Annotated in this window: 48 protein-coding genes and 4 tRNA genes (2 of these 52 only partly in view); 17 read left to right on the top strand and 35 right to left on the bottom strand. The window is 62.3% G+C overall.

The features are described from left to right. Positions 1-108 carry the final stretch of a hypothetical protein gene (locus tag QNI87_RS02740; RefSeq protein WP_300593624.1) on the top strand. Its footprint begins 309 nt before the window's first position, so 108 of the gene's 417 nt are visible here — the last part of the coding sequence; the start codon falls outside the window, past its left edge; its stop codon occupies positions 106-108. A gap of 10 nt (positions 109-118) precedes the next feature. On the opposite strand, the gene QNI87_RS02735 is transcribed toward QNI87_RS02740, so the two are convergent. From QNI87_RS02735 to tkt, 9 genes are all read right to left on the bottom strand, one after another. Continuing rightward, positions 119-1,009, bottom strand: a complete 891-nt coding sequence (locus QNI87_RS02735; RefSeq protein WP_300593622.1) for a fructose bisphosphate aldolase — start codon at positions 1,007-1,009, stop codon at positions 119-121. Between the two features lie 161 nt (positions 1,010-1,170). Beyond that, a complete protein-coding gene (locus QNI87_RS02730; protein ID WP_300593619.1) occupies positions 1,171-2,316 on the bottom strand; it encodes an SPFH domain-containing protein in 1,146 nt (381 codons plus the stop codon). 424 nt (positions 2,317-2,740) lie between these two features. Next, positions 2,741-2,807 (bottom strand) — tRNA-Arg (locus tag QNI87_RS02725). A 235-nt stretch (positions 2,808-3,042) separates the two neighbouring features. Continuing rightward, the gene (locus tag QNI87_RS02720) at positions 3,043-3,501 is read right to left on the bottom strand and encodes a PaaI family thioesterase (RefSeq protein WP_300593616.1); all 459 of its coding nucleotides are present in this window, start codon (positions 3,499-3,501) and stop codon (positions 3,043-3,045) included. Then, on the bottom strand, positions 3,498-4,562 hold the full coding sequence (locus QNI87_RS02715) for a serine hydrolase domain-containing protein (RefSeq protein WP_300593613.1): 1,065 nt from the start codon (positions 4,560-4,562) through the stop codon (positions 3,498-3,500). The genes QNI87_RS02720 and QNI87_RS02715 overlap by 4 nt, the downstream gene beginning before the upstream one ends. Continuing rightward, the gene (locus tag QNI87_RS02710) at positions 4,562-4,987 is read right to left on the bottom strand and encodes a nuclear transport factor 2 family protein (protein ID WP_300593610.1); all 426 of its coding nucleotides are present in this window, start codon (positions 4,985-4,987) and stop codon (positions 4,562-4,564) included. Before QNI87_RS02710 ends, QNI87_RS02715 begins: the two co-directional genes overlap by 1 nt. A 4-nt stretch (positions 4,988-4,991) precedes the next feature. Further along, positions 4,992-6,191, bottom strand: coding sequence for a phosphoglycerate kinase (locus QNI87_RS02705; protein ID WP_300593607.1), 1,200 nt, complete (start codon positions 6,189-6,191; stop codon positions 4,992-4,994). A 119-nt stretch (positions 6,192-6,310) separates the two neighbouring features. Then, positions 6,311-7,318, bottom strand: a complete 1,008-nt coding sequence (gap, locus tag QNI87_RS02700) for a type I glyceraldehyde-3-phosphate dehydrogenase (protein ID WP_300593604.1) — start codon at positions 7,316-7,318, stop codon at positions 6,311-6,313. 16 nt (positions 7,319-7,334) lie between these two features. Further along, positions 7,335-9,314 carry a transketolase gene (gene tkt, locus QNI87_RS02695; RefSeq protein WP_300593601.1) on the bottom strand — a complete coding sequence of 660 codons (1,980 nt, stop codon included), beginning with the start codon at positions 9,312-9,314 and terminating at the stop codon, positions 7,335-7,337. A gap of 276 nt (positions 9,315-9,590) precedes the next feature. Here tkt and QNI87_RS02690 point away from each other — a divergent pair, with 276 nt between their 5' ends. The 4 genes from QNI87_RS02690 (at position 9,591) to QNI87_RS02675 (ending at position 11,491) form a co-directional block, all read left to right on the top strand. After that, on the top strand, positions 9,591-9,791 hold the full coding sequence (locus QNI87_RS02690) for a hypothetical protein (protein ID WP_300593598.1): 201 nt from the start codon (positions 9,591-9,593) through the stop codon (positions 9,789-9,791). An 8-nt stretch (positions 9,792-9,799) separates the two neighbouring features. Further along, positions 9,800-10,360, top strand: coding sequence for a cell division protein ZapA (gene zapA, locus QNI87_RS02685; protein ID WP_300593595.1), 561 nt, complete (start codon positions 9,800-9,802; stop codon positions 10,358-10,360). A 295-nt stretch (positions 10,361-10,655) separates the two neighbouring features. Then, positions 10,656-11,243 (top strand): 5-formyltetrahydrofolate cyclo-ligase, encoded by a 588-nt coding sequence (locus QNI87_RS02680; protein ID WP_300593593.1) that lies wholly within the window; start codon positions 10,656-10,658, stop codon positions 11,241-11,243. Then, the gene (locus tag QNI87_RS02675; protein WP_300593590.1) at positions 11,243-11,491 is read left to right on the top strand and encodes a DUF2842 domain-containing protein; all 249 of its coding nucleotides are present in this window, start codon (positions 11,243-11,245) and stop codon (positions 11,489-11,491) included. Before QNI87_RS02680 ends, QNI87_RS02675 begins: the two co-directional genes overlap by 1 nt. A gap of 55 nt (positions 11,492-11,546) precedes the next feature. On the opposite strand, the gene QNI87_RS02670 is transcribed toward QNI87_RS02675, so the two are convergent. The 5 genes from QNI87_RS02670 to thyA all read right to left on the bottom strand — a co-directional run bounded on the left by QNI87_RS02670 (position 11,547) and on the right by thyA (position 16,756). Next, a tRNA-Asp gene (locus QNI87_RS02670) sits at positions 11,547-11,623 on the bottom strand. Between the two features lie 101 nt (positions 11,624-11,724). Next, positions 11,725-13,062, bottom strand: a complete 1,338-nt coding sequence (locus QNI87_RS02665) for a dihydrolipoamide acetyltransferase family protein (RefSeq protein WP_300593588.1) — start codon at positions 13,060-13,062, stop codon at positions 11,725-11,727. A gap of 260 nt (positions 13,063-13,322) precedes the next feature. Then, positions 13,323-14,387: an alpha-ketoacid dehydrogenase subunit beta gene (locus QNI87_RS02660; protein ID WP_300593585.1), complete on the bottom strand. Its 1,065-nt coding sequence runs from the start codon at positions 14,385-14,387 to the stop codon at positions 13,323-13,325. Then, on the bottom strand, positions 14,384-15,697 hold the full coding sequence (locus tag QNI87_RS02655; RefSeq protein ID WP_300595290.1) for a 3-methyl-2-oxobutanoate dehydrogenase (2-methylpropanoyl-transferring) subunit alpha: 1,314 nt from the start codon (positions 15,695-15,697) through the stop codon (positions 14,384-14,386). Before QNI87_RS02655 ends, QNI87_RS02660 begins: the two co-directional genes overlap by 4 nt. A gap of 72 nt (positions 15,698-15,769) precedes the next feature. After that, on the bottom strand, positions 15,770-16,756 hold the full coding sequence (thyA, locus tag QNI87_RS02650) for a thymidylate synthase (protein ID WP_300593582.1): 987 nt from the start codon (positions 16,754-16,756) through the stop codon (positions 15,770-15,772). 111 nt (positions 16,757-16,867) lie between these two features. Between thyA and QNI87_RS02645 the strand changes: the two genes are divergently transcribed. After that, positions 16,868-16,944 (top strand) — tRNA-Pro (locus QNI87_RS02645). A 52-nt stretch (positions 16,945-16,996) separates the two neighbouring features. Here the strand turns inward: QNI87_RS02645 and QNI87_RS02640 are convergent. The 4 genes from QNI87_RS02640 to QNI87_RS02625 all read right to left on the bottom strand — a co-directional run bounded on the left by QNI87_RS02640 (position 16,997) and on the right by QNI87_RS02625 (position 21,327). Further along, complete coding sequence (locus QNI87_RS02640) at positions 16,997-18,139, bottom strand: GTP-binding protein (RefSeq protein WP_300593579.1); 1,143 nt, start codon at positions 18,137-18,139, stop codon at positions 16,997-16,999. A 51-nt stretch (positions 18,140-18,190) separates the two neighbouring features. Continuing rightward, entirely contained in the window at positions 18,191-19,318 is a 1,128-nt protein-coding gene (locus QNI87_RS02635) for an iron-containing alcohol dehydrogenase (protein ID WP_300593577.1), read from the bottom strand. A 113-nt stretch (positions 19,319-19,431) separates the two neighbouring features. After that, positions 19,432-20,688, bottom strand: coding sequence for a GTP-binding protein (locus QNI87_RS02630; protein WP_300593574.1), 1,257 nt, complete (start codon positions 20,686-20,688; stop codon positions 19,432-19,434). A gap of 117 nt (positions 20,689-20,805) precedes the next feature. Continuing rightward, positions 20,806-21,327 carry a DUF3429 domain-containing protein gene (locus QNI87_RS02625; RefSeq protein ID WP_300593571.1) on the bottom strand — a complete coding sequence of 174 codons (522 nt, stop codon included), beginning with the start codon at positions 21,325-21,327 and terminating at the stop codon, positions 20,806-20,808. 170 nt (positions 21,328-21,497) lie between these two features. On the opposite strand from QNI87_RS02625, the gene QNI87_RS02620 reads away from it, so the two are divergent. Beyond that, positions 21,498-22,877 carry an AarF/ABC1/UbiB kinase family protein gene (locus QNI87_RS02620; RefSeq protein WP_300593569.1) on the top strand — a complete coding sequence of 460 codons (1,380 nt, stop codon included), beginning with the start codon at positions 21,498-21,500 and terminating at the stop codon, positions 22,875-22,877. Here QNI87_RS02620 and QNI87_RS02615 read toward each other — a convergent pair. Beyond that, positions 22,874-24,685: a DUF885 family protein gene (locus QNI87_RS02615; RefSeq protein WP_300593566.1), complete on the bottom strand. Its 1,812-nt coding sequence runs from the start codon at positions 24,683-24,685 to the stop codon at positions 22,874-22,876. The genes QNI87_RS02620 and QNI87_RS02615 overlap by 4 nt on opposite strands. 92 nt (positions 24,686-24,777) lie before the next feature. Between QNI87_RS02615 and QNI87_RS02610 the strand changes: the two genes are divergently transcribed. Next, a complete protein-coding gene (locus QNI87_RS02610) occupies positions 24,778-25,266 on the top strand; it encodes a low molecular weight protein-tyrosine-phosphatase (protein ID WP_300593563.1) in 489 nt (162 codons plus the stop codon). A 5-nt stretch (positions 25,267-25,271) separates the two neighbouring features. On the opposite strand, the gene recG is transcribed toward QNI87_RS02610, so the two are convergent. Then, positions 25,272-27,335 carry an ATP-dependent DNA helicase RecG gene (gene recG, locus QNI87_RS02605; RefSeq protein ID WP_300593560.1) on the bottom strand — a complete coding sequence of 688 codons (2,064 nt, stop codon included), beginning with the start codon at positions 27,333-27,335 and terminating at the stop codon, positions 25,272-25,274. A 55-nt stretch (positions 27,336-27,390) separates the two neighbouring features. Here recG and QNI87_RS02600 point away from each other — a divergent pair, with 55 nt between their 5' ends. From QNI87_RS02600 to QNI87_RS02590, 3 genes are all read left to right on the top strand, one after another. Next, a complete protein-coding gene (locus tag QNI87_RS02600; protein ID WP_300595289.1) occupies positions 27,391-27,669 on the top strand; it encodes a succinate dehydrogenase assembly factor 2 in 279 nt (92 codons plus the stop codon). 74 nt (positions 27,670-27,743) lie between these two features. Continuing rightward, on the top strand, positions 27,744-31,238 hold the full coding sequence (gene mfd / locus QNI87_RS02595) for a transcription-repair coupling factor (RefSeq protein WP_300593557.1): 3,495 nt from the start codon (positions 27,744-27,746) through the stop codon (positions 31,236-31,238). Between the two features lie 179 nt (positions 31,239-31,417). After that, positions 31,418-32,284, top strand: a complete 867-nt coding sequence (locus QNI87_RS02590) for a sterol desaturase family protein (RefSeq protein WP_300593554.1) — start codon at positions 31,418-31,420, stop codon at positions 32,282-32,284. A 28-nt stretch (positions 32,285-32,312) separates the two neighbouring features. On the opposite strand, the gene QNI87_RS02585 is transcribed toward QNI87_RS02590, so the two are convergent. Beyond that, entirely contained in the window at positions 32,313-33,170 is an 858-nt protein-coding gene (locus QNI87_RS02585) for an EAL domain-containing protein (protein WP_300593551.1), read from the bottom strand. Between the two features lie 126 nt (positions 33,171-33,296). On the opposite strand from QNI87_RS02585, the gene QNI87_RS02580 reads away from it, so the two are divergent. Together QNI87_RS02580 and QNI87_RS02575 are read left to right on the top strand one after the other, a co-directional pair. Then, a complete protein-coding gene (locus QNI87_RS02580; protein ID WP_300593548.1) occupies positions 33,297-34,142 on the top strand; it encodes an NAD kinase in 846 nt (281 codons plus the stop codon). A gap of 151 nt (positions 34,143-34,293) precedes the next feature. Further along, a tRNA-Asn gene (locus QNI87_RS02575) sits at positions 34,294-34,368 on the top strand. Positions 34,369-34,419: 51 nt separating this feature from the next. Here QNI87_RS02575 and QNI87_RS02570 read toward each other — a convergent pair. The 3 genes from QNI87_RS02570 to QNI87_RS02560 form a co-directional block, all read right to left on the bottom strand. Then, positions 34,420-35,523, bottom strand: coding sequence for a tyrosine-protein phosphatase (locus QNI87_RS02570; RefSeq protein WP_300593545.1), 1,104 nt, complete (start codon positions 35,521-35,523; stop codon positions 34,420-34,422). Between the two features lie 22 nt (positions 35,524-35,545). Further along, a complete protein-coding gene (locus tag QNI87_RS02565) occupies positions 35,546-38,125 on the bottom strand; it encodes a TonB-dependent receptor (RefSeq protein ID WP_300593542.1) in 2,580 nt (859 codons plus the stop codon). A 446-nt stretch (positions 38,126-38,571) separates the two neighbouring features. Next, positions 38,572-38,745 carry a hypothetical protein gene (locus QNI87_RS02560; RefSeq protein WP_300593539.1) on the bottom strand — a complete coding sequence of 58 codons (174 nt, stop codon included), beginning with the start codon at positions 38,743-38,745 and terminating at the stop codon, positions 38,572-38,574. Between QNI87_RS02560 and QNI87_RS02555 the strand changes: the two genes are divergently transcribed. Further along, positions 38,736-41,159 (top strand): prolyl oligopeptidase family serine peptidase, encoded by a 2,424-nt coding sequence (locus QNI87_RS02555; protein ID WP_300593536.1) that lies wholly within the window; start codon positions 38,736-38,738, stop codon positions 41,157-41,159. The two genes, QNI87_RS02560 and QNI87_RS02555, sit on opposite strands and share 10 nt — an antisense overlap. Before the next feature lie 149 nt (positions 41,160-41,308). Next, a complete protein-coding gene (locus tag QNI87_RS02550; RefSeq protein WP_300593534.1) occupies positions 41,309-41,722 on the top strand; it encodes a hypothetical protein in 414 nt (137 codons plus the stop codon). Positions 41,723-41,767: 45 nt separating this feature from the next. Here QNI87_RS02550 and QNI87_RS02545 read toward each other — a convergent pair whose 3' ends face one another. From QNI87_RS02545 to QNI87_RS02535, 3 genes are all read right to left on the bottom strand, one after another. Then, on the bottom strand, positions 41,768-42,523 hold the full coding sequence (locus tag QNI87_RS02545) for a sulfite exporter TauE/SafE family protein (protein WP_300593531.1): 756 nt from the start codon (positions 42,521-42,523) through the stop codon (positions 41,768-41,770). Positions 42,524-42,562: 39 nt separating this feature from the next. Further along, positions 42,563-45,334, bottom strand: a complete 2,772-nt coding sequence (gene secA / locus QNI87_RS02540) for a preprotein translocase subunit SecA (protein ID WP_300593528.1) — start codon at positions 45,332-45,334, stop codon at positions 42,563-42,565. A 151-nt stretch (positions 45,335-45,485) separates the two neighbouring features. Then, complete coding sequence (locus tag QNI87_RS02535; protein ID WP_300593525.1) at positions 45,486-45,758, bottom strand: hypothetical protein; 273 nt, start codon at positions 45,756-45,758, stop codon at positions 45,486-45,488. Between the two features lie 133 nt (positions 45,759-45,891). On the opposite strand from QNI87_RS02535, the gene argJ reads away from it, so the two are divergent. After that, positions 45,892-47,118 carry a bifunctional glutamate N-acetyltransferase/amino-acid acetyltransferase ArgJ gene (gene argJ, locus QNI87_RS02530; protein WP_300593522.1) on the top strand — a complete coding sequence of 409 codons (1,227 nt, stop codon included), beginning with the start codon at positions 45,892-45,894 and terminating at the stop codon, positions 47,116-47,118. Here argJ and QNI87_RS02525 read toward each other — a convergent pair. Continuing rightward, the gene (locus QNI87_RS02525) at positions 47,115-47,399 is read right to left on the bottom strand and encodes a virulence factor (RefSeq protein ID WP_300593519.1); all 285 of its coding nucleotides are present in this window, start codon (positions 47,397-47,399) and stop codon (positions 47,115-47,117) included. The two genes, argJ and QNI87_RS02525, sit on opposite strands and share 4 nt — an antisense overlap. Positions 47,400-47,488: 89 nt before the next feature. Between QNI87_RS02525 and QNI87_RS02520 the strand changes: the two genes are divergently transcribed. Next, entirely contained in the window at positions 47,489-48,292 is an 804-nt protein-coding gene (locus QNI87_RS02520; RefSeq protein ID WP_300593516.1) for an inositol monophosphatase family protein, read from the top strand. Positions 48,293-48,364: 72 nt separating this feature from the next. Here the strand turns inward: QNI87_RS02520 and trxA are convergent, their stop codons facing one another. The 7 genes in view from trxA to QNI87_RS02485 are tightly spaced (at most 53 nt apart) and all read right to left on the bottom strand, a layout consistent with a single transcriptional unit that may run on beyond the window. Further along, complete coding sequence (trxA, locus tag QNI87_RS02515; protein ID WP_300593513.1) at positions 48,365-48,685, bottom strand: thioredoxin; 321 nt, start codon at positions 48,683-48,685, stop codon at positions 48,365-48,367. Positions 48,686-48,738: 53 nt separating this feature from the next. Further along, on the bottom strand, positions 48,739-52,257 hold the full coding sequence (gene addA / locus QNI87_RS02510) for a double-strand break repair helicase AddA (RefSeq protein ID WP_300593510.1): 3,519 nt from the start codon (positions 52,255-52,257) through the stop codon (positions 48,739-48,741). After that, positions 52,254-55,310 carry a double-strand break repair protein AddB gene (addB, locus tag QNI87_RS02505; RefSeq protein WP_300593507.1) on the bottom strand — a complete coding sequence of 1,019 codons (3,057 nt, stop codon included), beginning with the start codon at positions 55,308-55,310 and terminating at the stop codon, positions 52,254-52,256. Before addB ends, addA begins: the two co-directional genes overlap by 4 nt. A 3-nt stretch (positions 55,311-55,313) precedes the next feature. Then, positions 55,314-56,030 (bottom strand): nucleotidyltransferase family protein, encoded by a 717-nt coding sequence (locus QNI87_RS02500; protein WP_300593504.1) that lies wholly within the window; start codon positions 56,028-56,030, stop codon positions 55,314-55,316. After that, positions 56,027-57,028, bottom strand: coding sequence for a phosphotransferase (locus QNI87_RS02495; protein ID WP_300593501.1), 1,002 nt, complete (start codon positions 57,026-57,028; stop codon positions 56,027-56,029). The genes QNI87_RS02500 and QNI87_RS02495 overlap by 4 nt, the downstream gene beginning before the upstream one ends. Next, a complete protein-coding gene (tsaE, locus tag QNI87_RS02490; protein ID WP_300593498.1) occupies positions 57,025-57,480 on the bottom strand; it encodes a tRNA (adenosine(37)-N6)-threonylcarbamoyltransferase complex ATPase subunit type 1 TsaE in 456 nt (151 codons plus the stop codon). Before tsaE ends, QNI87_RS02495 begins: the two co-directional genes overlap by 4 nt. After that, positions 57,477-57,671: the 3' end of a PAS domain-containing sensor histidine kinase gene (locus QNI87_RS02485; protein ID WP_300593495.1), read on the bottom strand. The gene runs 2,166 nt beyond the window's last position; 195 of the gene's 2,361 nt are visible here — the last part of the coding sequence; its start codon lies beyond the right edge, outside the window; the stop codon is at positions 57,477-57,479. The genes tsaE and QNI87_RS02485 overlap by 4 nt, the downstream gene beginning before the upstream one ends.

Here is a 57,671-nt window from a genome sequence, read left to right as displayed (position 1 = left end):
GGAGTGCCACCAAGCCAAAACGGAGCAATCCCGATCAACGATTACCGTCTGGAGCTGGCTTTTGTCCCCGACGAGCTGGTCGAGAGCAACAAGGACAGCGACTCCTAAACGCGGCGTATCAGCCCGCGACGCTGGCCGCCGCAATCTGATCGATCGCCTCGCTGAGCGCGCCGTTAAATTCGATGTCGGACTGGTCTTTGCGAAGGTCTTGCAACAGACCGCGCGAAAAGCTTGCGATCATGCCCGGGTTCTTCGCCAGATGCGCGCACGCTTCATCGGTGGAATAGCCGCCCGACAAGGCAACCACGCGCAGCACGTTGGGATGCTCGACCACTGGGGTGTAAAGCCCCGGTTTCACCGGGATCGAGAGCTTCAGCATCACCTTGCGGCCTTCGGGAAGCGCGTCGAGACCTTTCAGGATCTCGGCGAGCAAAATCTCTTCGCCCGCCTCGCGATCTTCCGCGGTGATGTCGTATTCAGGCTCCAGCATCGGCATAAGACCCGCATCGGCAATCCGATTGCCAACCTCGAACTGCTGCGCGACGATCGCTGCGATACCGGCGGGGTTTGCCGATTTGATGACTGAGCGCATCTTTGTGCCGAACATGCCCTTGGCGACCGATTTTTCGAGCAGCGCAGGGAGCTTGTCGAGCGGTTTCATCAGTTGCACACCATCGGTTTCGTCGGCGAGCCCCTGATCGACCTTGATGAAGGGAACGACGCCGCGCGCCTTCAGAGCGTCTGCGGTGGGCATGCCATCCACTTCACCGTCCATCGTCTTTTCAAACAGTATCGCGCCGATTACCTTGCCGCTGGCAAAACACGGGCTTGTGATGACGCGGGCGCGCATCTGGTGGATCTGCGCGAACATCTGGTCATCCCCCGACCATTCGCTGTCGTCGACGCCGTAACCGCGCAGCGCCTTGGGCGTGGAACCCCCGGACTGGTCAAGCGCGGCGATGAAGCCCTGACCTTCGGCGATTTTTGCGGTCATTTCCTGTGTGTTCATGGCGTGTGTGATCCCCCTTTTCCCAAGCGTATTGGCGCTGAATTTCCCTTAGCCAGCGCCCCACAAGCCTGCAACGCCAAGCACAAATACCGCACCAAAAAGGGGCGGAAACGCCGGGGTATTCCCGACATCTCCGCCCCGGCTAGAGGAAGACAAGTGGATCAGTCGCGATCCGCGATCTTCACCAGCTGCTGAGTGAGCACCTCAAGGCCCTCGCCCGACCCGGTCTTGACCTCGATGTGGCCGATCTTGTCGGTCACACGCTCAAGCGCTTCGAGCTCCTTCAGACGCATCAGAACCGGATTGTCCGCCATCAGTTTCGCCGTGTTGAGCAGGCTGCGGGTTGCCGCCGTCTCTTCACGCCGGCGGATCAGGTTCGCTTGCGCGACCTTTTCCGCTTCGACCACCCGATTGATCAGCTCGCGCATCTCACCCGGAAGGATCACGTCCTTGATGGCAAGGCCGGTCACTTCGACACCAGTGCCTTCCACCTGACGGCGGACTTCACCGACGATCTCGGCGTCAACCTTGACCCGGTCGTTCAGAAGCTCGTCGAGCGTCCGGCCCGCGACAGCCTCACGGACTGCGAACTGGACCAGCTTGTAGACGTGCGCCTGATAGTCGGGCGTTGCCATAGCGGCGACCACGGCGTCGGTTACCTTGACGAAGCTGGTCAGCGTCACACGGATGCTGACACGGTCCTTCGTCAGGATTTCCTGGGCCGTCACTTCCAGCGGCACCGGACGCGTGTCCAGCGCCTTGGCATTCACCACACGACCGACCTGCCAGTAGCCGTAGCGACCCGGGCCAACCGTCTCGTAAAGCTCACCGTCGAACAGCACGATGGCCGTTTCAGCTTCGCTGACCTCCACCAGTTTGATCGTGGTGCTAGCCTCGCTGCGCACAACCGAAGCCGGACGCAGTTCGTTCAACAGGCGCTTGGACAGCTTCGGCTCGGCCTCAACGTCGATCACGTCGACCGAGATCGCGTCGAGCACCTTCCAGACCCGCACGACGTCGCCGCCGCGCACAATCTGGGTCGCCCGACCATCGGTCCGCACAATCGCCACTTCGCCCTGGACCGGCGCGACGATTTCGAAATTCGCCTCCGCGAGTTCGGGGTGGCGCTTCTCGACACCGTCTACCAGCGGCGAGGCGCACACGCCGGTCGCAGCCACGATATCGCAGCTCATCCGGCGGCTGTTCCACAGCCAGTAGAAGTGACGTCCGGGTCCAAGGACCTGAACGAGGCGGCCATCCTTGACCAGGAGACCGCGCTGGTTTTCGGCAATAATGAAAGTCTTCATCTTGCGTCTCCTGTACTCGCTCCTGCGGGACCATCCCGCCAGAGGGAGCGCGCGGGTAGACGTGATTCGTTACACTTGCAACCAGTTTTTCTGAAAACCTCCCGAAGCCGTAGCGTCGCACACTTGAAACACCGGAAAGTGGTTCGGCCGGGAGACACATCCCCGCTATCACGCCGGGCCTTCGGTTGAGGCAGATCAGGCCCCGGTTCCCGCTGCATCCGCGTCCACACATCCTAAAGGATCTGCGCCGGTGGACACCGCGTCATCGGGTGCCATATCTGCCGGTATCCCCAAAGGCGCTAGGCCCGATACCGGTGCCTTGGCAATTTGGCAGAACGCGGGTCGGAAGACGTTGGTTCGCCGCCTCGCCGCGGCTGGATTGTCTGCCCGGCCTCCCCGAGTTTTGAGGAGCCTTGGAAAGGCTTGGTGGAGTAGGATTTGAACCCACAACACCCCGATTCGAAGTCGGGTGCTCTACCTTTGAGCTATCCAGCGCTGGACTCGAACCAGCTTGGCTTTCGCCGTCCCAGGTGCACATGCCCAGACGGGATATACCGCACTGGACCCAAGTGCTTGCCGTGAAAGGGCAGTGCCAATCCGGGAACACATAAATGGCAGAGCCATAACGCGCCCTGCGGCTTACAACACCGCCAGATCAGCGCGCGGGCCCTTAGGCCGCGGCTTCTTGAAAGTAAAGCGGTTTTTCATGAGCGGAAGGGCGATCGCCTAGGCGCGCGGTGAGATTTTGCGGATGATCCCGGTAAAGCTGAACGCTGGTTTCCCGTCGCCGGTAATGAGACCGCGCACGAAGATCGTTTTTCCTCCGCCGCGCGTGACTTCGCCGCGCGCTTCGACCAGCGCTCCGGGCGAGATACCGCCCAGAAAATCGCCCGACAGGTTGAGGGTCACAGCGTTCGCGCCCTTTAGCTCATCGGTTGCAATCGCGAACAGAGCAAAGTCGGCGAAGGTCATCAGGCATCCGCCGTGCATCGAGCCTGCCCCGTTCATGTGTTTTTCCTCGGCGCGAAAGGCGCTCAAGTACGAACCGTCTTCTTCGCGGCGCATGAAGAATGGACCCGAGCTACTTTCGAACGGGTCGTGGCTCCAGTGATACCACCCCGCAAACTCGCCCTCGGTCGCCGGCACCGCATGGCCGTAACCGTATTCGGTCGTCTGCTCGCTCATTGTACGAAGGTCTCCAGGAACCGCGCGGCAATCGGGCTTTGCACCACCTCGGCCTTGACCAGAGAGTTGCTCCACCAAACCGCTTCGGTGTTGGCCAGCACGATTAATGTCAGCCGCTTCGCTGGCACTTTGAGGTAGAGCGCTGAGTACTTCTTCTCGTTCCAGCCCGAATGCCACATCAGACGTGTGCCGTTCCAATCCTCGAGAAACCAGCCGCGCCGGTAATCGCCAAGCGGACCGATGGGCAGGCGCGTCAACTCCCCCACATCACCAAAATCGCCGCGGTCAAACGCGATGTCGAAGGCAGCAATGGCACGCGGGTTGGCGATAATGCCGGCCGCCGCGCGAAAGTCATCGTCGGGCAGGACTTGTTTCACCGCGCGTCCTTCGATCACATGGAAGGGTTCGGCGAGATGTCGAAGCGCGGCGCCTCCCTGCGGATCGCGCCAGCCCAGAGCGGTATCCGCCATGCCAGCCGGATCTACAACCCGTTCGCGCACTATGTCTCTCAAGGCGCGTCCGCGACCACCGAGGATGGCGCGATCGAGCCGTGCGAAGGCGATCGGATTGTACACGAATTCAGCCCCATTTGCGCGCATGTCGAGCATGTCGGCGATGCTGGTCGGCTTGGAGCAGTCCATCGGCGCGATCGGATTGCCCATACGATCCTTGCCACCGGCCATGAACGGGATCGGAGTGCTGGAGACAAAGAACTCGCAAAGCTCGCTCCATTCGTCGTCCCGATCCATTCGCGTATTGAGTGAGAGACCGGCCTTGCTACTCTCTTCAAGAATGGCGGTCGCGGCGATCGGTTTGGTTACCGATGCGATCTTATAGGTTGTCTCAGCCCGCGTCGGCCGTTCGCCCTCGTCATCGTACGTGCCAAGATACGTCTCCCAAGCGATCTCTCCATCCCTGACAATCAGGGCGCTGAGGGCAGGAGTACCGGATTCCTTGCGAAAGGCCTCCAGAAACGCCCCAAACGCCGCGTAGTCGCTGGTCTGAGCCCAAGCGGGCTGGGCGGCGAAAAAAGCCAGCAAAGTCACGAAAAAGCGGGTCATCACTGCCACATCTGCAACCGGCGAACGCTTTCGGCGAGGCGATCATCCTTGTCTAGCGGCGCGAGGCTGCGCTCAACCGTTTTCCAGCCGCCAATCCGGAATTTGCGCCACAGTGCAACGACCAGAAAACGCCCCTGCCAATCGCGCGCGCCAAGCCTGAGCTCAAGCTCAACCGGCGCGGTAAACCAGGCGGCGCGTCCATGACGGGTTACAACGCTTTCCCCCATACGAAAGCCAAGACACCGAAAGTCCTTCTCAACCGCCGCCGTAAAGCTGGGCCGATCGAGCAGTTCCGGCGGGTTGGTGCCGAAGATTAGCATGCAATCGCGCGCGGCGAGCCCTTTGATCGCGCTCGCATCGCGGTGCATCCAGCTTTGCATGAAACGCAGCTCGAGCGCCTGAATCTCGCCAGTTATGTCCGCCATGTGTCTACGCGCCGAGAGCCGCCACGCCGGGAAGCTCCTTGCCTTCCATCCATTCGAGGAACGCTCCGCCCGCGGTCGAAACATAGGTGACATCGCCGGTCACACCCGCCTGTGCGAGCGCGGCCAGAGTGTCACCGCCTCCCGCAACGCTGACGAGCGAGCCCTCCTGCGTCAACGCGGCCACGTGACGCGCAAGCGCCATGGTTGCAGCGTCGAAGGGCTCGGTCTCGAACGCGCCGAGCGGGCCGTTCCACACCAGAGTGCGGCAGGTCTTGAGCACGTCGGCGAGCGCTTCGGTCGCCTGCGGGCCAATGTCGAGGATCATTTCATCTCCAGCCACTTCGTGGACATTGCAGGTGCGCAATGACTCCGGATTCTCGGCGAATTCCCTGGCTACCACCACATCATAGGGAAGATGGACGGTGCAGCCTGCATGGTCGGCCTCGTCCATGATCCGAGACGCCCTATCGGCAAGGTCGCGCTCGCATAACGACTTGCCCACATCGACCCCGCGCGCGGCGAGGAAGGTGTTCGCCATGCCGCCGCCGATGATGAGGTGCTGGACGCGCCCCACGAGATTTTCGAGCACAGCCAGCTTGGTCGAGACTTTTGCACCGCCGACCACGGCGGCAACTGGAGCCTCGGGGTTGCCGAGTGCGGCGTCGAGCGCCTTCAGTTCGGCTTCCATAGCGCGCCCGGCGAAGGCCGGAAGCTGGTGCGCCAACCCCTCGGTCGTCGCATGCGCACGGTGAGCAGCGCTGAACGCGTCGTTGACGTAGAAATCGCCGTGCGCCGCGATCGCCTGCGCAAAATTGGGATCGTTGGCTTCCTCGCCTGGCCAGAACCTTGTGTTGTCGAGCAGGCCGACATCCCCGTTGCGCAAGATGCCGATCGACTGTTCGACCACTGGCCCGGCAACTTCGGGGATGAACATGATCTCCTTGCCGATCACGCCTTCGACATCGCCAACGACCATGCTGGTCGAGAGAACCGAGGAGCGTTGGCCTTTGGGGCGACCGAAATGGGCAAGGAGCAAGACCTTGGCCCCGCGCTCGCTAAGCTCAAGGATCGTCGGCTTGACCGCTTCGGCGCGGGTGAGGTCCGTCGCAGACCCGTCCTTCATCGGTAGATTGAGATCGACGCGAACGAGCGCAACCTTACCAGTGATGTCGCCCAGATCGTCAAGGGTTTTGAATGTGCTCACCACAAGATCTCCGCTCACCCTGAGCCTGTCGAAGGGTCGTACTTACCGTGTGCGCTCCGCCTGAAGGAAAAACGGTCTTTCGACAAGCTCAGGACGAGCGAGATTGGCTCTGGCTAGAGTTATAGGAACTTCGCCATAACACCGGCGGTGTCGATCATGCGGTTCGAGAAGCCCCATTCGTTGTCATACCAGCTGACGACACGCGCAAGCTTGCCTTCCATGACGCTGGTCTCAAGGCTGTCCACCGTCGAACTCGCCGGGTGGTGGTTGAAGTCTGTACTCACCACCGGATCGGTTGTGTAGTCGAGAACACCCTTCATCGCGCCCTCGGCGGCGGCCCTCAGCGCGGCGTTGAGTTCCTCTGCGGTGGTGTCGCGCCCGGGCTGGAAGGTCAGGTCGACAAGGCTGACATTGGGGGTCGGCACGCGGACCGAAGAGCCGTCGAGCTTGCCCGCCAGTTCCGGCAGCACCAGACCCACAGCGCGCGCTGCGCCGGTGGTGGTCGGGATCATGTTCTGCGCCCCGCCCCGCGCCCGGCGCATGTCCGAGTGCATCTGATCGAGCATGCGCTGATCGTTGGTGTAGGAGTGGATCGTGGTCATGAAGCCGCGCTCGATCCCCACCGCGTCGTTCAGCACCTTGGCAATCGGAGCCAGACAGTTGGTCGTGCAGCTGGCGTTGGAAACGATCACGTCGTCTACCGTCAGTGTGTCGTGGTTCACTCCGTAGACGATGGTAGCGGAGACATTTTTCGCCGGGGCCGAGATCAGCACACGTTTCGCGCCCGCCGTGATATGCGGCTCAGCGGCTTCGTGGCTCTGAAAAAAGCCGGTGCACTCGAGCACGATGTCGACGCCTTGAGCAGCGTGCGGCAGGTTGCCCGGATCGCGCTCACTGGTCACCGCAATGCTCTTGCCGTTCACCACGATCGCGCCGTCGGCAACCTCCACCGTGCCGGGGAAGCGACCATGCGTTGAATCGTACTGAAACAGCAGCGCGTTGGCCTTGGTGTCCGCCAGATCGTTGATAGAAACAAGGTCCAGATCATGGTCACGGCGCTCCAGAATAGCGCGCGCTACCAAGCGTCCAATGCGTCCGAAACCGTTAATGGCAACCTTTGTGGCCATAATGAGTAACTCCTGCTTACGCGTTCAATTTGTTCTGAATTTGTGAGACGATGGCCTCAGGCGTGAAGCCGAAATGGGAAAAGAGATCCTTGCCCGGCGCTGATGCACCAAAGCGGTCAATACCGATGTTTAGACCATTTGGCCCGGTGTAGCGTTGCCAGCCAAAGGTGCTTCCCGCCTCGAGGCTGACCAACAACGCATTATCGGCCAGGATGTCGGCCCGGTAGGCCTCATCTTGCTCGTCAAAGAGTTCGGTGCAGACCATCGACACGACGTCGGTCCCGATGCCCTGGTCCTCGAGGGCCTTGGCGCTCTCAAGCGCGAGGCCGACTTCCGAACCTGTTGCGAGGATCGCGACTTTGCGCGCCGCGTCTGCAGACTTGACGCGGTATCCGCCGCGCGCGCTCAGATTCCCCGGCGCCGCTTCCAACCGGTATTGCGGCAGATTCTGGCGCGACAGGGCAAGAATGGTCGGGCGGTCTTTTTGCTCAAGTGCGATCTGCCAGCACTCGGCGGTCTCGACCGCGTCGCCGGGGCGCATAACAAGAATGTTTGGCATCGCGCGCAAGCTCGCCAGATGCTCAATCGGCTGGTGCGTCGGGCCATCCTCGCCAAGCCCGATGGAATCGTGCGTCATCACGTAGATTACACGCGTTTCCTGGAGGGCCGACAGCCGGATCGCTCCACGCGCGTAGTCGGTGAAGACGAGGAACGTGCCGCCATAAGGGATAACACCCCCGTGCAGAGCCAGACCATTCATCGCCGCCGACATGCCGAACTCGCGGATGCCGTAATAGACATAGCGCCCGGCGTAATCGTCGGCCGTGAACGCGCCGATTTCCCCTGCCTTGGTGTTGTTCGAACCGGTGAGGTCCGCGCTGCCGCCGATTGTCTCGGGAATGGCCGGATTGATCGCGGCGAGCGCAATCTCGCTCGCTTTGCGCGAAGCGACATTTTGCGGGTTCTGGATGAGCTCAGCGATATGTTCGTTCAGCGCGTCGGTTTGCGGCAAGTCGCCCGCCATGCGACGCTGAAACTCGGCCCGGTGCGGCGAGGCGTCGAGACGGGCGGCCCAGGCTCCCGAGGCTTCCTGACCGCGCGCGGCAATATCGCGCCAGTCAGACAGAATGGCCGCAGGGATTTCGAATGGGTCGGCGTGCCAACCCAAAGCTTCGCGCGCACCGACGATTTCATCCGGACCAAGGGGAGCGCCGTGGGTCGCGCTCGTGCCCTGCTTGGTCGGTGCGCCCTTCCCGATCACCGTTCGACACGCAATCAGCGATGGCCTTGCGGTGTTTTTCGCTTCTTCGAGCGCCCGCTCAATGTCGTCAAAGTCGTGCCCGGCGCATTCGCACACATGCCAGCCGGTCGCTTCGTAGCGGGCCTTGATGTCCTCGCTGGTCGATAGATCGGTCGAGCCGTCAATGGTGATGCGGTTATCGTCCCACAGCACGTTGAGACCGCCCAGATGCAAGTGTCCGGCAAGTCCGATCGCTTCGTGATTGATGCCCTCCATCAGGCAGCCATCGCCGGCGACCACCCACGTGCGGTGATCGACCAGATCATCGCCGAACACCGCGTTCAGGTGCCGCTCTGCCATCGCCATGCCAACCGCCATCGCAAGGCCTTGTCCCAAAGGACCGGTGGTGCATTCAACCCCTTCGAGAAGGAAGTTCTCCGGATGACCGGCGCACGGACTGCCGAGCTGTCGGAAGTTGCGAATGTCTTCCATGGTGGGACGCTGGTACCCGGTCAGATGGAGCAGCGAATAGATCAGCATCGAGCCGTGCCCTGCGGAAAGGACAAATCGGTCGCGGTCCGCCCAATCGGGGCGCGAGGGATCGAATTTCAGGTGGTTCGCGAACAACGCCGCGGCCACATCCGCCATCCCCATGGGCATGCCCGGATGACCCGAATTCGCCGCCTGCACAGCATCCATGGAGAGCGCGCGAATGGCGTTGGCCATCGGTGCGAGGCGTGCGGCGTCATACGTCATGGCTGTAAGTGATGCCTCCAGCATTTCGGCCACCGCGCGCGGTGAACTGCGGCCCCGGCTTCCGCACTAGACCAGCCCGTTCAAGCGCAGGGCACGGAAACGATTCGATCCCAAAGCTTTTCTGGCGCTCGCCATTGCCGAGGGTTCGGACGAGGTCAACACCGCATGAAGAACGAGGGGTGCACATCACTTATCAACAGCGCGGTCCAACGCTTTGCCGAGCCTGACCTATTTTGATACGAACGCTCTATGGGCGAGAGCCGGATAGAAAAGGCCATGAAGCGAATAGACGCGGCGTTGGCGCGCATGGACACCGCGCGCAGCCATGCCGCGAATTTCTCGGTGGCCGAGGGTGACAAGGACGCAAGCGGGTCCGCGCGGGTCATGGAATTGGTCAACCGGCATGAGAAGCTGCGCGAAGAGGTTGCCGAAACCATGCGCGAACTCGATGTCCTCATTGAAGACCTGGAAAACTGAGGCTGGGTGTGCCGGACGTAGCGATCAAGATCGGACCGCGAACCTATCAGATCCGATGCGGCGAAGGAGAGCAGGACCGGATCGCCAAACTGGGCGCACTCGTGGCCGAGAAATACGCGCTGTTGGGTAATGAGCGCGCGCCTCAGGAGGCCGAGAACCTGCTCTTCACCGCGCTCTTTCTCGCCGATGACCTGAGCGAGACGAGCAAGCGCGCGGAAAAAGCCCAGCGCGCGCTAGGGGAAGCCGAAGCGCGCCTTCAGGCTACTCATTCCCAGGTCGAGCAGGAGAAATCACGCAGCGGCGGCAAGAAGGCCGAACTGCGCGCCGAGATCGACACCTTGCGCAAGGCAGAGGAGCGCGCGCGTGAAGAGATCAGGACGCTCAAGGCCGAGATCGTGGCGCTTCGCGAGGCCAATGAGCACCAACACGACCTGTTTGGCGCACCGCTCGATGAAGAGGCCGTCGCGACAACGCTCGAAGCGCTGGCCGGACGGGCCGAACAGGCCGCGGTCGCCATCGAGAAGGCTGCGCAAAGCGCCGAGCTTGAAGAGACGAGCGAGTCCTCCTAGCTAGGGCCTCGGCGGGGCTGCCCGGCACGAGCCGATCGAATATCCCTGAGGCTATAAGCAATCCAAGGGAGCTGTCCCTGTCCGGGCTCACCAGTTCGGCTGTGGAGCTTGGATACATGGCGCCCACCTGACGTTTAGGCGTCAGAGGATTTCACTGGCAACGACCCATGGCGGTCCCGTCAACTTTTTGTCCTCGCTCGACGTCCTCCGCTTCGCTGCGGGCACGCTGCGGGCGGGCGGTCGCCCCTTGCGGCCCCTTCTGGGGCCGATCGCGTTGCAGGAAATGCTCGAACTCATGACAATCAAGACCAAAGCGTTTCTGCGCAAGGAATTGCGCGCGGCACGCCAAGCGCATGTGGCTGCGCTGCCGGATGAGGTTCGCGGTCTGCTGTTTCACACGCCTCCGCGCCCGCTTCTGAAGGCTGTGAAGAGCGATGCGGTGATCGGGGTCTATCACGCCACCTCGGGCGAGGCTCCGGCGGCGGGCTATGCGCGCTTCTTCCATGAGCATGGACACCCTATCGCACTTCCGTTCTTTGCCTCGCGTGACGGACATATGACCTTCCGCACATTCTCTGATCCTCACGCTGAGAGTGACCTTGAATACGGTCCGTTTGGAACCATGCAACCAACGGACGACCGGTACGATATCGTCCCCGATGTTCTTTTCGTCCCCCTGGTGGGCTTCACCGCCTCCGGAAAGCGGCTGGGCCAGGGCGGCGGGCACTATGATCGCTGGCTTGCGGAACATCGCGAGGCGCGGGCCATTGGTCTGGCGTGGGACGTCCAACTGATTGAGCCCGAGGACGCCCTGCCAACCGAGCCGCACGATATCGCACTCGACGCGGTGATCACTCCAACCCGGATCTACGGAAACCTGTGATGCGTGAAACTCCTACCTGGCGAATCCCGATCGGTATTATCGGGCTGTTCGTGGCGCTTATGGCCTATGGCGTTCTGATCGCCGTTTATCTGGCGGATTATCTCGCCACACTGCCCGGCTGGGTACAAACCGTGATCTACATTATCCTTGGCGTAATCTGGCTGCTGCCCTTGGGGCGTTTTCTTATCTGGATGGAAACCGGCAGCTGGTCGCATCCCGATAAGCGAGAGGACACAACCCAAGCGTGAGCCAGGCGTCCGATCCGCCCTTACGATCTTTCGGCCATGTAGGAAATATCCCAAGTGGCGCGAGTGACGGGACTCGAACCCGCGACCCTCGGCGTGACAGGCCGATACTCTAACCAACTGAGCTACACCCGCGCAATGTGGCGGTCAGCGCCTCTTGGGAAGCCGGGCCACTAAGGCAGTCCGCCAAGGCTGTCAACGCCCGCGCGGCCCTGTTGCAAACTTTATTTCCCGCCCTATTCCGAAAGCAGCAAGACCGGTGTTTCGATCAGCTTCTTGAGTTCCTGAACAAAGCTCGCCGCGTCGTAGCCATCCACCACGCGGTGGTCGCAAGAAATCGATATGTTCATCAGCTTGCGCTTCTCGACGCGCTCTGTGCCGTCAGCGCCGGTGACGAACATGGGACGCTCGACGATGCGGTTCGGGCCAATGATCGCGACCTCGGGACGGTTGATCACCGGGGTCGTTGCCACGCCGCCCAGCGGCCCCAACGAGGTTACCGTCAGCGTGGAGCCCGACAGCTCGTCCGACTTGGCCGACCCATCGCGCGCCGCCGAAGCCAGGCGTCCGATCTCGCTGGCGAGCTGCCACAGATTGCGGCTTTGCGCATCGCGGATGACAGGCACGATCAGGCCGTTATCCGTCTGCGTCGCCATGCCCAGATGCACCGAGCCAAACCGGGTGATGACCTGCGCTTCATCGTCGTAGCGCGCGTTGATCATCGGAAACTCGGGCAGCTTCTTGCAGATCGCGGTGATCAGCAGCGGCAACATGGTAAGCTTGGGCTTCTGGCCGCGATTGGCGTTAAGGTCTGCGCGCATGCGTTCCAGCTCGGTGACGTCGCATTCCTCGACATAGGTGAAGTGCGGAATATGGCGCTTTGACGCGCTCATGTTCTGCGCAATGCGCTTGCGAAGGCCGATGACCTTTATCGTTTCATCGGCGCGGGCGGTGCCAGCGGGGCTGAAGCCACCGGCGGAATTGTAAGCAAGGAATTGATCGAGATCGCCGTGGCGCACCCGGCCATCCTCGGCCGGTTTCACCTGCGAAAGATCAACGCCCAGGTCCTTCGCGCGCTTGCGCACGGCGGGGCTCGCGAGGACTTTCTCTCCCCCTTCCGCTCGAGAGGGGGCCGGAGGGTGGGTTTGCACGGGTGCGGGCGCCGAGGCCCCTTCCCCAACGCCTTGCACGACCCCTTGCCCTGAGCCAAGGGGCTTCTCGGCCTCAGCGATTGGTGCAGGATCGGTCTCAATCGCTGGCTCTGCCGCCGGTTCAGTCTCGGTTTCCTCGGTCGGTGCAGCGTCGTCCTGCTCAACCTCGGCATCGACTTCGCCTTCGACCTCGATCACCAGCAGCATTGCGCCCACGGCAATCGTGTCACCCAACTCGCCCGCCACCTCGCGCACCGTGCCCGCTACCGGGCTCTCAATATCGATCGTCGCCTTGTCGGTCATGACATCGACCAGATGCTGGTCCTCTTCGACCGTGTCGCCGACCTTCACGTGCCATTCGACGATCTCCGCCTCGGCCACGCCTTCGCCCACATCGGGCATGTTGAAAGTGAATTTTGCCATACCGTCTGACATCCTTTGATGCGTGATGAGCCCGATCTTCACAATCAAGGTGGGTTTAAAGGTGACAAAGGTTACACCCTGTCACTTTTAAATTCACCCTATAAGCCACTCATTTCACGCACAATTCCATAGAAAATGCGAAGGTTACACCGCGCGTGCACAACCTTCTTGTCCCTCTTGTTTGCTCGGCCACTGCGTTTGACATTGCATCAAATATCACTGTGTCAGTCGCCGCGGTGAGTAGGAAAGAGGCTTGCGCTTCAGTCCTGAAGAATCTTGTCCAGCGCCTCGCCGATGCGGACAGGGCCGGGGAAATAGGCCCACTCAAGGCTGTGCGGATACGGGGTGTCGAAGCCAGTGACACGTTCGACCGGGGCTTCGAGGTGGTAAAAGCACCGTTCGGTCACCAACGCGGAAAGCTCCGCACCAAAGCCGCTGGTGCGCGTGGCTTCGTGAACGATCAGGCACCTACCGGTCTTCTTGACCGAAGCTTCGATCGCCTCGATGTCGAGCGGGACCAGCGTGCGCAGATCGAGAATATCGGCCTCCACGCCCTTGTCGCGGCAAACCGCCTCGGCAACGTGAACCATGGTGCCATACGCCAACATCGTCACCTGCTCACCCTCGGTCACATGGCGCGCCTTGCCCAGCGGGATAGTGTAATACCCCTCGGGCACCGCGCTGTCCTTGTGCTTCTTCCACGGCTCGACCGGCTTGTCATAAAAGCCCGAAAACGGGCCGTTATAGATCCGCTTGGGCTCAAAGAAGATGACCGGGTCGTTGTCTTCGATGCAGCTGATAAGCAGCCCCTTGGCATCATAAGGCGTCGCCGGGATCACCGTCTTGAGCCCCGAGACATGCGTGAAGAGGCTTTCCGGGCTCTGCGAGTGCGTCTGCCCACCGAAAATCCCGCCGCCAAAAGGCGAGCGGACCGTGAGCGGCGCAATATACTCGGTGGCCGAGCGATAGCGCAGGCGCGCGGCCTCGGAAATCAGCTGGTCGAGCCCCGGATAGATATAGTCGGCAAACTGGATTTCGGGCACCGGGCGCAGCCCGTAAGCGCCCATCCCCACCGCAACGCCGATAATGCCGCATTCGCTGATCGGGGTATCAAACACGCGGGTCTTGCCGTGCTTTTCCTGGAGGCCCGCCGTGCAACGGAAAACGCCGCCGAAATAGCCGACATCCTCACCCATGACGATGACGTCCTCGTCACGCTCCAACATGACATCAAGGGCCTCGTTGATCGCCTCGATCATGTTGAGGCGCCGCTCCTCTGCGTGGCTCTCGCCCTGCGGTGAGGCTATGTCTGTCTGCGCGCTCATTGTCCCGCAAAGTCCTTCGGGTGTCTGTCCGGCCACTTGATCTTGCGCTCTCGCGTGGCCTGTTCGGCCTGCTCTTCAAGATGCCATGGCAGCTCTTCGAACACGTCTTCGAACATGGTGTGGAAGGGATGATGCAGGCCATGGCCCAGAATGCCGTTCTTCTCAGCCTCCTTGGTGGTGGCCTTCACATACTCGGCGCATTCCTTGTCCATCGCGGCCTGGCGGTCCTCGTCCCACTCGCCGATCGCGATGAGATGGTCCTTCAAGCGTTTCACCGGATCGCCCAGCGGCCATTCCTCGCGTTCCTGCGCGCTGCGGTAGCCGCTTGGGTCGTCCGAGGTGGAGTGCCCTTCGGCGCGGTAGGTGAAGAATTCGATCAGAGTCGGTCCGGCGTTGGCGCGGGCGCGATTGGCCGCCCAGGCTTGCGCCGCGTAGCAGGCGAGCGCGTCGTTCCCGTCCACGCGGAGGCCGGCCAGGCCATAGCCGAGTGCGCGCGCGGCAAAGGTCGTGCGTTCCGCGCCGGCGAAGCCCGAAAAGCTTGAAATCGCCCATTGGTTGTTGATCACGTTGAGAATGACCGGGGCGTTGTAGACCGCCGCAAACGTGCAAGCGGAGTGGAAGTCGCCTTCCGCGGTCGAGCCCTCGCCGACCCAGGTGGCCGCGATCCGGCTGTCGCCCTTGATCGCGCTCGCCATCGCCCAGCCCACCGCTTGCGGGGTTTGCGTGGCAAGGTTGCCCGAGATCGTGAAGAAGCTGTGCTCGCGGCTTGAATACATGATCGGCAACTGGCGGCCTTTCAGCTTGTCGCCCTTGTTCGAGTAGATCTGGTTGATCATCTCGATCATCGGGTAGCCGCGCGCAATGAGAATGCCTTGCTGGCGATAGCTGGGAAAGACCATGTCGTCGCTGGCGAGCGCCATGGACGCCGCGACGCTGGTGGCCTCTTCACCGGTGCACTTCATGTAGAAGCTGGTCTTGCCCTGGCGCTGACCGCGAAACATGCGTTCATCGAAGGCGCGGACCATGGCCATATGGCCAAGCATGGTGCGCAAGGTGTCGGGATCAAGCTTGGGATCCCAGGGCCCGTGCGCCTTGTTGTCCTCTCCCAGCACGCGCACGAGGCCATAGGCGAGGTCTTTCATGTCTTCGGGCTTGGTTGCCTCGTCCGGGCGCGGCTGCGCCCCCGCCTGACCGATATCAATATCTGAAAAATCGGCCGTGTCGCCGGGCCGGAACTTGGGCTCGGGCACGTGCAACGCCAGGGCTGGACGGTTGTCTCCAGCGGGTTTCGGATCGGCCGGATCGGCCATAGGCATGCTCTCCCAATGCGTGCGACCGGGGTCCGCCTATGTCAGCGAAATTGGGCGGTCAAGCAATCCCAATCACACCGCAACAGGGGCCTTGATCGGGGGCAGAGGCGTGTAATCATCGACCCGAAAATCCTCGATTTGGTAGTCGAAAATTGTTTCGGGCTTTCGTGTGATTTCGAGCCTCGGTTGGCCTTTCGGTGCGCGAGTCAGCTGTTCGGTGATCAACGCTTCGTGGTTGAGGTACAGGTGCGTATCGCCGCCCATCCACACCAGCTCGCCCGGCTCAAACCCCGTCTGCTGCGCCATCATCCGAGTCAGCAAGGCGGCCGACCAAAGGTTGAACGGCAGGCCCAACGCCACGTCGCAGGACCGCTGGTAGAGCAGGCAATTCAGGCGGGAGCCCTCGCCCCCTTCCCCACCCGCCACATGGAACTGGTAGGTCTTGTGGCAAGGTGGCAGCGCCATCTGGTCGAGCTGAGCGACGTTCCAGCCTTCGATGATGTGTCGGCGGCTGCCTGGACTGGTGCGCAGGCTCTCGACCACAGCGGCAACCTGGTTGATCCCCTCGCCCGGCTCGTAGAGCCCATCCGGGCGGTAGCGATAGGTGGGCCAATCGACCCATTGCTTGCCATAGACAGGCCCCAGATCGCCCCAGCGTTTGGCGAACGCCTCATCCTCGGCGATGCGCGCCACGAAGTCCTCCAGCGCGATGTCGTCACCCGTTTCCTTGACGTAGCGTGAGTGCGGCCATTCGTTCCAGATCTTCACGCCTTGCAGCACCAGAGGGCGGATATTGGTGTTGCCGGTCAGGAACCACAGCATCTCGCGCGTCGCGGTCTTCCAATACACCCGCTTGGTCGTAAGCAAGGGCATCGCGCCCTCGGCCAGATCGAAGCGCAATTGCGCGCCAAAGATCGAGCGCGTGCCGACCCCGGTGCGATCCACACGCTGCGATCCGGTCTCCCAGATCGCACGCATGAGATCGAGATATTGGTGTTCCGGGTGGCCGGGGCCTGTGATTTCAGACGGAATCGTCTCGGGATGCTGAAGCGTAGCCATGGGCAGAGCATAGAAGCCAATTCCCCGCTTGCCACCCCGCTCATCCACACCTATAGGCTCGCGCCTTGCCTCGATCCGCATGGGCGTTTTGGTCAGCGGAGCCGACACGGTCGGGGAGTAGCTCAGCCTGGTAGAGCACTGTCTTCGGGAGGCAGGGGCCGGAGGTTCGAATCCTCTCTCCCCGACCAGTTTTCTTCAACGCACATATGGGCCATGGCCGTGCCCCGTGAACGCGCCGCTTCAGACGGGCAGCGCGCCCTCGGGCCGGTCGATCCGCGCGCTGTCGTGGCGTTGCTTGACGAAATCGAGCATCGCTTCAAGGTCGCTTTGCTCCATGTCGCGCATGATGAAAACGACGCGCGAACGATGATCCTCGGACGGCCATTCGGGCAGCATCGCGGGAGGGTGCCAGATGTGTTGCACGCCATGGATGACCAGCGGCTTGTCCATCCCCTTGAGGTTTATGAGCCCCTTCACGCGCAGCATGTTGACGCCTTTGAGCGTGGTCAGGAGCCCGAACCACTCGTCGAACACCTCGGCCGACAGCGGTTCATCGATGGTCATGCAAACCGACGCGATCCGATCGTCGTGGCGGTTTACGTCATGATGGTGATCGTGCCTGTGCTCATGTTCATGCCCATCATCATGGGAGTGGTCATGGTGATGGTCATGGTGATGGTCGTGCCCGGCGCCATAGGCTTCTTCGTGAAGCCAGTTGAGAACCTGTTCGCCCTTCAATTCAGGGTTGAAACGCGCCCCGCCAAACAGGTCCATCAGCGAGCCGGCCTGATCCGCCACCGAAGCGATCCGCGCCGCCGGGTTGATCGCGCGCAGCCGCTTGGTCAGCGTCGCCAGGGCGCCCGCATCGGCGATATCGGTCTTGCTGATAAGCAGCGTGTCGGCGACCGCGGCCTGCTTGAGCGCTTCGGTCTGCGCGTCGAGCGTGCCATCGCCGTTGACGCCATCGACCAATGTGATGACCTCGGCAAGTTCGTAAGTGTCGATCAGGTGTTGATCGGCCATCACCGTGTGGACAATCGGCGCGGGGTCAGCAAGGCCGGTCGTTTCGATGATGATCCGGTCGAAGGTCGGCTTGCCCCCCTCATCATCTGGCCGAGCGAAGGTCTCGGGCGCTTCTTTGAGCGTCTTCTGCAGATCGCCCTTGATCGTGCAGCACAGACAGCCGCTCGACATTTCGACGACCGTGTCATCCTCGTTGCTGCGCGCGATCAGGTGGTGATCAAGACCGACGGACCCAAACTCGTTAATGATTACCAGAGCTTTGGAAAGCTCTGGTTCCTGGATTAGCTTGTTAAGCAAAGTCGTCTTGCCCGCCCCCAGAAAGCCGGTGAGAAGCGTAACGGGAATGCGTTTACGGCTCATGGCTCGACACTCCTCTTGTGAGCGCTCACAAAGAAAGCGCGTTAACCATTCTTACAGCGAGGATCTGATCATCGCTTCGTAGTCCTGCGCCGACGCACGGCGCGGGTTCGAGCGTGCGGCGAGGTCTTGTTGCGCGTATTCGACCATCTCCGGGATGTCGCTTTCCTCGATCCCCATGGCAGCGAGCCCCGACGGGATTGCGATCCTGGCGTTCATGCCCTCAACAGCCTCGGCAAGGTCAGCGCCCGGCGGCAGACCGATTGCTTCGCGCAGACGGACATATTTGTCCTCGCACACGTCCTGATTGAAGCGCAGCACGGCGGGCAGGAAGACCGCGTTCAAGGTTCCGTGGTGGGGGTTCAAGCGGCGAATCCGGCCCGCGGCGTGGCTCATGGCGTGCACGGCGCCCAGCCCTTTGACGAAAGCCAGCGCGCCCTCGGTCGAGCACATCATCATGTGCCAGCGCGCATCGCGATCCGAACCGTCCTTGACGGCGCGCGGCAGATATTCCCAGCCCCGGCGCAGCCCATCGAGCGCGATGCCTTCAGCCGGCGGGTTCACTTGAGGGGTAAGGAACGCCTCGATGCAATGCGTGATCGCGTCCATGCCGGTCGCAGCGGTCATGCCCGCGGGCAGACCCATCGTAAGCTCCGGATCGCAAATCGCGACCTTCGGGATGAAGTGCGGGCTCGCAAAAGTCATCTTGCGCCCGTCTTCAAGGATAATGACAAAGCCGATCGAGACTTCGCTGCCCGTGCCCGAGGTTGTCGGGACCGCGATGAGGGGGGCAACACCCTTGATCCGCTTCGCACCGCCAACCAGCGGATCGTACTGCTCCAGCGGGCCGCCGCTCACCGCGAGAAGGCCGACCGCCTTGCCGAGATCCATCGACGATCCCCCGCCCAGCGCCACGATCCCGTCGCACCCGTTTTCAGTGTAGAGCTTGAGCGCGTCCTTCACCGCCTCTTCGGTCGGGTTGCCGGGCGTGCCGTCGTAAACCAGCGGCTCGAAATCCGGCCCGATCGCGTCGAGCACCGTCTGCACCACGCCCGCAGCCACCAACCCCGCGTCGGTAGCGATCAACGGCTTGGTGATCCCCTCCTGCGCCAGCATCTTGGGCAGCGTTTCGAGCGCACCAAAGTCGAAATGCGTGGTCGTCAGGTAGGTAAGTGTTGCCATGCTTTTGGATCCCTCTCTCACTGGGCGCGTGTTAGGGCCTCCCGGCGCGCCATGGCAACATCTAACGACGCGCGCCGAATAGGCGGCGGGCGCGGCCTCGCCGCCAGGAGCGCTCAGGCGTCTTCGGTCATGGGCGTCGGCTCACCCCAGACCGGGAAGGGATCTTCGAGAAGCTCCCAGTTTTCGGGCACGAATTCGTTGTCGTCGACGAGGCAGGCTTCGAGCGCGGCGCAGATCTTGTCCTGATCCATATCGATGCCGATGAAAACCATTTCCTGACGGCGATCGCCCCAGGTCTGGTCCCAATGCTTCATCACGAATTCCTCAAAGGTGCCATCGTCGGGCCAGCGGTTCTTGGGTACAGCGGCCCACCAGCGCCCCATTCGACTCACACTCTTTTGCGTCCCGGCAATCGCCAGCTCAGCGAGGAAATCGGGGCGAGTCGCCATCCAGAAATGGCCCTTGGCGCGGATGACCTTGTCGAGGTTGTCGCTGGTAAGGAAGCCATAGAGCTTGGCTGGATCGAACGGTTTGCGCGCGCGGAAGACGAAGCTCTCAACCCCGTATTCCTCGCTTTCGGGGCGGTGGCTTGCGAAGTCGTAAAGCTCCTTGAGCCACAGCGGGTGCTGCTCGGCCTGCTCTTCGTCGTACAGGCCGGTGCCGATTACCTCATCGAGTTCGACCTTGCTGTGATCGGCCTCGATGATCTTCGCATCGCCATTGAGGGAGGCCACCACCTTCTTCACCATCGCGAGCTGCTCGGGCGAGACATCCTTTGCCTTGTTGACGATCACGACGTCGGCAAACTCGATCTGTTCAACAAGCAGGCTCACCAGGCTGCGATCGTCGCCCTCGCCCGCAGTCTCTCCGCGCGCGGAGAGCAGATCGCTGCTCGAATAATCCGCCAGCAGGTTCACCGCGTCGACCACGGTCACCATGGTATCGAGCTGCGCCACATCGCCCAGACTCTCCCCGTCCTCGTCGCGGAAAGAGAAGGTCGCGGCCACCGGCAGCGGCTCGGAAATTCCGGTGCTCTCGATCACGAGATAATCGAAGCGACCATCCTCGGCGAGCGCTCGCACTTCCTTCAGAAGGTCGTCGCGCAGCGTGCAGCAGATGCAGCCATTGGTCATCTCGACCAGCGTTTCTTCCGAGCGCGACAGCGCCGCTTCGCCGCCGCGCACGAGATCGGCGTCGATGTTCACCTCGGACATGTCGTTGACGATCACCGCCACGCGCTTGCCCTCGCGATTGGTGAGGATGTGATTGAGAAGCGTGGTTTTGCCCGCGCCCAGAAAGCCGGACAAGACAGTGACGGGAAGGCGCGCGTCTTTGGGAAGCGCGTTGTTGGGTAAGGCAGGGGCGTTCATGGAGAGCTCCGGAAACAGGGCTGAATGATACCGTGTAACATTAGGGCTTGGAGCGCCGCTCTTCAATGCCCCGCACTTGGCCTTTTCTCACGGGCCGCCAATTTCTCATGGGCCGCGCTAGGTGACTGCGCCTGTGTCCATTGTGGAGTGCGGGTTGACCGGCTGCTCGGGCACTTTGGGCTCCATGGCCCACATCGACACAAAACCCAGCGCAATGGTCAAACCGCCCAGCCCGAGCGAAAGATGCCAGCGCAGGCGCATGAAGTCCGCCGCCGCGTAGCCGAGCGCACGGTCCACCATGGGGCTGAGAGCGAGGAAGGCGCCCAGATAGAGCATGGCGGGGCCCGGCCATTCCCAGCCTTCGAGGTAGGGCAAGAACAGCGCCGCGGCTATGAGGCTGGGAAGGACGGAAATCACGTAAACCGATCCGCTCGCCCCGTCCCGCTCGGATACGGCCTGCCCCCACCAGACACCGCCCAAGAAGCTGAAGATGACCGCTGGATAGACAAAGCCCATGAAGACGGCGGTAAAGCGATAGGGATTGTCGATCCCGACCAGCGCCAGACAGGCGATTTGCGGCAGAAGCCCGGCATAGCCAAGCGCGCGCGCTGCGGGGGTAAGCGAAGTGTGCGAGTTCATTTTGGATCAAGCGCTTGGCCAAAGGCCGGGTTCCCGAAAGCGATCGTTAGCATTCGTTCACGCTCGTTCCTATATCCGACCGTGAGTTCTCATCACGCACGGAACGCAGCGGCGCGCCCGGTGTTGGGACAAGACACGCCTCGCCAACGCATCAAGGATATCGACGATCAGTGGCTCACGACAAGGATGACACCTTCGGCCCCGGCGACGCATCGCGCGAGCGCGCCGTGCCATCGGGGCGCCTGGCGCGCTTCGGCACGTTCGGCCGCCTGGTGGGCGGCGTGGCGGGGGGCATGGCCGCCGAAGGCGCGCGGCGTCTGACCAGTGGGGAGCGCATCTCCACGCGCGACCTGATCCTCACCCCCGGCAATGTTCGTCGGATGACCGACAAGCTCTCGCACCTGCGCGGCGCGGCGATGAAGATGGGGCAGATGATCAGCCTCGATTCCGGTGATTTTCTGCCGCCCGAACTCTCCGACATCCTGGCTCGCCTGCGCGATCAGGCCAATTTCATGCCCACCAAGCAACTCGATATGGTGCTGAGGGAGGAATGGGGCAGCGACTGGCGCAAGCGGTTCAAGTGGTTCAACCCCCGCCCCATCGCCGCTGCCAGCATTGGCCAAGTGCACAAGGCGATGACCCGCGATGGCCAGGAATTGGCGATCAAGGTGCAGTATCCCGGTGTCGCAAAGAGCATCGACAGCGATGTCGACAACGTCATGACCCTGCTCAAGGTTGCGGGCTTTGCGCCGCCCGAACTGGAAATGGACAAGCTGCTGGATGCGGCCAAGCGCCAGCTTCATGAAGAGGCGGACTATCAGCGCGAAGGCGCGCAGATGAAGCTTTATCGAGAGCAACTGGCCGACACGCCCGGATTTGTCGTGCCGCAGCTGCACGAAGACCTCACGCGCGGCTCGATCCTCGCGATGAGCTTTGAAGAAGGCGTTCCGATCGAAAGGCTGGAGGATGAGCCCGCCGAGCGGCGTGACGAAATCTTCGGCAACCTGCTGGAGCTCGTCAGCCGCGAGTTGTTCGACTTCGGCGTGATGCAGACCGATCCCAACTTTGCCAACTTCCGCTATCGCCCGGCGACCGGCGAGCTCATCCTGCTCGATTTCGGGGCCTGCCGCGAGGTCGATCCGGCGGTCTCCAACGGGTACCGGGGCATGCTCAAGGCCGGACTTGAGGGCAATCGTGACGAAGTGCGCGAGGCGACAATCGAAGCGGGCTTCATGATGCCGATCGTGGCGGAAAAGCACCCTCAAAGCGTCAACAAGATGATCGATATCGTCATCGACCAGATGCGCGAGGACAAACCGTTCGACTTTGCCGATCGCGGATTTGTCTACCTGCTGCGCGAAGAGGGCTTTGCCATCGCGCAGGACAAGGACACCTGGGCCTTCCCGCCGATCGAGACGCTGTTCGTGCAGCGCAAGGTCTCGGGCATGGCGCTGTTGGGAACGCGGCTCAAAGCGAAGGTCAACATCCGGCGCATGACCGAAGAAATCCTTGCATCGACCACGCCCATGCCGGTCGAAAGGGCAGCCTAGCCTTCCTCTGCTAGAAGATCGACGTTCGCATCGGTGTCTGCCCTCGTATCCAGAGCCATCTGCTCGGCCCTGATCCAACCATCCATATGCTCTTCGAGCACACTGAGCGGGACCGAGCCATTTTCCAGCACCGCGTCGTGAAAGGCGCGCAGGTCAAAATCGGCGCCCAAAGCCTTTTCCGCCCGCGCGCGCAGGTCGCGGATCTTCAGCTCGCCCACCTTGTAGGCCAGCGCCTGACCCGGCCAGGTGATGTACCGGTTGACCTCGGCGTCGATATTGGCCGCCGACAACGCGGTGTTGGCGAGCATGAAGTCCACCGCCTGTTCCTTCGTCCAGCCCTTCGAATGGATCCCCGTGTCGACCACAAGGCGGCTCGCGCGCCACATTTCGTAGGACAGGCGGCCCATCTGCTTGGCAGGCGTGTCATAGAGACCCATCTCGATCCCGAGCCGCTCGGAATAAAGCCCCCAGCCCTCAACAAAGGCGGTAAAATAAGCGGTGTTGGCGCGAAGCGGATGAAGGTCCATCTCCTGCTGTAGCGAGATCTGCAGATGGTGCCCCGGCACCGCCTCGTGCGCGCTCAGCGCGGGCAGTTCCCACAAGGGACGCTGATCGAGTTTGGTCGTGTTGATCCGATAAACGCCCGAACGCCCCGCCGCGAGGCTGCCCGGCTCGTAATAGGCCGTGGTGGTGCCAGGCGCGTTGGCCGCGGGGATCGGCTTTACCGTATAAGGATTGCGCGGCAGCCGCGTAAAAAGCTGCGGCATAAACCCGTCGATGGTCTTGGCGAGCGCGGCGACGTGCGACACATATTCCTCGGCGTCGGTCATGTAATAGGCCGGGTCGGAGCGCAGATGATCGATATAGGCCTCGCGGCTTTCATAGCCCGCGCTCGCCGCCACCTTGTCCATTTCCGCACGAATGCGCGCGACTTCGGAGAGGCCGAGCCGATGAACCTCGTCCGGCGTAAGCTGCGTGGTGGTGAAGCTCTTCACCCGATGCGCGTAATACGCCGCTCCGCCCGGCGTTTGCGAGACACCGGGCAAGCCATCGCGGCAATTGGGCGCGTATTCCTGCGTGTAGAAGTCGAGCAGCTCGCGGTAGGCGGGCGTCACATCGTCGCTGATCCGCTTGCGCGCCGTGGCTTTCAAGGCCTCCCACCGCTCGGACGAAATCGTCGTGGGGCGTTGGCGCAGGAAAGGCTCCCAGAAAACCGAGCTTTCTGGATCCTCGACCACCAAAGCGGCGATCTTCTGGCCGAACCCCTCCAGCGGCCCACAAGCCTGCGTCATCCCGAGGTCCACCGCTTTGCGACTGCGCTCGATCCCGTTGCGATTGTAGACCGGAAAGGCGGCGAGCCGATCAAGGTAGCTCGCATAATCCGCTTCGGTGAAAAGCGGCGAGCGAAAGGGCAGCGAGGCAAAGCTGGAAAACCACCCGCTATAGGTCGTAAACAGCACAAAGCGCGTCTGGTCGTGCGCTGAGGCCTCGATCTTGTCTTCGAAGTCGCTTTTGACGACGGCGTAATCGATGCGTTCGCTGACGGGCAGCTGGCTTGCATCGATCGCCTGAAGCCGCGCGAGAAAAGCCCGCGTCTGCGCGACCTGGCGCTCATAGGCTTCAAGGCTGAGATCGCCGACCGAGCCATCGCCGCGGCGATCACCCACATTGGTCGCGAGCAGAGGATCATCGTCGAGAGCCTGTTGCCACACCTCCTCGCGCAAGGCGATGAAGTCCTCAAGCGGCCCGGCTTTCACCGGCACCGATAGTGCGGACAGCAAAAGCGCGACACAGGCTAGGAAACGCATGGAATTCTCTCTATCTTGCTGGCGTGGTCAATCGCGCGCGTTTGCCTGTGCCATACAAGACGCGCCTACACCGACAACTGGAAACTCATCCGTTGGAACCTCGCCCCGCTGTCCTGTTCGTGTGTCTCGGCAATATCTGCCGCTCACCTATGGCCGAGGGCGCTTTTCGCAAGGTCGCGGTGAGCGCCGGGCTCGATTGCCTGGCCGATTCCGTGGGCACCGCCTCTTATCACATCGGCGAACCGCCCGATCCACGCGCCATCGCCACCGCGCGCGCCAACGGCGTCGACATCGCTGCGGCGCGCGGGCGGCAGCTTGAGATCGCGGATTTCGAGCGGTTCGGCCACATCTTTGCGCTCGACACGGCCAATCTTGCGGGAATTCGCGTACGCAAGCCGCGCGGCTCGCAAGCGAGGGTTTCGCTGCTGATGGACGCGGTGCCAGGCCGAGCGGGCGAAGCCGTGAAGGATCCCTATTACGGCGATGAGAGCGACTTTCAGGCTGCGTGGGCTGACATCTCGCTGGCGGTGGAACGCGTGGTCGAGTGCCTCAGGGCAGAGGGCGTAGACGCGCGGTTCTGAGCGCTTTACCCACCCCGCAACAATTGCACGCCCCAATCGCGCTCGAACAGGTAGAGCAGGACGCGCGCCGCCTCACCGCGCTGCGACGTTAAGCCACCATCGCGGTCGATCAGCAACCGAGCATCGGCGTGGGCGACGGGAAGCAGGCGCTGCACCTGATCGAGATCCGCGATCCGAAACGCGGCTTCGCCCGATTGGCGTGTGCCGAGAAGCTCGCCGCCGCCGCGCAGTTCGAGATCCTCTTCGGCGATGCGAAAGCCGTCCTGCGTTTCCCGCATCAGCGCCAGCCGCTTGCGCCCGGTTTCGGAGAGTTCATTGCCGCGTAGCAACAGGCAAACCGATTTCTCCGAGCCGCGTCCCACGCGCCCGCGCAATTGGTGCAGTTGGGCAAGGCCGAAGCGTTCGGCCTGTTCGATCACCATCAGCGTAGCCGAGGGTACATCAACGCCAACCTCGATCACCGTCGTTGCCACAAGAAGCTTGGCCTCGCCGCTTGCGAAGCGCTCCATATTGGCGTCCTTGATCTCGGGGCGAAGCTGCCCGTGGACCAGCACCACATCCTCACCAAATCGCTCTTTCAGCGCTGCGTAGCGCGCTTCGGCGGCCGCGATGTCGGCCGTTTCGCTGTCGCGCACCATGGGGCAGACCCAGTACGCCTGCTGGCCGGTCGCAAGGTGGCGTTCGACCCCTGCAACGATGTCCTCCATCCGCTCCTGCGCGACAACGCGCGTGTCGATCGCCTGGCGCCCGGGCGGGAGTTCATCGAGGCGGCTCACATCCATTTCGCCGTATTGCGCCAGCGTCAGCGAGCGCGGGATCGGGGTCGCGGTCATCGCCAGCGTGTGCGGGCTGCGCTTTCCCTTCCCCGCCAGCGCCAGACGCTGCGCGACGCCAAAGCGGTGCTGCTCGTCGATCACTACGAGCCCCAGATCCTTGTAGCTCACCGTCTCCTGAAAGATCGCGTGCGTGCCCACGAGAATGTCGATCGAGCCGTCGAGCAGGCCCATTAAGATACTCTCGCGCTCCTTTCCCTTGGCGCGGCCTGTCAGCAGCGCAACCTCAACGCCGGTCGGCGCAGCCATCGCGCGCAAGGTCTCGAAATGCTGGCGCGCGAGAATCTCTGTGGGGGCGAGCAAGGCGGCCTGTTTGCCGGCCTCGCAAGCGATCAGCATCGCCGCCAAGGCCACGACGGTCTTGCCCGCGCCAACATCGCCTTGAAGCAGCCGCAGCATCGGTGCCTCTTGCCGGAGATCGCCTTCGATCTCGGCGATCGAGCGTTCTTGCGCTCCGGTCATCTTGAACGGCAGGTCGAGCTTGGCTCGCAGCGACCCGTCGCCAGCGAGCGCCTGCCCCTTGCGACGGCGGCTGTCCGCCTTGACCAAAAGGAGCGCGAGGCTGTTGGCCAGCAATTCATCGTAAGCCAGCCGCTCGCGCGCTTTTTCGCTGGGGGCGCGATGGGCGGATTTGAGGGCCTGGCTCCAGATCGGCCAATCCTGCTTGGCGAACTGTCCTGGTTCAATCCATTCCGGCAGGTCGGGAAGACGGCCCAGGGACTGCTCCACCAATGCGGTGAGGCGCGGCTGGGTCAGGCCTTCGGAAAGGCGATACACCGGTTCACTCACACGTCCCATAAGGGTAGAGCTTTCCGTCTCGACGTGGTCCGGGTGAACGATCTGCAACATGTCGCCATATCGATCGAGACGGCCCGCGACCCAGCGCTTCTCACCCACGGGGAGCTGCTTCTTCGCGGTGTAGGACGCGCGCCCGAAATACGTCAGCGCAGCGATATTGCCCGCCTCGTCCTGCGCCAGAACGCGGTATGGTCCGCGCCCCGGATTGCGCGCCGCGCGGTGTTCGGTGGGGGTCAGCGCGACAATCACCTGTTCGCCCTCCCCGCCCTCGTCGAGAGTGGCAATCGCGCGGCGGCTCACGAACCTTTCAGGAAGGTGGTAGGCGATGTCCTTGATTGTGTTCAGCCCGAGCTTCGCAAGCGGCTTCGCCAGCTTCGGCCCAACGCCGTCTAGCGACTTCGCGTCAGCAAATAGGGGGTTGAGAATGGCCGGGCGCATGCGCTTCTCCTATACCCGCTTGAACGCGTGGGGCGAGTGCCTTACCTGCCCGCAGATGACCGATATGCCCACTTTCGAAGAGCGGTTGGCGCGCGCCAAGTTCCGCGCCTGGCACCGCGGCACGCGCGAGGCCGACTACATGATCGGCGGTTTTTTCGACGCCTACGCCTCGACCTGGGGCGAAAGGGAGCTCGATTGGTTTGAAGACCTGCTCGCCGAGGACGACGTCGATATCATGGCCTGGGCGCTGAAGACACAAAATGTGCCCGAGAGGTTTGCCGGCGCTCAGATCGAGGCGATGATGAAGCTCGATTACGTGGATATTCCGCGCTAACCGGCACGCGATGTCCGCCGATTCACAGCCCCGTGCGGGAACGCGCGGGGCCTTTGCCGTTTGAGTACCCATTGATGCCTGATCTGTCCCGCATCCTTTCTGCTGACGCGCCGCTGACGCTATCCTCGTTGCCGCGCAGCGCCGTGGCGCTGGTGCTGGCCGACCTTGCGCGCGCCGCCAGACAGAGGGCGGTGTTCATAGCGCCTGACGAAGCGGCCATGCATTCCACCGCCGAAGCTGCGCGCTTCTTTGCGCCTGAGGTCGAGGTGCTGGAGTTTCCGGCGTGGGACTGCCTGCCTTTTGACCGCGCCTCGCCCGCTTTGTCGGTCAGCGCCGCGCGCCTTTCTGCGTTGTTCAAGCTTCAGCGTCCGGCGGCGGGTTCGCAATTGCTCGTCACCACCGTCAACGCCGCGCTTCAGCGTGTGCTCACCCCGTTTCGGGTGCGCGAAAACGCGCTGGCCTTCAAACCAGGCAAGACCATCGAGCGCGACAGCCTTGCTGCGCTGCTTACCCGTCAGGGCTATTCGCGCAGCGACACCGTGGTCGATCACGGCGAGTTCGCGGTGCGCGGCTCGATTGTCGACATCTTCCCCTCCTCGCTCGACGAAGGCCTCCGGCTCGATTTCTTCGGCGACGAGCTTGAGAGCCTGCGCCTGTTCGATCCGACCAGCCAGCGCTCGACCGGGCGCCTGGCGGATCATCTGCTGCTGCCCGCGTCCGAGGCGCTGCTCGATGAAGAAACGATCAAGCGCTTTCGCAGCCGCTATCGCGAATTGTTCGGCGCAAGCGCTACGCAAGACCCGCTCTACGAGGCGGTGAGCGATGGACGCCGTTTTGCTGGGATGGAGCATTGGCTGCCGCTTTTCGAAGAGCGTCTGGCGTCCCTGTTCGATCACCTTACCCCGGACGATGTGGTGGTGATCGACCAATCGGCGTTGGGTGCGGTCGATGAGCGATTGTCCGATATCGGCGACTATCACGACCAGCGCGCTGCCTTGGCGGGTGAGAAAACCGGAAGCTACCGCCCGCTGGGCACCGAGGCGCTGTATCTGGGCGAGAGCGAGTTCGCCGACGCTCTGACGACCGCCAGGGCGCACAGGACGAGCGTCTTCGCCGCCCCCGCAAGCGACACCAATCTCGATTTCGGTTTCAAGGCGGCGCGCGATTTTGCACCCGAGCGCACGCGCAGTGAGAACGTCTACGAAGCCGCCGCCAAGCATTTCAAGACCATCGCCAAGTCGGGCCACAAGCCGCTTTTCGCCGCTTATTCGCAAGGCTCGGCTAAGCGCATCGCCTCGATCCTTGAGGAAGCGGGATGCCCGACCATCCAGGCCGACACCTGGCAGGAAGCGTTGGGAGCGTCGGCCAAGGGCTCAACGGCGGCGATGGTCCTGCCGCTCGAAGCGGGCTTTGCCAACGACAACCTTGAAATCCTGACCGAGCAGGACGTGCTCGGTGACCGGCTGGTGCGCCGCAAAAAGAAGCGCAAGGATTCCGATGCGTTCCTCGCCGAGCTGCAAGCGCTCGCGCGAGGCGACCTGGTGGTCCATGTCGAGCACGGCATCGGCAAATATCTCGGCCTTGATCCCGTCAGTGTGGGCAAGAGCCAGCACGATTGCGTCGCGCTCGAATACCATGGGGGCGACAAGCTCTTCATCCCGGTGGAGAACATCGACGTCCTCTCGCGCTACGGCAGCAGCGAAGAAGCCGTCCCGCTTGACCGGCTGGGCGGAGAAGCCTGGCAGAAACGCCGCGCGCGCCTCAAGGAACGCATCACCGCGATCGCCGGCGAATTGATGAAAGTCGCCGCGGAACGCGCGCTCAAGAAAGCGCCGGTTTTCGAAGTGGAAGAAGCGAGTTTCAATCAGTTCGTCGACCGATTCCCGTGGGAGGAGACCGACGATCAGGATGCCGCCATCACCGATGTTCTGCGCGATCTGGAAAGCGGCAAGCCGATGGACCGACTTGTCTGCGGCGACGTCGGCTTTGGTAAGACCGAAGTGGCCTTGCGCGCGGCGTTCGTCGCCGCGATGGGCGGACAACAGGTTGCCATCGTTGCGCCCACCACCCTGCTCGCGCGCCAGCATTACCAGAACTTTGCCGAGCGGTTTGCGGGCTTCCCACTCAAGGTCGGTCGCCTTTCACGGCTCGTCTCCTCCAGGGAAGCCGCCGAAACCCGAGAGGGGCTGGCCAACGGCACGGTCGATCTTGTGATCGGCACGCACGCGATCCTCTCGAAATCGACCGAGTTCAAGAATCTCGGCCTAGTGATCGTTGACGAAGAGCAGCGCTTTGGCGTCACGCACAAAGAGAAGCTGAAGCAGCTGCGCGCCGATGTTCACATTCTGACCCTCACCGCAACGCCGATACCGCGCACGCTGCAAATGGCGATGACGGGCCTGCGCGAGCTTTCCACGATCCAGACACCCCCGGTCGATCGCCTCGCGGTGCGCACCTACGTGATGGAGTGGGACGACATGGTGATGCGCGAGGCGCTGCTGCGCGAACACCATCGCGGCGGGCAGAGCTTCATCGTCGTCCCGCGGATTTCCGACATGGAACCGCTTGAGGAATGGCTGCGCGAGAACGTGCCCGAGGTGAAGACCGTCTCCGCCCACGGCCAAATGGGCGCGGGCGAAGTCGAGGAGCGCATGAGCGCGTTCTACGACAAGAAATACGACGTCCTGCTGTCGACCACCATCGTGGAAAGCGGGCTCGATATTCCGAGCGCCAACACGATCATCATCCACCGCGCCGATCGCTTTGGCCTCGCCCAGCTCTACCAGTTGCGCGGGCGTGTGGGCCGTTCGAAGATCCGCGCTTACGCTTATCTGACCACTCCCGCCGACACGCAACTTTCCGAAGTGGCGGAGAAGCGCCTCAAGGTGCTGGGCGACCTCGATTCGCTCGGCGCCGGCTTCCAGCTTGCAAGCCACGATCTCGACATTCGCGGCGCTGGCAACCTTCTGGGCGACGAGCAATCGGGCCACATCCGTGAAGTGGGCTTCGAACTTTATCAGTCGATGCTGGAGGACGCGATCATGGCGGCCAAGGCGGGCGAGATGGGGCTGGAGGCAGCCAAGGACAAATTCTCACCGCAGATCACGGTCGACGCGCCGATCATGATCCCCGAGGACTATGTGCCCGATCTTGCGGTGCGCATGGCGCTGTATCGCCGCCTCAACCAGGCGCAGGACAAGGCGGAAATCGAGAGCCTTGCAGCAGAGATGATCGACCGGTTCGGCGACCTCCCGGCACCGACGCAAAACCTTGTCCGCCTGATCGAAATCAAGCATCAGGCGATCGAGGCCAACATCGCCAAGATCGATGTCGGCGCGCGCGGGACGCTGGTGACGTTCCACAATGATGACTTCCCCGATGGTCCGGGCCTTGTTGCTTATGTCGACAAGCTGAAAGGCACCGCCAAATTGCGCCCCGACATGAAGCTTGTCATCAACCGGGCCTGGGGCGACCCGCAGAGCCGCCTCAACGGGCTGTTTCAACTCACCAAGGGGCTGAGCGGGATCGTCAGAAAGGCGCAGCGCGCCAGGCGCAAGGAGGCGGCGTGATCGGGCAACCCTGCCGCATACGGGCGGCGGGCATGGGCGCGCCTGTCAACGCCGATGATGAGGATTGCGCTCGAACAGGCCCTTTCGCTCGCATCATATTTTGATATCCCTTCGTAATACTCTTGAGCGCAGCGCGATCTTGCTGCACGCTGCGCGATCTGAGCTCTTGGGATTACACTATGAAACAGGCCCTCTTCGATCATCTTCCCCCTGCCACCGTGTTCGGCATCTGGGCGGTCTTCGGTCTCGCCCCGGCTGAATGGCTTGAAGCGGGCTGGCTTTTCCCGGCGGTCGCGTTTGGCTCGATGTTCTTCATCCAGCTGATGGAACTGGTCCACGAGCGGCACGAAGGCTGGCGGATCAACGGCAAGGAGCTGATGACCGACATCTTCTATATGGTGCTTGTGATCTTCGTGATCGGCGCGCTGAGCGAGACCTATGTCGATGGCGGCCTGGCGCAGTTGAAAGAAAGCTGGGGTATTGCAACGCCCTGGATCATGCAATTGCCCTTCCTTGTGCAGGTCCTGATGGTCATGCTGATCTTCGAGTTCGGGCAGTATTGGATGCACCGCGCGATGCACAATAACGATGTCCTGTGGTCCACGCATGCCCCGCACCATCACATCACGCAGTTGAACGCGCTCAAGGGCTTTGTTGGCAATCCGATCGAGCTGTTCTTGATCGGACTCAGCGTGATCGCGCTGTTCGACTTCGATCTGAACGCGCTGCTCGCCGCGTTTCTCTCGCTGGGTGCAATTGCGCAGTTCGCCCACGCCAACATCAAATCGAACCCGCCCGCATGGTTCGGGTTCTTCTTTACCACGATCCGCCATCACAGCCTGCATCACACCGCGCTCAGCTATGAGGATACGCGCTGCAATTACGGCAATTCGGTTATCTTGTGGGATCGGGTGTTCGGCACCTTCAAGGAGGGCGAATCCGAAATCGTGGGGCAGGACGATCGTCGGCGCCTCTCGATCAAGGAACAGTTCCTGTTTCCGATCACCTTCTTTCAGAACAAATGGCGCGAAAGGGCGGCGGAGTAATCGCCCCGGCCGCTGGCCAATCCTCGCTTCACCCGTGCCCGCGACCGCGCGCCGTCTGCGCGAGTTCGACAACGCTTTCAGAGGGCATTGGTACAGCGCGCAAGAAACCCTGCCAGCAATCACACCCCTCTGCGGTGACGGCAGCGCGCTGGATCTCGCTTTCGATGCCCTCGGCGTAGATGGCGAGGTCCAGAGCCCGACCAAGCTCCGTTATCGCCCGCAATATCGCCAGGGCTTTGGCGTCGTTTGGCACGTCATCAACCATCACCTTGTCGAGCTTGAGCGCGTCCAAAGGCAGGTCGCGCAGGTAGCGAAAATTGCAAAAGCCAGCACCGAAATCATCAAGCGCGGTGCGAAACCCGAGACTGCGCAACGCGTTGAGCGCGCTCTTGGCCAGCTCAAGGTTTCGGAGCAACAGATCTTCGGTGATTTCCAGCATCAGACGCTGCGGCGCAAGCGAACTCGTGCCGATAAGGGTCGCGAAATCGGACGCAAAGCGCGGATCGCCCAATTCTTCGGGCGTAATGTTGAGCGAAAGGGAAAGCTCCACCGGCCAGCGCGCGGCGTCTTCGAGCGCGCGCGCAACGATATGACGCGACAATGGGGCGACCAGCGCCGCGCGCTCGGCGATCGCAAACAGATCGCGCGCGCCGATTTCGCCCAGCGTGGGGTGCCGCCAGCGCGCCAGCGCTTCGGCCCCGACGACCGCCCCGGTCGCACAGGAAAACTGAGGCTGGAACAGCACCTCGATCTCGCGACGGTCGAGCGCGCTCAACAGGTCACCTTCGAGCGCGGCGGGTTTGACGCCGGGCACGTTTCCGCGTGCGGCGTTCTCGCCAGACCCGCGCAGGCTGGTCGTGAAAGGGGGGGGGTTGTGCGACTCCATGGCGTCTCCCTTTAGCCACGTTTTCTCGTCGAAGCGCGCCAATTGCAATCCGGCCAGATTTGGAACATCAGGAAAACTTGCTAAGGCGTTGAGCCGGATAGGCCCGCTCGGTGGGGAAATGGCGAGATGGACACCTCACACGCAATAGACACCGCACGCGCGCCAGAGCGCAACGATAATAAGGAAGATGCGCCGTCGTTCGAGCGGATTGCCCTGCTCGCATCGGAAACGCCGCGCGCACAGGAGGCGCGCGAACATCTGGCGGCCCAGGGTGACTGGGCGCCACTCGACGAAGCCGATGTCGTGGTTGTGCTGGGCGGCGATGGGTTCATGCTCCAGACCCTGCACGCCATGCTCGATGTCGGCCGCATCGTGCCTGCATATGGCATGAACCTTGGTACGGTCGGCTTCCTGATGAACCGCTACGACAAGCGCGCCTCGCTGCAAAAGCGCCTGCGTCGCACTAAGCGCAAGGCCATCGCCCCGCTGCGTATGCACGCGACGACGCAAGGGGGGGAAGAGCACGCCTTGTGGGCGATCAACGAGGTGTCACTCCTGCGCGAAACCCGCCAGACCGCCTGGATTGAAGTGACGGTGGGCAGCCGGGTGCGGATCAAGAAGCTTGTGGGCGACGGCGTCCTTGTGGCCACGCCGGCGGGCTCGACCGCTTACAATCTCTCTGCGAACGGCCCGATCCTGCCGCTTGACAGTGAGATGCTGGCGCTGACCCCGATCAGCCCGTTTCGCCCGCGCCGCTGGAAGGGGGCGATCCTCCCGGACCGGATGAAAATCGGTCTCAAAGTGCTCGATCCCGTCAAGCGACCGGTTTCGGCCGTGGCCGATCAGAAGGAGCTGCGCGATATCGCCGAGGTGACACTGGCCATCGCGCACGACACCGAGCTCATTTTGCTGTTCGACCCCGGCCAGTCGCTCGAAGAGCGTATCGTCGCTGAGCAATTCAAGACCGAGTAAAGGCACCAGCCGGGTCGACCCGCGCGGCGAGCACTGCGCCTCGGCCGGCTCATTACACTTGGTTAAAATAGCTCGACAAACCCCTTGCCAAGCGAAACGCTCAACCATATACGCCCGGCTTCGCACTCGGAGAGAAACCCGCACGTGCTGCTCCCCGATAGCTCAGCGGTAGAGTAGGTGACTGTTAATCACTTGGTCGTTGGTTCGAATCCAACTCGGGGAGCCATTTCTTCATTGCTTTTCTGTCAGGCGAGGCACCGTGCCTCAGGTGAGCGGTTCACTCGATTAACTGCTCCCGGATTGCAGCCAATTCCCGATCGGTGACGTCGAATTCGGTCTGGATGTAGGCGAGAACAGATCCGTGTTCTTGCGTCATCGCGTCGAGTGTGGCCTCAATATAAATCGGGTTCGATTCCATCAGCGGCGCGACCTTTTCGGGTGGCAGCTTCATGAGAAAAGCATAGGGGCCATCCTCGCCGCGCTCGCGCGCCTCGGGATCGAGAAACTCGGCCATGTAATCGACGTAGTCATCCGACAGCGCGTAATCGGCGACGACCGTCTCGCGCGGCACGCCAAGAGCCGTGAGCAGCATCGCGGCAGCCGTTCCCGCCCGATCCTTGCCCGCCGAACAATTGAAGGCCAGCGGGATGTTCCCGGCGGCCAGCTGGTCGAACATGGCGGTGTAGCCTTCATCCTCGCGCACCGCGATGTCGGGGTATCCCTTGGCCATAGCGTTGCGCACGTCGTCTGGCGTCGCTTCCGGATCCATCAGCGGAGCAAACATCGCGCGCTCCGAGCCATCTTCTGGCGGAGGCGCAAAGGTCAGATAGTCAATCTCCCCCGCCCGCCAGTCGGTAGGTTCCGCTTCGCGCTCATCCGCCTCACGAAAGTCGCACACCGTGGTAACGCCCAGATCGGAAAGGTATTCGTAATCGCCATCTGTGAGGTTCGCCATGACGCCCGAACGGTAGACGCGGCCCCATTTGACCGTCCTGCCGTCTTTGGTCTCATAGCCCCCGATATCGCGAAAATTTCGCCCGCCTTCCAGCGGCAGAAGGCGAACCGCGACGCGCTCTTGTTCGCCGCTATCGGCGCTTAGCAGAAAATAACGGCGCTCGGCCTCGCCTGTGGCGCTCCAGGCGGCTTTGCCGCCGTCGAACTCGCCGATCACCTCGCCTTCGCCCTTGGCAAAGCCCGGATCAGCCGACACTTCGATCGTCACCGATGCGCCGCCATCCCAGGTAATGGTGTAATCGTTGGGCGTATTGCCGTGTTCGGCGACCACCGATCCGATGGTCCCCGCCGCATCGGCCTTGTTCGCTTGTTCGTTGCAGGCGGCAAGGCTCAGGGCAAGCGCCGCGCAAGTCATCATTAGACGCATTGTGGGTCTCCCTTTTATAAGATCAGTAATCGATGCGAACACCGAAGAGATAGCGCGCGCCATACCCTTCGACCTGGTTCGGCGTGCGCGGCGTGTTCGTGTATCGCACGTCCACCGCGTTGGTGAGGTTGTTGGCATCGGCAAACAGCGTCACCGCTGCGTCGCCCAAAACATCGGTAAATGTGTAGCGGATTGACGCGTCGAGACGCTCCTGAGCGTTCCAGAACACATCGTTGCCCTCGCTTTCGGTCTCGTCGAGCCAATCATCGCGATAGGTGTAGCTGAGGCGTGTCGACAGCCCGAAACGCTCGAAGAACACCGAGCCATTAAACAGGAAGTCCGACGTGCCCGGCAGGCGCAAATCGCGCGCCGCGCGCCCATCCAACGCGGGTATGGTGAAGCGGCTGTCAAGGACCGTGGCCGAGGTTTCAATCCCGAAGCCACCAAGGAAGCTATCGGTAAAACTGGAGGCACGACCGGTGAAGGTCACTTCCACCCCGAACAGCTCTCCATCCTCTCCATTGGCAAAGCTGATGAAGTTGCCCGAACGTCCGGCAGGAATGTTCGGATCGAAAACGCTGATGTCGTCGAAGAAGGTCTGCTCTGCGTAGATTACGTTATCTATGAAGCGGGCGAAGGCCGCGACCGCAAACAGGCTGCCCTCGTCGAAATAATATTCAAAACTGAGGTCCCCGCCCCAGGCTGTTTCGGCTTCAAGGTCAGGATTACCTCCCGTGACATTGACGAGACCACCAGAGGCCAGAGCCGTCGCGTCCACCGCAATCGAAGCGCGGCTTTCGACGTAGGTCGGGCGGTTAACGCCCGTGGAAACGGAAGCGCGAAAGACTGCGTTTTCATCGATGTCGAAATTGGCATGAACGCTTGGGAGAAAATTGACGTAATCGCGGCTAGCGACTACCGGCGAGATCACGACCGATCCGTCGTCGGCTTCGAACGCGCTGTTCCCGCTTGATGTGAAGTCGGTGAATTCGACGCGTCCACCGACGACAAGTGAGCCCCAGTCGAACTCGCTGGTGAGCATGGCGTAGGCGGAATAGATATCCTCCTCGATACCGATCAGCAGGTCGGCCGGCACTTCGGCATTCAGATCGACGCCCGACGCGCTCAGCGCATCGACAACCCCCTCATTGTCGAAGATCGTCCCGTTAATGGTGTTATTGAAGTCGCTCGGCCAAAGCTCGCCGGTGTCAAACACACTGTAATCGAAGCCAGCCGGCGGAAACGCCGTGCCGACAACGGTGTCGAAACCGGTCGCATCTCGAGTGTCGTATTTCGCGCCGAATTTGAGTGTGGACGCGTGGCCGAAGAGCTCCACATCGCCTGTCAGGTCAGCTTTGAACTGATAGGCGTCGATATCGAGCTCTGAGACAACTGGCAGGATCAACTCAAAGAAATAATCGACGTCGCCAATCGAAATGGAATCGCCGCTGGAGGCATCGAAGAGATTGAGAACGGGATCCTCGACGTCGGTGAAATCGAAGTTGCCGCCCGCGCTGCCAGCGGTGCTGAACGGGATGATGAGATCAACGCTGCTACGGGTTTCCGTGTAGTTACCACGCAGCTCAAGCAACCAGTCACCCGATGTGAAATCAGCGCCTAGCGTGTTCGTGAAGGTCGAGTTCTGATAGCGCCCGTCCTGCAGCAACCGAGTGACGCCCAAGGAAGGATCGGTGCCGATCGCGTCAGGCTCTACAGGGTCGGTCAAATCGAAGTTGTACTGGTTGCGCAGTTCATCATCGATGAATTCACTGTAGATCGACGATACGAACAGTCGCGACAGCGCGCCATCGCCGCGGTATTCCAAGCGGCCGCCATAGGCGTTGTCCTGGCGCTCAACCAGATAGTTACGAAATTCGACTGTCGCGATGTCACCATCGACAACATCGAACTCCCGATTGTCCGTGGTTTGATCGCGACCGTTATGCGAACCAAAGACCACAAGGCCGATAGTATCGTTCGACCAGGACAAACGCCCATTATAGCGCTCCACCTGTCCATCGCCGAGCTCTTGAACGCCAAGGCCGCCCTCGACCGAGACATGCAGGCCATCTCGCGCGAAGGGGTCGAAAGTGATCATGTTGATGAAGCCCGACACGGCTTCGCCCGGCATGTCCGGCGTAATCGCCTTATTTGCTTCGACCGCGCTCACAATGGTGGCCGGGAAACTGTCAAAGCGCGGGATACGTCCGTTTTCAGCTCCCGGAATGTCGATCCCGTCAAAGGCGATGGCCGTAAACCGGAACGGCGCGCCACGGAAATTAACGAACCGCGCTTGCCCCTGGTCGCGCTCGACCGCAACGCCAGGCAGACGGTTAAGCGCGTCTGCCAGGTTCTGGTCTGGAAACCGTCCAATCGTGTCCGATGATATGACATCGACGACGTTCGGGGCCTTACGCTTGATCTCAAGCGCGGCGTCAAGACTGTCAGCGATGGGCGTCGCGGTGACGACGATGGTGTTGCCCTCGCCTTCCGCTTCGTCGGGCGCGTCATAATCTTGCGCCAACGCCGAATAAGGGACCATGAAGCACACCCCGGCAAACAACGCAGCGCGCAACGACGTCTTTAAAGAATGGTAAGCCATGAAGAGTTCCCCTGATTTTGCCGTGCAACAGGGACTGCGCTAATGGCCTATGATTATCGTTCCGGGTCCGCGCGGCGTCAGTTTAAAGGCGCTCATGGCGCGGATTTAATCCGGCCGTAACCTACCGCTCGGAACGGCATGGGATTGTTGTTTTTTTCAGCCAGCTATGGAGGTGTGCGACTCCCGACACACCGGCGAATTATTGGATCAGATGCGGCAAAATGTTGCCTTCTTCGATAGGCAAGCGCGGTCAGAGGAAGCCGTGGACAACGAATTTCGCCGAATGCTTCAGGTTGGGGACCTTCTCGCGATAGTCCAGTTACAATTGCGACAACCGCGCGAATGATCAAAGCGCCTGAACAGTTCAGCGCTGCTAACAACATGTAGCCCGCTTGCACCCCAACATTCCAGACACAGCCATTAGAAGAACAATCTCCAACGGCGCCTCATGCGGAATCTTCGCCAAGAATTTCAAGATCGAGCGCTTTGAAGACCAGTTTGCCGATCGCAAGCCGCTTGAACCTGATTTCGCAGGTTTTCTTCAGCGAAACACCTTGATGTGGCGCGGTTAAGCGTTCTAAATCTTCCCTTCTCAGGGGAGATTGTTTCCATGCGTTCATTGATTGCCAGCACCACCGCGCTCGCCCTGGTCATCGGGATTGGTCCAATCGCGCCCGTATCCGCGCAGGAGGGCTACCAGACCCCACCCGACAATGTGACCGACATAGTCACACGCCCGCCCAGCCCGCGGGTCTCTGTCTCGCCGAATAACGACCTGATCCTTCTGATGGAGCGCGAGGCGCTGCCGCCGGTTTCCGAACTTGCCAAACCGATGGAAAAACTCGCAGGCCTGCGCCTCGACGCGGCCATCAATGACCGCCACGGCACGCGCGCTTTTGTCGGACTGACCCTTCAGGACGTGGCAAGCGGAGAAACACGCCGGATCGCGCTTCCCGAAAACGCCGATATCGCCGATGTTGAATGGTCGGTCGACGGTTCGAAGGTCGTCTTCACCAACACCCGCACAAATGGGATGGACCTGCATGTGCTCGACACGGCTACAGGGGAGGTAGCGACCCTGATGACCGGCGGGCTCAATCCCGTTTTTCAGTCGCCAACATGGATGCCGGATGGATCGCTTATGGTCCTTACAATTCCCGAAGACCGCGGGGAAAGGCCGACGCGTTCGCTCACGCCCACGGGTCCGGCCATACAGGATGCGAGCGGCGGCGAAGAGGCCCAAACGCGCACTTACCAAGATCTGCTAAAGGACCCGCACGACGAGGCCATGTTTCAGTGGCTCGCCACCAGCCAACCGGTCATCATGGACGCCGATGGGGGCAATCAGCGCGCCGTGGGGGCTCCGCGCATCTACACATCGGTGATCGCCTCGCCCAATGGCGAATACCTTCAGATGGAATGGCTTAGCGAGCCATTTTCCTATCAAGTGCCGTGGTATCGCTTTCCGAGAACGACCGCTGTCTCCACCAAAGACGGCGAGATGGTGAAGACCCTTGCTCAGCAGCCGCTGGCGGACGCTCTGCCCGTGCAGGGTGTGATTACGGGGCCGCGCAACATCGCCTGGCATCCGACCGAGGAGGCGATGCTGATGTGGGCCGAGGCGCAGGATGGAGGAGACCCGCGCGTCGAGACCGACAATCGCGACAATCTGGTGGGTCTGGCCGCTCCTTTTGATGGCAAACCGACCCTTCTGGCCCGGCTCGAAGACCGCGCTTCGGGTGCGCTGGGTGTTGAAGGGTCCGACGACCTCATCGTCTACGAGTACGATCGCGACACGCGCGAGCTGCGCCAGACGCTGGTTGACGTAAAGGACGGTTCAGAGCCGCGCCAGATTAACCTGCGCAACATTCAAGATGCGTACAGCGATCCGGGAAGCCCGCTGACGACACTCACCAAACAAGGCTTTCCGGTGGCGCGATTTGCCGATGGCAAGCTGCTCTTGAGCGGTTCGGGCGCGACGCCGGAGGGCCTGCGCCCATTCCTGCGCCGCTTTGACCTTGCAACGCTTGAAACCGAGGAAATCTGGCGCAATTCCGGCGAGCAACTGGAATCGGTCATCGATGTCGTTTCCGATAGTGGCAGCGCGTTTCTGACCTATTACGAAAGCCCGACCAATCCCGGCAATGTAAGGCTGCACACCGAAGGTGGGGAGCGCTTCCTTACCGCCTTTCCCGACCCGCATCCCGAACTTACCGGGATCAAGCGCGAACTGGTGACGTACAGCCGCGAAGACGGCGTGGAGCTCACCGCAACGCTCTATTTGCCACCAAACCATGTCGAAGGCGAAAAGGTGCCGGTCGTGGTCTGGGCCTATCCGCGCGAATTCAACGACGCGGCGACGGCCAGCCAGAACCGCGATTCGCCGTATCGCTTCACCCGCATTGGTGGATATTCGCACCTGTTCTTCCTTACCCAAGGCTACGCTGTCCTTGACCGCGCGGCGATGCCGGTCGTGGGATCGGACCCGGAAACCGTCAACGACACCTTCATCGAGCAAATCGTCGCCAGCGCACGGGCGGCGGTCGATTTCACCGTCGAGCGAGGCTTTGGCGATGGGGAGCGCGTGGGCGTGGGCGGCCATAGTTACGGCGCGTTCATGACCGCGCACCTTCTTGCGCAAAGCGACATCTTCAAGGCCGGTATTGCGCGCTCGGGCGCCTATAATCGCACGCTCACCCCGTTCGGTTTCCAAGCGGAGCGCCGGGTGTTCTGGGATACGCCGGAGACCTACTACAAGCTCAGCCCGTTCATGGCGGCGGACAAAATCAAAGAACCGATCCTGTTGATCCACGGCAAGAACGACAACAATTCCGGGACCTTCCCGCAACAATCCGAACGCATGTTTGCTGCGATCAAGGGCACGGGAGGTACGGCGCGCCTGGTTATGCTCCCGCACGAATCGCACGGCTATCGCGGGCGAGAGTCGGTGCTGCACACGCTTGCCGAGATGCTCGACTGGTTCGACGCGAATGTGAAGAACGCGGAACGGAACGACGAGACCGAACCGGACTAAAGCAATCGCAAGTCAACGCCGATATCGCAATCCTTGTGGCCTTGGAGGGGTGTGAGACGCCCTGGCTTGCTCGCACCATTCGTTACGCTTTGTGACACCCTGCACTGGCGCCATGGGCTAATGGGTACCCAAGAGCAAGGGAACCCGCAATGACCCTCCGTACGCTTCTTCCCATTGCGCTGGCGCTGGGCGCCGTCGCGTTCTCGCCCGCCGCTGCGCAGCCAGTCAACGTGAGCCCCGAGGAAAGGGCGGCTCAAGCCGATGCGCGTTTTGAAGAGACCAAGATCCGGCTGAATCTGCGCGAAGATCAGGTGGAACCGGTGCGAGCGATCCTGACAGAGTGGGACGAGAAACGCGCCATCGCGATCGAAGACGCCGATCTGGGAGGCGGGCGCAGTCGCAGCAAACTGCGCAAGCTGCGCGGTGATATCAACGCCATCGACAAAGAAACCGATGCGCAGTTGAGCGAGATTCTCGATGACCAGCAAATGGTCGAATATCAGGCGCTGAAGGAAGAGCGGCGCAATGAGATGAGGGAGCGCATGCGCAACCGGCAGATGTAGAGATGTAGGCTTTCTTCGCGGGATGCGCGCCTGGCTGTTCAAGGGTCATAGCCCGACTAGCAGTCTTGCGCCAACCAACACCACCAAACCCGCCGTCAGCCAGCGCACCCAACGCACGGGCAAGACGCGCACAGCAAGCAGGCTGCCGATCTGCCCTCCAACAGCGACCGCGATGAGCAGTGGCAACGCCGCGCCGATCGCTCCTCCTAGAGCTGAAGGGCCTTGCTTCAGAAGATGCCCGGCAAGTCCAAACAGCGAGTTGATGAGAATGAAGACACTGGCCGTCGCCGCGATGGCGCGGGCGCTGTTCCAACGGGTGAGATGGAGAATGGGCGCCAGAAAGATGCCGCCGCCTATGCCGACCAAGCCGGCGAGGTAACCTATCGGCACTGCCAGTGTGGGAACAAATCGCGCGAGCCGCGTCGGCTCATCGGCCCTGAACTCGCTCACCGGCAGAACCATGGCGCCCCCGCTCAGGACCAGACTCGTTCCTAACAGCGCCATGAAACTCGCTTCATCAATCGGAGTAAGGCCCCCGAGCAGCGCAGCCGGCGCGGCCAGAGCGGTGAGTGTCAAGGCGCCGCGCAAGGGGATGAGCGCGGCGCGGGCAAAACGCACCGTGCTGCCCGCGACAACGACAATATTGCAGGCGAGCGCTACTAACGGCAGCAAGCGATAGTCGAGCTCTGAGAGAGCCAGGAGCGCCGCGTAGGTCGACCCGCCGCCAAAGCCGACGCTGGCGTAGAGCAGCGCCGTCAACAGAAAGGCGAGCGCGAGCGCGAACGGGATTGCTCCGATCACGGCCTAGCGCTCTCGCTTGTCAATCAGCTTCGCGAAACCTCAAACAGGAGCCGCAACCGGCGGGATGCCCACCGCGCCGTGGCAATGTTTGTACTTCTTGCCCGACCCACACGGGCATGGCGCGTTGCGGCTGATGTTAAGGTGCGCGTAGGGGTTTTCGGTGATCGCCCCGCCCGTGCCCGCTTCCGCGCGCGCAGAAGGCGCCAGAGATCCGATCATATCGGGGCGGTTTTCCGAGCCATCGCCATCGCCGGAATTGTCGAGCCCGGTCAACGGATCGATATGGCTAGTCAGGAAATCGGGCAGATCGGGCAGCGCCTGAGGCTCAGGCTGCGCGATGCGCAACTCGGACTTGAACAGGATCTTGGTCACTTCCTCGCGCAACGTGTCGAGCATGGTTTCGAACAGGCCAAACGCTTCCTGTTTGTACTCGTTGATCGGCTGCTTTTGAGCGATGCCGCGCATCCAGATCACCTGCCGCAGGGCATCGAGAGTTGCGAGGTGCTCCTTCCAGTGGAAATCCAGCTGACGCAGCAGCGCGTCCTTCTCGACCAGACGCCAAATCGCCGCGTCGTTCTTGGCAATCTTTTCCTCCATCATCGTGTCGGTCTGCTCGCGCAGGCGCTCTTCGATAATTTCCGGCTCGACCTGATCTTCCTCCAGCCACTCGTCGACTGGCGGGGTAAGACCGAAGATATCCTCGATCTTCTCCTTGAGCTGGTCGATATTCCATTGCTCGGGATAGGAGCCCGGAGGACACGCGTCAGCGACAATCGTGTTGATCGTGTCGTGCCGCATATCGACGACCACATCGTCGACCGCTTCGGAATCCATGATTTCAGCGCGCTGTTCGTAGATGACCTTGCGTTGGTCGTTCATCACATCGTCGTACTGAACCACCTGCTTGCGCGTTTCATAGTTGCGCGCCTCAACCTTCTTCTGAGCGGTTTCAATAGCTTTTGACAGCCACTTGGAGCCGATAGCTTCACCGTCTTCGAGGTTGGAATTCATCATCTTGGCGAACAAGGTGTCCGGCCCGAAGATGCGCAAGAGGTCGTCCTCTAAGCACAGATAGAAGCGCGAAAGGCCGGGGTCGCCCTGGCGGCCCGAGCGGCCTCGCAACTGGTTGTCGATGCGGCGGCTCTCGTGACGCTCGGTGCCGAGCACGAACAGTCCGCCCGCATCGATCACCTTGGCCTTTTCGGCGGCGACTTCTTCCTTGATGCGCGCGGCGGCTTCGTCCCTGGCGGGTCCCTCTTCCATGTCGCCGAGTTCGTCGCCCAATCGGAAATCGAGGTTGCCGCCCAGCTGAATGTCGGTCCCGCGACCGGCCATGTTGGTGGCGATTGTGACCGCGCCAAAGCGGCCCGCTTGCGCCACGATATGCGCCTCGCGCTCATGCTGGCGGGCGTTCAGGACCTCGTGCTTCACGCCTTCCTTGTCGAGGAAGTTGGAAAGCAGCTCGGACTTCTCGATCGAAACCGTACCGACAAGGATCGGCTGGCCGCGCTCGTTGTGTTCCTTGATCGTCTTCGCGATCGCCTGGAACTTGTCCATCGTGTTCTTGTAGAACTCGTCTTCCTCATCGATCCGCGCGACGGGCAGGTTGGTCGGGATTTCGACGACGTTGACCTTGTAGATATCCCAGAATTCCGCCGCTTCGGTGGCCGCGGTGCCGGTCATCCCCGACAGCTTGGGATACATCCGGAAGTAGTTCTGGAAAGTGATCGAGGCCATGGTCTGGTTTTCCGGCTCGATCTTGACGCCTTCCTTGGCCTCGACCGCCTGGTGCAGACCGTTCGACCAGCGCCGCCCGTCCATCATTCGGCCTGTAAACTCGTCGATGATGACCACCTTGTCATCCTTGACGATGTAGTGATCGTCGCGGCGAAACATATGCACCGCTTTCAAGGCCTGATCGAGGTGGTGGACAACCTGCGTGTTCTCGACATCGTAGAGGTTGTCGGTCTCCAGCAGGCCCTTCTTGATAAGCAACTGCTCAACCTCTTCGAGGCCATCTTCGGTCAGCTGTATGTTCTTGGTCTTCTCGTCCTTTTCGTACCACTCCTCGGGGATCTCCTTCGCGACCTCGTCGAGCGCGTGGTAGAGTTCGGACTTGTCCTCGGTCGGCCCGGAGATAATCAGCGGCGTGCGCGCTTCGTCGATCAGGATAGAGTCGACCTCATCGACAATAGCGAAGCTGAAGGGGCGCTGGACCATCTGGTCACGCTCGTGCTTCATATTGTCGCGCAGATAATCGAAGCCGTATTCGTTGTTGGTGCCATAGGTGATGTCGGCGTTATAGGCGTCGCGCTTCGAATACTCGTCCTGATTGGGCAGGATCGTGCCGACCGTCAGGCCCAACCAATTGTACAGCCGCCCCATGTCAGCGGCGTCGCGCGCGGCGAGGTAGTCGTTGACGGTGACGACGTGAACGCCTTTGCCCTCGATCGCGTTCAGATAGACCGCCAGCGTCGCCATCAACGTCTTTCCCTCACCGGTGCGCATCTCAGCGATCTCGCCGCGATGAAGCACGATGCCGCCAATCAGCTGCACGTCGAAGTGGCGCATGCCGAAGATACGAACCGAAGCCTCGCGCACCGTTGCGAACGCTTCGGGCAAGAGATCATCGAGCGCCTGCCCGCCATCGAGCCTCTCTCGAAACTTGGAAGTCTGCGCCTGAAGTTCGCTGTCCGTCATCGCCTGCATCTGCGGTTCGAGCGCGTTGATTTCGTTTACGATCTTGCCGAGAGACTTCACGTAGCGATCGTTCGAGGAGCCGAAGATCGATTTCATGATGGTGTCGAACATGGGCGGGTGTGGTCCTGTATCTTTTGATGGCCGCGCGTAGGGCGTTGAGGCCGGGCGCGTTTGCGGGATCAAATGAGAAAAGTACGCCCTGTACAATCGCGCTGAAAAGCGCGCGGCATGGCGTTCAGCGGATGAGAGGGGATCAGTCGCGCTATTCGAGCGCGCGGTCCGCTCCGACCACGATCGAAGGCGGAAGAATGCCGTGCAGACGCGGACGCTCGACGGGGGTCTTGCGTTTCGGACACGGTCGCTTGTGCTTTTCTGGCGGCTTTTCACACTGACACGCCTCACCTTTGAGGTCGGCCATTTGGCCGAGCGTCTCAACGTCGTAAGACAACCGATCCAGCACGGACGCATGCGCCGGTGCGTGGAGCGCGGTAAGACCTGTCAAAAGGACCACAAAGGCGAGCAACCGGTGTGCCATTGCAAGCAAGATAGGCGTTTTGAATGCGTTCGTCCACACGCAACAGACCCGATATCATCCGAACCCGCATGAGAGGGCGGGAAATCCGCGGAAGAATTGCCTGCCAGCTCCGTTGCGCCTAGGGCGCACCCCTATGGATCTTCCCCCCTCCCCCCTCGCCCGGCCCTTTCCCGACATGCCCGCAATTGCCGGGGTAACGCTGCGCGCGGCGCGGGCGCGATACAAAGAGTGGGAGCGCGCGGATCTGACCTATGTTGAGCTGGTCGAGGGCACTGGCGTGGCCGGGGTGTTCACCCAGTCCTTGTGCGCCTCGAGCGAGGTTGAGCTGGGCCGCGAGCAGGTCAAACGCGGCGCGGCGCGCGCCCTGGTCGTCAACGCGGGGAACGCCAACGCTTTCACCGGCTATCGCGGACGCGAGGCGGTTGAGGCAATCCAACGCCAGACTGCCGATCACATCGGCTGCGCGCCCGAAGATGTGTTCGTTTCCTCGACGGGGGTCATCGGTGTGCCCTTGCCCAAGGACAGGGCGCGCGATGGCATCGTTGCCGCCTTCGCCGCGGACGAAGCGACTTGGGAACAGGCCGCGCACGCGATCTGGACGACCGACACTTTCGCCAAAGGCGCGCACACCTGCGCGATGATCGGCGGCACCAAGGTGAATCTTTGCGGCATCATCAAGGGCTCCGGAATGATCGCGCCCGACATGGCGACCATGCTGGGCTACGTCTTCACCGACGCGGCGATCGAGCCCGCTTTCCTGCAAGAGCTATTGAGCCGCGCCAACGCCGGAACCTTCAACTGCATCACTGTCGATGGCGACACGTCGACCAGCGACACCGTGCTTGTCTTCGCAACCGGGCAAACGGATGCGCCGAGAATTAAAGACTGGGAGAGCCCCGGCGCCGACGCGTTTGCCGCGGCCCTGACCGACATTTGCCGCCAGCTCGCGCAGCTCGTGGTGCGCGATGGCGAAGGCGCGTCCAAGTTCATCCAGATCCGCGTCTCTGGTGCAGTCAACGACGACAGCGCCCGCCGAGTCGGGCTCGCCATCGCCAACTCTCCGCTCGTCAAGACCGCGATTGCCGGCGAGGACGCAAATTGGGGCCGCGTGGTGATGGCCATCGGCAAAGCGGGAGAGCCGGCGGATCGCGACAAGCTCGGCATCGCCTTTGGCGGCGTATGGACCGCCCGCGATGGCCTTCCGGTCGAGGACTATGACGAGACCCCGATTGCCGAGCATCTAAAGGGCGAGGAGATCGATCTTGCGGTAGAATTGGGCGTGGGTATCGGGCGCGCGACGGTGTGGACCTGCGATCTCACCCACGGTTATATCTCGATAAACGCCGACTATCGGAGCTAATCGAGGGCAGGCCCCAGATCGTTGTTCTCTTCAATCCGGAGCATACGAATGTCGCGCACAGAAGGTTGGAACCAACAGTAGAGACGTTTCAATTCTTGAGCCGCGATCACACAGTCCACAGCGGTGATGTTATCGTTGCCAAAATAGGTCGAGCCTTGCTGCCACTCAAATCCGCGATCTTCTAAGACAGACCGGATATCCTGGTAAGCGTTCCGCCAACTTGCGTTGGGATAGGTCTGCTCAAGCGTTGCGGTATCCAAATCAAAAACGATCGCGTACATCCGGCCTCCCGAATTGCTCTTCTTTTTATTATGTCCGAATGGTGCATTCATGTGGGTCCAATAACGTCAATTTTCCTTGAAAGCAAAACATGCATCTTACAGCTCTCGACGCTGAAATCCGCGACCTGATGCGCTTTGCGGCGCAGCGCTCGATGCTGCCCCGCTTCCGTGGGCTGGCTGATGACGAGATCGAGATGAAGGGCAAGGACGATCCGGTCACCATCGTTGACCGCGAAGTTGAAGCGTTCCTGACCGAAGCGCTCGTCAAGCTTTCACCAGGGGTCGCGGTTGTCGGAGAGGAAGCAGTCGCTGCCGACAAGGCCGTGCTCGATAAGCTGTCGGGCCAGTGCTGGATCATCGATCCGCTCGATGGCACCGCCAATTTTGCAGAAGGCAAGGAGCCGTTCGGGATCATCATCGCGCTAGCCGATGCAGGCAGCACCGTTGCGGGATGGATCTACGATCCGACCAAGGACCGCCTTTGCTACACGCGCAGGGGTGAAGGGGCGTTCATCGATGGCGAGCAGGTGAAGGCGCGCTCAAGCCACAAAAATCAGCCGGTCCTTGCCTTCAGCACGATGTTCATCAGCGAAGAGGAAGCGCAAAAGCGCCATGCGCAATTCGCCCCGCACTACACTCTCACCGAGATCCCGCGCTGCGCCGCCGAGCAATATCCGCGCCTAGCGCTTGGCGAAAATGACCTCTCGAGCTTCGAGCGCACGCTACCTTGGGACCATGCTGCGGGCGCGCTATGGCTCAACGAAGCGGGCGGCAAATGCGCGCGCGCCGACGGAAGCGAGTATCGGGTCGACGAGTATGATCGCCAAGGCCTGTTCGGCGCGTCGAACCCTGCGATCTGGGACGATTTTGTGGAGCGGCTTGGCGCCGCCTAGTGAGTCCCCGCGCAGGCGAGGATCTTGTGCGTCAAGAGAACGGTCCCCGCCTGCGCGGGGACTCGCTCTGGATTACAGCTCGCTTTCGAGCCATTCCTTAAGCTGGCTCTTGGGCGCTGCGCCAACCTTGCGTGCGACCGGCTCGCCGTTCTTGAACAGCACCATGAGCGGGATCGACTGCACGCCCATTTCGCCCGGCGTCACGGTGCTTTCCATGATGTCCATCTTCGCGATCGTGACCCGCTCACCCAGCTCTTCGCTGATTTCCTCAAGCGCCGGCGCGATCATCTTACACGGCCCGCACCAATCGGCCCAGAAATCGACCAGGACAGGCTTGTCGCTTTCCAAAACGTCGGACTTGAAGCTGTCATCGTTCACGTTGACGGTGGCCATGGTGTGTCTCCTGAAGTTTCGTTGCCATCTATCTAGGCCAAAAGCGCGCGCACTCAATACGCCTCGGGGCCGACATCTCGATAGCTTTCCTGCGCTTCGCCCAATTGATCCTTGTGCACCGCCAGCAGCCCTTGCGGCAATTCGATGAGTTGCGGGGTTTGCGTGTACAGCACGGCGGCACGCACAGGACGGCCCGGATAGATCGCCTCAAGCGCAGCGACATAAGCCGCCATCTGACGCATGGTCGCGGTAGGAACGGTTTCGGCGGTGTCCGGAGGGCGGCTGGTGGTCTTGAAGTCGACCACCATAACCGCGTCAGGCGTCACCAGCAGGCGGTCGATTGTACCGGTGACAACAACACCGCCCACCGTTGCGGTGAGGGGCACCTCGGCCAGCGAGCCCGGCATGAAGATCTCGGCAAAGTCCGGGGCCTCCAGCACGCTGAGCGCGCGGGCGAGCATGTCCTCACGTGTCTCCGATGGCAGATCGCCGCCCTGACGCTCCAGCCAGGCGCTCGCCGTCTCTCGCCGCGTATTGGGCGGAAGATCGGGCAGACCTTCGAGCAGGCGGTGGATCAGCACACCCCTTCGCATAGCGGCGCGCATCGCCGCTGCATCGTCAGCGTGTGCCAGAGGCGGATCGGCGCCCGGATCGTCGCCTGCTGAACTCGGCGCGAGCGGGCGCGGCGGCTTGGGCTCCGGGCCAATCGGGGTCGTCGCCCACGCTGGAAGCGCGGCAGCCTCCTGTTCGCCGGACGCGGCCCGATCGGTTGTCTGGGCAAGCGGGTCCGCGCGTCGGCCCCATTCGCGCCGAGCGCCCCACAGCGGATCGGCCAGCGCCTCCTTTTCGAAAAGCGGCTCAAGCTGCGCGTACCAGCTGTCTTCGTGCGGCCCGTTCTTGAGGTCCTGCTTGCCCAAGGCGCCGGTCAGGAACAGCGCTTCTTCCGCGCGGGTCATCGCGACGTAGAGCAACCGCCAATGCTCCTCCTTGTCCGCCGCGCTCGCCGCTTCTTCAGCTTCACCGATCGGCCCGACGCGTTCGTCTTTCGAAAGCGCGGGCAAGGGCACTGCGGGGTTCGATCCGCGCTCTTCACCCAAGGGCGCATCGGTGAGCTCCAGCGCGTTGCCCTCGCCCGGTCGTCCCGTCGCATCCGCCAAGATCACGATCGGCGCTTGCAAACCCTTGGAGCCGTGCACGGTAAGAACCCGCACCTGACCGCCTGCATCGTCCGGGTCGCGCTTCACTTCGGCCGAGCCCGCGTCGAACCACTCGATAAAGCCTGCAAGGCTGGGCGTGTTGGCGCTTTCGAAGGCGAAGGCGGCGTTGATGAGCTCGTCGAGCGGATCGTTCGCCTCGCGGCCCAGCCGCGCGACAAGGCGCGCGCGCCCGCGCCAAGGCCCGGTCAGAACCCACGCAAGAAGCGCTTGCGGGGTCTCGAAATCCGCAAGACGCAAAAGATCGCGCAGACGCTGCGCCGTCTCCTGAACCTTTGCGGGCGCGTCCTTGCGCCTCAGATGGTGCCACAAGGGCGTCTTGTCCGGCCTTGGCGCGTGCTCCAGCAGATCGTCCTGCGTCCACCCGATGAGCGGCGAGACCAACAGGTTCGCGCATTCCAGATCGTCGAGCGGCTGCGCGGCAAAGCGCAGCGCGCTCATCACGTCCTTGACCGCGAGCGGCGCGCCCAGCCGCAGCCGATCGACCCCGGCTACCGCCACGCGCGCTTCGTGCAGCTTGGCAACGATCTGCGCGGCGAGCCCCCCACGCTTTCGCACCAGCACCATCACATCGCCGGCTTCAGCGTAACGCCGTTTGCCTTTCTCCAGCACAAAGCGATCCGGCCCTCTGACCCAGCTTGCCACCTGCTTCGCGATCCGCTCGGCCAGGACCGTTTCATGGTGGGAAAGCCATTCGCGCTCCTCGTCCTCGGGATGGTCCTCATCCGCGCGCACCGGGTTCCACATTGCGACAAGACCCGCGCGCGCCTCCCCGCCATGGTCCGGCGGCGGCGAGGGCAATCCGAACGCTTCGTGGCCAAGCCGGCTGATAGCCGCGTTCACGAAGTCCAGCACGGGCTGCGCGGTTCGAAAGGAGCGTTCAAGGTCAAGTGGCAACCAGTTCGGGACGTTGCGCGCCTCACGCAGCGCCACCGCGTTCTCCCGCGCGTCGAGGATGCGCTCACGGATGCGGACCTTGGCGCGCTCGTAATTCTCCGGGCTCGTTCCCTGAAAGCCAAAGATCGCCTGCTTGTAATCGCCCACGGTGAAGATCGTACGCAGCTTGTCGCCACTCGCGCCCTCGCCGCTGAAGAAATCGTCGATCAGCGCTTCGACAATGTCCCATTGCGCCGCGTTGGTGTCCTGCGCCTCGTCGATGAGGATGTGGTCGAAGCGGCGGTCAAGCTTGTAGCGGATCCAGGCGCCTGTCTCGGGCTGCGCGAGTAGCTCGGCGGCGCGGCGGATGAGGTCGTCGAAATCGAGCAGGCCTTCGCGGCGCTTGGCCTCCCGCCATCGAAGCGCAAAGGCGCGCCCCAGTTCGAGCGCAGCGGTGAGCAGTTCGGCAAGCTTGAGAAGCGCTAGGCGTTCTTCCACCATCGCCACTGCCGTAGCGATCAATTCCTGCCCTTCGGCGAACCCCAGATGGTCTTCGCGCGGCTTCTTGAGACTTAGCGCGGGCGAGCCATCCGCCTTAAGCAACGTCTTACGAAACTCTGCGTAGCGTGACGTGCGCGCCTCAAGATCTAGGGAAAGCCACTCGCGCATGAACGCCAGACATTTGTCAGCAGTTTTGGTGCCCCAATCCTCAAGCGGCGCGATCATCGCGCGCAGCGTAGCATCCGGAAAGACCTCGGCACTGAGACCATTAAACGCCCAGGCCTCATCCGCATCGGCAGGCATGTCGAGCATGCGGCGCACGCGCGCGTCGACCGGCGATTGCCATCCGGCCTTGCCCTCCCACAGCTCTTCGCGCGCGGCGCAGCGGATCAGCCAGTCGTGCAGGCTGCCTGGGTCCTTGCGCAAGACGAACAGCTCCACCGCGCTCAGGATGCGGGTGTCGTTGCTCGCCTCCGCCTCGCTCAAGAGGTCGGCCAGGCAATCGCGCGCGAGCAGTTCGCGCTGACGATCGTCCATCGCCTGAGAGCCCGGAGAAAGATCGGCTTCATCCGGAAAGTTGGCGAGCAGCCATTGCGAGAACGCATGGATCGTATCGATCCGAAGGCCGCCGCCGGGGCAATCGAGCACACTTGCGAACAGGGTCCGCGCCCGATCGCGGGTGCCGTGGTCGGTGTCCGCGCCAAGGCTCTGTAGCTCCGTGAAGAGTTTCGTGTCATCCAGTCGGACCCAGCGCGCCAGCACGGCGTTGATACGGTTCGCCACTTCCGCAGCGCCCGCTTTTGTGAAGGTAAGGCACAGTATCTGCTCGGGCTCGACATCGCGGCGCAGCAGCAGCCGCAGCACGCGCGCGGAGAGAACCTGCGTCTTGCCAGTGCCCGCCGAGGCGGACAGCCAGACATTGTCTGCTGGCTCGACCGCTCTCAACTGATTGTCCTTGAGAGGGAAGACCTTTTCGCTCACGCCCCCTCCAAACCCTTCTTGGCGTCTGGTTCGAAAATCCATTCTTCCAGCCGCATGAGTTGATCGTAATCGGTGTAGCCGGGGTAGTCGGGATTCTCCTTCGCTGTAAAAGGCTTAGCGCCGGTGATGTAATCAGTGATGGCCTCAGTGAGCTTGGCCTCGTGCAGCGGCAGGAATTCTTCCGGCTCAAGCCCGCGCTCGCGCGAGGAGAGCTTCATGGGCACGCTGATTTCGCCAAAGTGATCGTCCTTCTTGCGCAGCGACCAGTATTCGAATGCGGTGGCCTCGCCCCTGAATGCGCTCGCCTCGGGCGCGCTGCGATCGGGCTTGAATCCGCCATGGCGCGCGATCAGCCCCAGCACACCCAGCTGCAGGCGATAGCCCGCCGCAGTTTCCTTTTTCGATGGAGGTGCCCCGGTCTTGTAGTCGACAATGCCCAGCGTTGCGTCGGGAAGGCGATCCACCCGGTCGGCCTGCCCGAAGACACGCACACCCAGGTAATCCATCGCGCCCCATGTCTCGGTCAGGGCGACCCGCCGTCCCTCTTCCTCGGCGAGGTTGATCCTTTCTTCGAAGCGGGCGAGCGCCGCCAGGATACGCGGGCGCCACAAGCCCCAGAACAGCGGATGCGGGTTGGTCTTGGCCAACGCGTCTTGCGCAAATGGAACGAGCGCAAGGTCAGGTCGTGTAACGCGCGCCCGGTGCCATTGATCAAGGATCTTATGCACCAGCGTGCCGCGCAACGCGGGGTCGACGAAGGGGTCGGCGGCAAGCGGATTGAGCTTGCGCAGATTCAGGATCGACTTCGCGTAGAATTGATAGGGATCGCCCAGCAACTGGTCGAGCGCGGTGGCGCTGATCGCAACGTTACGCAGCGCCGCGGACGGGTTGGGCGCCGGGCGGGGATAGGCGCTTGGCGCCGGGGGCGGCGCGCGATCGAGACGAGGAAGAATCTCGCCGATGCGCGTTTCGCGGTGCTCTCTTGCCTCCTTCTCGCCCAGAAGCGCCTCAACCCGCAGCACAAAGCGCGAGGGACGCGTAGGCCCGTCCGCATCGCGCTGCGACCGGGTGAGAACGACGTCCGGCGCGCCCATCGCCCCGGCCAGATCGTGCGCTGCCAGGCCGATGCGAAACTCCGCGCCCGGCACACCCAGCGCGCGCAATATAGCGGGCGCGAGCAGCGCGTCGGGCGACGGGGTTTGAGGCCACGTCCCCTCGTTAAGGCCGCCACAAATGACGAGATCGGCGCGCGCCATGCGCGATTCGAGCAACCCGTAGACAGCCACGCGAGGATGACCGCCATAGGGCGGGCGCACCGCAATCTCGGCCATGGTGTCGCGCAAGACGGTGGCGATATCGGACTTTGCCAGGAGCGTTGCGCACTCGCCCGCGTGAAGGCGCGTGTCTTCTACCATGCGCGCCAGCGCCCGCCCGTCTTCGCGCGCCCACACCGCCTCGCCAGCCAGCGCCTCGGCAGCCGCGCAGATCCGGTCCAGCGCCTGGGCCAACGGGGTCTCATCGGCCAGATCGGCCAGCGGCGTCAGGACCGCCTCGACCGCCTCCCACCAGGCGATGACGCCAGCGTTCTTCGTTTCCGCCGCCGCGCGGCGCATAGGGGCAAGACCGGGCGCGGGGGCAGGGCCGCGCAGATACCGCTCAAAAGTGCGCAGGTTCATCAGCCAGTCGCCGCGCGTCCGAGTGTCCGCACTCGCGACCAGAGGATGGCCGAGCGCGGCAATAAGGCTCACAAGCTCCATGCCTTCGCCCGCGACCTCGGCCAGCAGCGCGAAAAGCCGTCCTGCGGCGGTGAGCGACAAGGGCTGACCGGCCGAATCGTCGGCCTCAACATTCCAGCGCCGCAAATGCTGCGTTACCCTTCGCGCAAGACCGCGATCGGCGCTGACGACGGCAACGCGTTTGCCCGGCTCCTCAAGCGCCTCGCGCACCATCAGGGCGATCGCTTGCGCTTCTTCCTCGCTGTTCGCAGCGGTGAGCGTGCGAAGGCGCGGCAGGCGGCGCCTGTCCGTTTCCAGCGTCACCCAGGACTTGCTCGCCTGCGCCGGCAGGAACAGCGAGCTTATGGCTCGGCTGCGCGCGGGTTCGGCTGCTGCGAGCCCCTTGCGATGCCATGGACGCACTTCCTCGCGCGCCACACCCATGCGTTCGAGCAGCAGTTTGAGGTGGTACTGCGGGTGGGTGAGCGCGTCGCTCTTGCCGAACACCTCGCCGCCCGGTTCGGGCGCGGCGCCCCCTCGGCCCAGCTCCTCCCAGGCCGCATCGTCCATAGCAAGGTCAAGATCGGGCAGGATCACGGCGCCTTCTGGCAGGTCGGCGATGGTGCGCAGCATCCGCGCTAGCGCGGGCGAAGCGCTGGTAACGCCGGCTGCGATGATCGGCGTTTGCGGCGGGTTCTCGCGCCAGCGCCGGCGCGCGCGGTCGAACAGGAGGTTGCGACGGGTTGCCGCGTCCACCTCGCCGCGCTCCTCCAATCGCGAGAGCCACCGCGCCTGCACGCGGGCAAACAGCGCAATCGAGCGCTGCCAGTGCCGGGACAGATCGCCGAGCGTATCGACCACTGCCGGGCTCACAAGATCATCGGGCGTTTTCCCTTCAACCAGCAAGCGGTCCATCGTGCGCGCCATCTCGCGCGCCAGACGCATGCGCGCGGCGCCAGGCAGCGTTTCCAGGCCGTCAGCGGCGCGCTCCACTTCGATCAGCCGTGCGATGTCAAGCCATCGCCGAGTGGGCTCAACCGCCGGCGGGATATCGCTTGCGCCCAGCGGATCAAGCAACGCGCCCAGCGCCTCGTCAAGGTCGAGGTCGCCCACGGTGACGAGCCGCGGCATTAACAGGCCGGCTTTGCCGACCTCGCCGGTGTACCGGGTGAAAGCCTCCGAGATCGTGCGCGCGGCCCGTGCGCTGGGCACCAGCAAAGTGAGGCGAGCCAAGCCAAGATCGGGTTCCCAGTAGCGCGGAACAATCCCCGCGACGAGCGCGTCGGCAAACCCGCGATGCGCGGCGATGGAGTAAACCTGCGGGTCTGCCGCGCTCACCGCTCAGCCACGCTGAAGAGCCTCTTCGGTCGGCGCGATGGCTTGCGGTGTGCCGACCTCAAACCATTGCCCGGTAAAGGTGAGACCGAACAGCCTGCCTTCCTCGATTGCGCGGTTCCACAGGATATTGGTCGAAAACGCTCCCGCCGGGGCCTCGCGCAAAAGGCGGTGCGAAATCAACTGGATACCGGTGTAGATAAAGGGCGCGATCCGGCCTGACTTACGCCGCGACAGGCGCCCGACCGGGTCCACATAAAAGTCGCCTTCCCCGCTGAAATTGTTCGCTCGCGTGTGCGGCACGACCAGCAAGAGCGCATCCATCGCCGTTGGATCCCAGCGCGCGGAAAGCTCGGCAAAGCAATTGCGCGGACCATCGAGCCAGATGTTATCCGCGTTGAGGCAGAAGAAGGGATCGGCAAGTTGCGGCGCAGCCTTGATGAGTCCGCCGCCGGTTTCGAGCAGCTGCTCGCGCTCATCAGAAATGGTGACTTTGGGGAGGTCGCGCTCGAGAACATGCGCCTCGAGCGCGTCGGCGAGGTAATGGACGTTCACCACCGCCCGCGAGACACCCGCCTCGGCAAGGCGATCCAGCGCATGATCGACCAACGCCTTGCCCGCCACACGCACCAGAGGCTTGGGCTGCGACACGGTCAACGGGCGCATTCGCTTGCCAAGGCCAGCGGCCATCACCATGGCGGTGTCGCTGGCGAGCGCGCTCATGCGATCGTCCCTCCCCCCCTTGCGCGCAGCTCTTCGGGAATGTTCGCATCGAACCAGTCGGCCACAGGTCCGAGCGCGGGATGTTCAAGATCTTGTTCAAGCAAGCCCCACACTCGCGGGATCATCCCAAGATAGCGCGGCTTCTCATCGCGTTTGAACAGGCGGGTGAAGATGCCCACAATCTTGGCGTTGCGCTGCGCGCCGAGCGCGGCGTAGTCGGCCAGGAAGTCCTCGCCGTCCTCTCCGGCTTGGTGGCGGTAATATTCGAGCATCCGGGTCGCAAAATTCTGATCCACATCGCGCCGCGCATCCTGCAAGAGCGAGACGAGGTCATAGGCGCGGTGGCCTACCAGCGCGTCCTGAAAGTCGATGATACCCTGCGGGGCCGCAGGCGATCCGCCCAGCAGCATGATGTTCTCAGCGTGGTAGTCGCGCAGCACCGTGACGCCTGCGCCCTGCCGGTCGATCAGCGGGGCGAGCACCTCGCGCCACGCCGCTTCGTATCCGACCGTATCGACATCGAGGCCCTGCGCATCAGCGTACCATTGCGGCAGCAGATGCACCTCGTGCAGATAGGCGTCCATATCATAGGCGCTGAACGGTCCAGCGGGGCGCCGATGAAGCTCGACCAGCGCGTCGATCGCGGCCCGGTAGGCGTCCTCTTCGGCTTCCGGATGCGCGTCGAGCCAATCGCGCATCCGGTCGTTACCGAAGTCTTCAAGCAGGACCCAGCCCGCCTCCGGCTCGCTGGCGTAGATTTTCGGCGCGCGCATTTGGTGGGCGTGGAGCCACTGGGCGACATTGAGGAAGGGCGCGGGATTTTCACGCGGTGGCGGGGCGTGCATCAGCATGGCCTTGTCGCCCGAGGGCCTCGCAATGCGGAAATACCGACGAAACGAGGCGTCGCCCGGAATCACGTCGACAGCGGCCTCGCCCCACCCGGCTCGGCCCAGAAAATCGTGCAGTCCTTCGGGAAGCTCACGCGCGCTGTCGGTCATGGCATCCGCCCTAGCCAATCCGCCCCGCCCCTCGCAATCGCAATCCGCCCTTCATCCGCGACTTCAAGTGTGATTTCGAGACATCCCGCCTGGTGTGCGAAGCCGCCGGCATTATCGGGCCATTCGGCAATCAACGCCGCCCCCTCGCGATAGTCCTCAAGGCCAATCTCGCTCGCCTCGGCAGGGTCTTCGAGCCGATAGAAGTCGGCGTGCACAACCGGAATGCGCAAGGGCGGCGCGTCATAGGTCTCGATGATCGTAAAGGTCGGAGACGGGACTTCGCCTGCATATCCCAATGCGGCGATGATGGCGCGCGCCAGCGTTGTTTTACCCGCACCCAATCCGCCCGAGAGTGCCACCACATCACCTTCGCGCAGTGCATTCGCGATACGCGCGCCATAGCGTTCCATCGCGGCAAGATCGGGCAAGACGACACGTTCGCCAGCGGTCATGGCAGGCGAATGATCGCGGTTGTCCCCGCGCCCTTTTTGCTGGTGAGTTCAAGGCGACCGCCCTGCGCCTCGATCAGCTGGCGCGCCAGCGGGATGCCGAGACCGCTGCGGGTCGCGCGCTCGCCTTCAGCGCTTTCGCGCCCCGCGCCCAGCGCTTCGGCCAGCGTCGCCTTGCTGATCCCGCGGCCGTT

It is taken from the genome of Erythrobacter sp. (assembly GCF_030066995.1).
Taxonomy (GTDB): domain Bacteria; phylum Pseudomonadota; class Alphaproteobacteria; order Sphingomonadales; family Sphingomonadaceae; genus Erythrobacter.
This window is presented reverse-complemented; position numbering and strand designations above follow the sequence as displayed.

Coding starts and splice junctions, on each gene's coding strand:
- QNI87_RS02560 (WP_300593539.1), bottom strand. CDS start 38,745: ATGAACGCATGGAAACAATCTCCCCTGAGAAGGGAAGATTTAGAACGC.
- QNI87_RS02550 (WP_300593534.1), top strand. CDS start 41,309: ATGACCCTCCGTACGCTTCTTCCCATTGCGCTGGCGCTGGGCGCCGTC.
- QNI87_RS02520 (WP_300593516.1), top strand. CDS start 47,489: ATGCATCTTACAGCTCTCGACGCTGAAATCCGCGACCTGATGCGCTTT.
- QNI87_RS02730 (WP_300593619.1), bottom strand. CDS start 2,316: ATGAAGACTTTCATTATTGCCGAAAACCAGCGCGGTCTCCTGGTCAAG.
- recG (WP_300593560.1), bottom strand. CDS start 27,335: ATGCGCCCGGCCATTCTCAACCCCCTATTTGCTGACGCGAAGTCGCTA.
- QNI87_RS02715 (WP_300593613.1), bottom strand. CDS start 4,562: ATGACCCGCTTTTTCGTGACTTTGCTGGCTTTTTTCGCCGCCCAGCCC.
- QNI87_RS02630 (WP_300593574.1), bottom strand. CDS start 20,688: ATGAACGCCCCTGCCTTACCCAACAACGCGCTTCCCAAAGACGCGCGC.
- QNI87_RS02535 (WP_300593525.1), bottom strand. CDS start 45,758: ATGGCACACCGGTTGCTCGCCTTTGTGGTCCTTTTGACAGGTCTTACC.
- QNI87_RS02675 (WP_300593590.1), top strand. CDS start 11,243: ATGCGTGAAACTCCTACCTGGCGAATCCCGATCGGTATTATCGGGCTG.
- QNI87_RS02655 (WP_300595290.1), bottom strand. CDS start 15,697: ATGGCCGATCCGGCCGATCCGAAACCCGCTGGAGACAACCGTCCAGCC.
- QNI87_RS02690 (WP_300593598.1), top strand. CDS start 9,591: ATGAAGCGAATAGACGCGGCGTTGGCGCGCATGGACACCGCGCGCAGC.
- tkt (WP_300593601.1), bottom strand. CDS start 9,314: ATGACGTATGACGCCGCACGCCTCGCACCGATGGCCAACGCCATTCGC.
- QNI87_RS02660 (WP_300593585.1), bottom strand. CDS start 14,387: ATGAGCGCGCAGACAGACATAGCCTCACCGCAGGGCGAGAGCCACGCA.
- QNI87_RS02680 (WP_300593593.1), top strand. CDS start 10,656: ATGACAATCAAGACCAAAGCGTTTCTGCGCAAGGAATTGCGCGCGGCA.
- argJ (WP_300593522.1), top strand. CDS start 45,892: ATGGATCTTCCCCCCTCCCCCCTCGCCCGGCCCTTTCCCGACATGCCC.
- secA (WP_300593528.1), bottom strand. CDS start 45,334: ATGTTCGACACCATCATGAAATCGATCTTCGGCTCCTCGAACGATCGC.
- tsaE (WP_300593498.1), bottom strand. CDS start 57,480: ATGACCGCTGGCGAACGTGTCGTCTTGCCCGATCTTGCCGCGATGGAA.
- QNI87_RS02555 (WP_300593536.1), top strand. CDS start 38,736: ATGCGTTCATTGATTGCCAGCACCACCGCGCTCGCCCTGGTCATCGGG.
- QNI87_RS02495 (WP_300593501.1), bottom strand. CDS start 57,028: ATGACCGACAGCGCGCGTGAGCTTCCCGAAGGACTGCACGATTTTCTG.
- thyA (WP_300593582.1), bottom strand. CDS start 16,756: ATGGCTACGCTTCAGCATCCCGAGACGATTCCGTCTGAAATCACAGGC.
- QNI87_RS02500 (WP_300593504.1), bottom strand. CDS start 56,030: ATGAGCGCGCTCGCCAGCGACACCGCCATGGTGATGGCCGCTGGCCTT.
- QNI87_RS02665 (WP_300593588.1), bottom strand. CDS start 13,062: ATGGCAAAATTCACTTTCAACATGCCCGATGTGGGCGAAGGCGTGGCC.
- mfd (WP_300593557.1), top strand. CDS start 27,744: ATGCCTGATCTGTCCCGCATCCTTTCTGCTGACGCGCCGCTGACGCTA.
- QNI87_RS02710 (WP_300593610.1), bottom strand. CDS start 4,987: ATGGCGGACATAACTGGCGAGATTCAGGCGCTCGAGCTGCGTTTCATG.
- QNI87_RS02640 (WP_300593579.1), bottom strand. CDS start 18,139: ATGAGCCGTAAACGCATTCCCGTTACGCTTCTCACCGGCTTTCTGGGG.
- QNI87_RS02720 (WP_300593616.1), bottom strand. CDS start 3,501: ATGAGCGAGCAGACGACCGAATACGGTTACGGCCATGCGGTGCCGGCG.
- QNI87_RS02580 (WP_300593548.1), top strand. CDS start 33,297: ATGGACACCTCACACGCAATAGACACCGCACGCGCGCCAGAGCGCAAC.
- QNI87_RS02565 (WP_300593542.1), bottom strand. CDS start 38,125: ATGGCTTACCATTCTTTAAAGACGTCGTTGCGCGCTGCGTTGTTTGCC.
- QNI87_RS02735 (WP_300593622.1), bottom strand. CDS start 1,009: ATGAACACACAGGAAATGACCGCAAAAATCGCCGAAGGTCAGGGCTTC.
- QNI87_RS02615 (WP_300593566.1), bottom strand. CDS start 24,685: ATGCGTTTCCTAGCCTGTGTCGCGCTTTTGCTGTCCGCACTATCGGTG.
- gap (WP_300593604.1), bottom strand. CDS start 7,318: ATGGCCACAAAGGTTGCCATTAACGGTTTCGGACGCATTGGACGCTTG.
- QNI87_RS02525 (WP_300593519.1), bottom strand. CDS start 47,399: ATGTACGCGATCGTTTTTGATTTGGATACCGCAACGCTTGAGCAGACC.
- QNI87_RS02625 (WP_300593571.1), bottom strand. CDS start 21,327: ATGAACTCGCACACTTCGCTTACCCCCGCAGCGCGCGCGCTTGGCTAT.
- QNI87_RS02600 (WP_300595289.1), top strand. CDS start 27,391: ATGACCGATATGCCCACTTTCGAAGAGCGGTTGGCGCGCGCCAAGTTC.
- QNI87_RS02585 (WP_300593551.1), bottom strand. CDS start 33,170: ATGGAGTCGCACAACCCCCCCCCTTTCACGACCAGCCTGCGCGGGTCT.
- QNI87_RS02635 (WP_300593577.1), bottom strand. CDS start 19,318: ATGGCAACACTTACCTACCTGACGACCACGCATTTCGACTTTGGTGCG.
- QNI87_RS02570 (WP_300593545.1), bottom strand. CDS start 35,523: ATGCGTCTAATGATGACTTGCGCGGCGCTTGCCCTGAGCCTTGCCGCC.
- trxA (WP_300593513.1), bottom strand. CDS start 48,685: ATGGCCACCGTCAACGTGAACGATGACAGCTTCAAGTCCGACGTTTTG.
- QNI87_RS02590 (WP_300593554.1), top strand. CDS start 31,418: ATGAAACAGGCCCTCTTCGATCATCTTCCCCCTGCCACCGTGTTCGGC.